Annotated in this window: 47 protein-coding genes and 1 pseudogene (1 of these 48 running past the window's edge); 20 read left to right on the plus strand and 28 right to left on the minus strand. The window is 72.1% G+C overall.

Annotated features, from left to right (window positions below):
* The first annotated feature begins 85 nt into the window (after nt 1-85).
* Genes nirD through AB0J42_RS31525 form a run of 3 tightly spaced genes read left to right on the plus strand, consistent with a single transcriptional unit; the run spans nt 86 to nt 2,392 of the window.
* On the plus strand, nt 86-412 hold the full coding sequence (gene nirD / locus AB0J42_RS31515) for a nitrite reductase small subunit NirD (protein ID WP_364300883.1): 327 nt from the start codon (nt 86-88) through the stop codon (nt 410-412).
* Nucleotides 413-443: 31 nt separating this feature from the next.
* Nucleotides 444-1,439, plus strand: a complete 996-nt coding sequence (locus AB0J42_RS31520; RefSeq protein WP_364300885.1) for an iron-containing redox enzyme family protein — start codon at nt 444-446, stop codon at nt 1,437-1,439.
* On the plus strand, nt 1,439-2,392 hold the full coding sequence (locus AB0J42_RS31525) for a glycosyltransferase family 2 protein (protein WP_364300888.1): 954 nt from the start codon (nt 1,439-1,441) through the stop codon (nt 2,390-2,392). The genes AB0J42_RS31520 and AB0J42_RS31525 overlap by 1 nt, the downstream gene beginning before the upstream one ends.
* Nucleotides 2,393-2,611: 219 nt before the next feature.
* On the opposite strand, the gene AB0J42_RS31530 is transcribed toward AB0J42_RS31525, so the two are convergent.
* Nucleotides 2,612-2,848 carry a CDGSH iron-sulfur domain-containing protein gene (locus tag AB0J42_RS31530; RefSeq protein ID WP_364300891.1) on the minus strand — a complete coding sequence of 79 codons (237 nt, stop codon included), beginning with the start codon at nt 2,846-2,848 and terminating at the stop codon, nt 2,612-2,614.
* Between the two features lie 379 nt (nt 2,849-3,227).
* Here AB0J42_RS31530 and AB0J42_RS31535 point away from each other — a divergent pair, with 379 nt between their 5' ends.
* Together AB0J42_RS31535 and AB0J42_RS31540 are read left to right on the plus strand one after the other, a co-directional pair.
* A complete protein-coding gene (locus AB0J42_RS31535; protein WP_364300893.1) occupies nt 3,228-3,755 on the plus strand; it encodes a hypothetical protein in 528 nt (175 codons plus the stop codon).
* Nucleotides 3,756-3,829: 74 nt separating this feature from the next.
* A complete protein-coding gene (locus AB0J42_RS31540) occupies nt 3,830-4,462 on the plus strand; it encodes a class I SAM-dependent methyltransferase (RefSeq protein ID WP_364300896.1) in 633 nt (210 codons plus the stop codon).
* Here AB0J42_RS31540 and AB0J42_RS31545 read toward each other — a convergent pair whose 3' ends face one another.
* Entirely contained in the window at nt 4,463-4,699 is a 237-nt protein-coding gene (locus AB0J42_RS31545) for a hypothetical protein (RefSeq protein ID WP_364300898.1), read from the minus strand. It abuts the gene before it with no gap.
* A gap of 247 nt (nt 4,700-4,946) precedes the next feature.
* Here AB0J42_RS31545 and AB0J42_RS31550 point away from each other — a divergent pair, with 247 nt between their 5' ends.
* Nucleotides 4,947-6,866, plus strand: coding sequence for a Xaa-Pro dipeptidyl-peptidase (locus AB0J42_RS31550; protein ID WP_364300900.1), 1,920 nt, complete (start codon nt 4,947-4,949; stop codon nt 6,864-6,866).
* Nucleotides 6,867-6,912: 46 nt separating this feature from the next.
* Here the strand turns inward: AB0J42_RS31550 and AB0J42_RS31555 are convergent, their stop codons facing one another.
* The 4 genes from AB0J42_RS31555 to AB0J42_RS31570 form a co-directional block, all read right to left on the minus strand.
* On the minus strand, nt 6,913-9,135 hold the full coding sequence (locus tag AB0J42_RS31555; protein ID WP_364300902.1) for a hypothetical protein: 2,223 nt from the start codon (nt 9,133-9,135) through the stop codon (nt 6,913-6,915).
* Between the two features lie 175 nt (nt 9,136-9,310).
* The gene (locus tag AB0J42_RS31560; protein WP_364300904.1) at nt 9,311-10,021 is read right to left on the minus strand and encodes a hypothetical protein; all 711 of its coding nucleotides are present in this window, start codon (nt 10,019-10,021) and stop codon (nt 9,311-9,313) included.
* A 202-nt stretch (nt 10,022-10,223) separates the two neighbouring features.
* Entirely contained in the window at nt 10,224-11,459 is a 1,236-nt protein-coding gene (locus AB0J42_RS31565) for an MFS transporter (RefSeq protein ID WP_364300906.1), read from the minus strand.
* Between the two features lie 635 nt (nt 11,460-12,094).
* Entirely contained in the window at nt 12,095-12,847 is a 753-nt protein-coding gene (locus AB0J42_RS31570; protein WP_364300908.1) for a hypothetical protein, read from the minus strand.
* 218 nt (nt 12,848-13,065) lie between these two features.
* Between AB0J42_RS31570 and AB0J42_RS31575 the strand changes: the two genes are divergently transcribed.
* The gene (locus AB0J42_RS31575; protein WP_364300910.1) at nt 13,066-14,322 is read left to right on the plus strand and encodes a Scr1 family TA system antitoxin-like transcriptional regulator; all 1,257 of its coding nucleotides are present in this window, start codon (nt 13,066-13,068) and stop codon (nt 14,320-14,322) included.
* A 165-nt stretch (nt 14,323-14,487) separates the two neighbouring features.
* Nucleotides 14,488-15,321: an SAM-dependent methyltransferase gene (locus AB0J42_RS31580; protein WP_364300912.1), complete on the plus strand. Its 834-nt coding sequence runs from the start codon at nt 14,488-14,490 to the stop codon at nt 15,319-15,321.
* Between the two features lie 86 nt (nt 15,322-15,407).
* Here the strand turns inward: AB0J42_RS31580 and AB0J42_RS31585 are convergent, their stop codons facing one another.
* Nucleotides 15,408-16,223, minus strand: a complete 816-nt coding sequence (locus tag AB0J42_RS31585; protein WP_364300914.1) for a DUF4253 domain-containing protein — start codon at nt 16,221-16,223, stop codon at nt 15,408-15,410.
* A gap of 113 nt (nt 16,224-16,336) precedes the next feature.
* On the opposite strand from AB0J42_RS31585, the gene AB0J42_RS31590 reads away from it, so the two are divergent.
* Complete coding sequence (locus tag AB0J42_RS31590; protein WP_364300916.1) at nt 16,337-16,927, plus strand: HAD-IA family hydrolase; 591 nt, start codon at nt 16,337-16,339, stop codon at nt 16,925-16,927.
* A gap of 113 nt (nt 16,928-17,040) precedes the next feature.
* On the opposite strand, the gene AB0J42_RS31595 is transcribed toward AB0J42_RS31590, so the two are convergent.
* Nucleotides 17,041-18,138, minus strand: a complete 1,098-nt coding sequence (locus AB0J42_RS31595; RefSeq protein ID WP_364300918.1) for a TIGR03118 family protein — start codon at nt 18,136-18,138, stop codon at nt 17,041-17,043.
* Nucleotides 18,139-18,464: 326 nt separating this feature from the next.
* Here AB0J42_RS31595 and hrpA point away from each other — a divergent pair, with 326 nt between their 5' ends.
* Complete coding sequence (gene hrpA, locus AB0J42_RS31600) at nt 18,465-22,337, plus strand: ATP-dependent RNA helicase HrpA (protein ID WP_364300920.1); 3,873 nt, start codon at nt 18,465-18,467, stop codon at nt 22,335-22,337.
* On the opposite strand, the gene AB0J42_RS31605 is transcribed toward hrpA, so the two are convergent.
* Entirely contained in the window at nt 22,327-22,929 is a 603-nt protein-coding gene (locus tag AB0J42_RS31605; RefSeq protein ID WP_364300922.1) for a Uma2 family endonuclease, read from the minus strand. The genes hrpA and AB0J42_RS31605 overlap by 11 nt on opposite strands.
* A 117-nt stretch (nt 22,930-23,046) precedes the next feature.
* Here AB0J42_RS31605 and AB0J42_RS31610 point away from each other — a divergent pair, with 117 nt between their 5' ends.
* Entirely contained in the window at nt 23,047-23,703 is a 657-nt protein-coding gene (locus AB0J42_RS31610; protein ID WP_364300924.1) for an HAD family hydrolase, read from the plus strand.
* A 91-nt stretch (nt 23,704-23,794) separates the two neighbouring features.
* On the opposite strand, the gene AB0J42_RS31615 is transcribed toward AB0J42_RS31610, so the two are convergent.
* The 4 genes from AB0J42_RS31615 to AB0J42_RS31630 form a co-directional block, all read right to left on the minus strand.
* Nucleotides 23,795-24,334 (minus strand): hemerythrin domain-containing protein, encoded by a 540-nt coding sequence (locus tag AB0J42_RS31615; protein WP_364300927.1) that lies wholly within the window; start codon nt 24,332-24,334, stop codon nt 23,795-23,797.
* 23 nt (nt 24,335-24,357) lie between these two features.
* On the minus strand, nt 24,358-25,986 hold the full coding sequence (locus tag AB0J42_RS31620; protein ID WP_364300930.1) for a gamma-glutamyltransferase: 1,629 nt from the start codon (nt 25,984-25,986) through the stop codon (nt 24,358-24,360).
* 9 nt (nt 25,987-25,995) lie between these two features.
* Nucleotides 25,996-27,246 (minus strand): MFS transporter, encoded by a 1,251-nt coding sequence (locus AB0J42_RS31625; RefSeq protein WP_364300932.1) that lies wholly within the window; start codon nt 27,244-27,246, stop codon nt 25,996-25,998.
* A gap of 95 nt (nt 27,247-27,341) precedes the next feature.
* Nucleotides 27,342-28,496: a helix-turn-helix domain-containing protein gene (locus AB0J42_RS31630; RefSeq protein ID WP_364300934.1), complete on the minus strand. Its 1,155-nt coding sequence runs from the start codon at nt 28,494-28,496 to the stop codon at nt 27,342-27,344.
* 106 nt (nt 28,497-28,602) lie between these two features.
* Here AB0J42_RS31630 and AB0J42_RS31635 point away from each other — a divergent pair, with 106 nt between their 5' ends.
* A complete protein-coding gene (locus AB0J42_RS31635; protein WP_364300936.1) occupies nt 28,603-30,717 on the plus strand; it encodes a M6 family metalloprotease domain-containing protein in 2,115 nt (704 codons plus the stop codon).
* A 43-nt stretch (nt 30,718-30,760) separates the two neighbouring features.
* On the opposite strand, the gene AB0J42_RS31640 is transcribed toward AB0J42_RS31635, so the two are convergent.
* Nucleotides 30,761-31,603: a hypothetical protein gene (locus AB0J42_RS31640; protein WP_364300938.1), complete on the minus strand. Its 843-nt coding sequence runs from the start codon at nt 31,601-31,603 to the stop codon at nt 30,761-30,763.
* A 96-nt stretch (nt 31,604-31,699) separates the two neighbouring features.
* On the opposite strand from AB0J42_RS31640, the gene AB0J42_RS31645 reads away from it, so the two are divergent.
* Entirely contained in the window at nt 31,700-32,491 is a 792-nt protein-coding gene (locus AB0J42_RS31645) for a tyrosine-protein phosphatase (protein WP_364300940.1), read from the plus strand.
* On the opposite strand, the gene AB0J42_RS31650 is transcribed toward AB0J42_RS31645, so the two are convergent.
* Together AB0J42_RS31650 and AB0J42_RS31655 are read right to left on the minus strand one after the other, a co-directional pair.
* The gene (locus AB0J42_RS31650; RefSeq protein ID WP_364300942.1) at nt 32,488-33,528 is read right to left on the minus strand and encodes a Gfo/Idh/MocA family oxidoreductase; all 1,041 of its coding nucleotides are present in this window, start codon (nt 33,526-33,528) and stop codon (nt 32,488-32,490) included. The two genes, AB0J42_RS31645 and AB0J42_RS31650, sit on opposite strands and share 4 nt — an antisense overlap.
* Nucleotides 33,529-33,549: 21 nt before the next feature.
* Entirely contained in the window at nt 33,550-34,449 is a 900-nt protein-coding gene (locus tag AB0J42_RS31655) for a PAC2 family protein (RefSeq protein ID WP_364300944.1), read from the minus strand.
* A 241-nt stretch (nt 34,450-34,690) separates the two neighbouring features.
* Between AB0J42_RS31655 and AB0J42_RS31660 the strand changes: the two genes are divergently transcribed.
* The gene (locus tag AB0J42_RS31660; protein WP_364300946.1) at nt 34,691-35,692 is read left to right on the plus strand and encodes a hypothetical protein; all 1,002 of its coding nucleotides are present in this window, start codon (nt 34,691-34,693) and stop codon (nt 35,690-35,692) included.
* Between the two features lie 38 nt (nt 35,693-35,730).
* Here the strand turns inward: AB0J42_RS31660 and AB0J42_RS31665 are convergent, their stop codons facing one another.
* From AB0J42_RS31665 to AB0J42_RS31685, 5 genes are all read right to left on the minus strand, one after another.
* Nucleotides 35,731-37,857, minus strand: a complete 2,127-nt coding sequence (locus AB0J42_RS31665; RefSeq protein ID WP_364300948.1) for a tetratricopeptide repeat protein — start codon at nt 37,855-37,857, stop codon at nt 35,731-35,733.
* Nucleotides 37,858-38,096: 239 nt separating this feature from the next.
* Nucleotides 38,097-38,942 (minus strand): ABC transporter permease subunit, encoded by an 846-nt coding sequence (locus AB0J42_RS31670; protein ID WP_364300949.1) that lies wholly within the window; start codon nt 38,940-38,942, stop codon nt 38,097-38,099.
* Nucleotides 38,939-41,455, minus strand: a complete 2,517-nt coding sequence (locus tag AB0J42_RS31675) for a CocE/NonD family hydrolase (RefSeq protein ID WP_364300951.1) — start codon at nt 41,453-41,455, stop codon at nt 38,939-38,941. The genes AB0J42_RS31670 and AB0J42_RS31675 overlap by 4 nt, the downstream gene beginning before the upstream one ends.
* Before the next feature lie 41 nt (nt 41,456-41,496).
* Entirely contained in the window at nt 41,497-42,096 is a 600-nt protein-coding gene (locus tag AB0J42_RS31680; RefSeq protein WP_364300953.1) for a TetR/AcrR family transcriptional regulator, read from the minus strand.
* A gap of 11 nt (nt 42,097-42,107) precedes the next feature.
* Nucleotides 42,108-43,424 (minus strand): HAMP domain-containing sensor histidine kinase, encoded by a 1,317-nt coding sequence (locus AB0J42_RS31685; protein ID WP_364300955.1) that lies wholly within the window; start codon nt 43,422-43,424, stop codon nt 42,108-42,110.
* Between the two features lie 183 nt (nt 43,425-43,607).
* Between AB0J42_RS31685 and AB0J42_RS31690 the strand changes: the two genes are divergently transcribed.
* The 3 genes from AB0J42_RS31690 to AB0J42_RS31700 are packed head-to-tail and all read left to right on the plus strand — an operon-like array spanning nt 43,608 to nt 47,266.
* A complete protein-coding gene (locus AB0J42_RS31690; RefSeq protein ID WP_364300956.1) occupies nt 43,608-44,774 on the plus strand; it encodes an acyl-CoA dehydrogenase family protein in 1,167 nt (388 codons plus the stop codon).
* Nucleotides 44,771-45,778, plus strand: coding sequence for an acyl-CoA dehydrogenase family protein (locus tag AB0J42_RS31695; protein ID WP_364300957.1), 1,008 nt, complete (start codon nt 44,771-44,773; stop codon nt 45,776-45,778). Before AB0J42_RS31690 ends, AB0J42_RS31695 begins: the two co-directional genes overlap by 4 nt.
* Nucleotides 45,779-47,266: an AMP-binding protein gene (locus AB0J42_RS31700; protein ID WP_364300959.1), complete on the plus strand. Its 1,488-nt coding sequence runs from the start codon at nt 45,779-45,781 to the stop codon at nt 47,264-47,266.
* Here the strand turns inward: AB0J42_RS31700 and AB0J42_RS31705 are convergent.
* The 7 genes and pseudogenes from AB0J42_RS31705 to AB0J42_RS31735 form a co-directional block, all read right to left on the minus strand.
* Nucleotides 47,238-48,215: a YafY family protein gene (locus AB0J42_RS31705; protein WP_364300961.1), complete on the minus strand. Its 978-nt coding sequence runs from the start codon at nt 48,213-48,215 to the stop codon at nt 47,238-47,240. The genes AB0J42_RS31700 and AB0J42_RS31705 overlap by 29 nt on opposite strands.
* A 17-nt stretch (nt 48,216-48,232) precedes the next feature.
* Nucleotides 48,233-49,141: an NADP-dependent oxidoreductase gene (locus AB0J42_RS31710; RefSeq protein WP_364300977.1), complete on the minus strand. Its 909-nt coding sequence runs from the start codon at nt 49,139-49,141 to the stop codon at nt 48,233-48,235.
* Nucleotides 49,142-49,153: 12 nt separating this feature from the next.
* Nucleotides 49,154-50,140, minus strand: a pseudogene (locus tag AB0J42_RS31715) (zinc-binding dehydrogenase); the annotation flags it as partial.
* 33 nt (nt 50,141-50,173) lie between these two features.
* Nucleotides 50,174-51,604: an Nramp family divalent metal transporter gene (locus AB0J42_RS31720; RefSeq protein WP_364300962.1), complete on the minus strand. Its 1,431-nt coding sequence runs from the start codon at nt 51,602-51,604 to the stop codon at nt 50,174-50,176.
* A gap of 48 nt (nt 51,605-51,652) precedes the next feature.
* Nucleotides 51,653-52,384, minus strand: a complete 732-nt coding sequence (locus AB0J42_RS31725) for a GNAT family N-acetyltransferase (RefSeq protein WP_364300964.1) — start codon at nt 52,382-52,384, stop codon at nt 51,653-51,655.
* Nucleotides 52,385-52,393: 9 nt separating this feature from the next.
* Nucleotides 52,394-53,416, minus strand: coding sequence for a membrane dipeptidase (locus AB0J42_RS31730; RefSeq protein WP_364300967.1), 1,023 nt, complete (start codon nt 53,414-53,416; stop codon nt 52,394-52,396).
* A 252-nt stretch (nt 53,417-53,668) separates the two neighbouring features.
* Nucleotides 53,669-55,099 carry an NAD(P)/FAD-dependent oxidoreductase gene (locus AB0J42_RS31735; RefSeq protein ID WP_364300969.1) on the minus strand — a complete coding sequence of 477 codons (1,431 nt, stop codon included), beginning with the start codon at nt 55,097-55,099 and terminating at the stop codon, nt 53,669-53,671.
* Nucleotides 55,100-55,212: 113 nt separating this feature from the next.
* Between AB0J42_RS31735 and AB0J42_RS31740 the strand changes: the two genes are divergently transcribed.
* The 3 genes in view from AB0J42_RS31740 to AB0J42_RS31750 are tightly spaced (at most 34 nt apart) and all read left to right on the plus strand, a layout consistent with a single transcriptional unit that may run on beyond the window.
* A complete protein-coding gene (locus AB0J42_RS31740; RefSeq protein WP_364300971.1) occupies nt 55,213-56,028 on the plus strand; it encodes a Nif3-like dinuclear metal center hexameric protein in 816 nt (271 codons plus the stop codon).
* Nucleotides 56,025-56,765, plus strand: coding sequence for a C4-type zinc ribbon domain-containing protein (locus tag AB0J42_RS31745; protein WP_364300973.1), 741 nt, complete (start codon nt 56,025-56,027; stop codon nt 56,763-56,765). The genes AB0J42_RS31740 and AB0J42_RS31745 overlap by 4 nt, the downstream gene beginning before the upstream one ends.
* A 34-nt stretch (nt 56,766-56,799) precedes the next feature.
* Nucleotides 56,800-57,671, plus strand: partial view of a bifunctional RNase H/acid phosphatase gene (locus AB0J42_RS31750; RefSeq protein ID WP_364300975.1) — the 5' portion only. Its footprint extends 331 nt past the window's final position; 872 of the gene's 1,203 nt are visible here — the first part of the coding sequence; it begins with the start codon at nt 56,800-56,802; its stop codon lies off the right edge, out of view.

Consider the following 57,671-nt stretch of genomic DNA (forward strand, 5'->3'; position numbering starts at 1 on the left):
GGGGTCGAGCGAGCAGGGCGGTAACCCAGCGGCACCTCGGGTGCATCAGCAGCATCTCAGCTACCGACAAGAGGATGGTGCACCAGTGAGCTGGGTGAACGTCTGCGGTTATGACCTGTTGCTGCCCGAGCGCGGCGTCTGCGCGCTGGTGGGCGGCGAGCAGGTCGCGGTCTTCCGCACCTACGACGGCAGCGTGTACGCGCTGGGCAACCGCGACCCGTTCAGCGGCGCGTACGTGCTCTCGCGCGGGATCGTCGGCACCAGGAAGGGCGAGCCGACCGTCGCCTCGCCGCTGCACAAGCAGGTCTTCTCGCTGGTGACCGGGCACTGCCTGGACGAGCCCGCGGTGGCGGTGCCCGTCTACCGGGCCCGGGTGGACGGCGGCAGCGTGCACGTGGCCGTGGGCGTTTGATCATCCGGCCCCCGGGCAGCTCAGGGGCCTGATGCGACTGCCCGAAGCCCGGGGTCCGATCACGGCCCGCCTGTTCGCGTCGCTCGCCGGGGAGCCCGGCGAGGCGGTGCTCGTTACGCCCGTGCCCGGCGGCGACCCGCTCCACGACGGTGACCTGCAGCTGGCCTTGTTCGCCTGCTACGAGCTGCACTACCAGGGCTTCGACGACGTGGACGAGCGCTGGGAGTGGGAGCCGTCGCTGCTGGGGGTGCGCGCCGGGCTGGAGCGTCACTTCGAGGAGGCGCTGGCCGCGGCGGTGCCCCGGCCCCGGCCGGTGGCGCCCGGGCAGGTGCGGCGGGCGCTCGCGGACCTGTGCCGCGCCGGGGACGGGCCGCTGTCGCGGCACCTGCAGCGCCGGGCCACCCTCGACCAGTTCCGCGAGTTCGTCGTGCACCGCTCGATCTACCACCTCAAGGAGGCCGACCCGCACACCTGGGCCATCCCGCGGCTGCGCGGCCGGGCCAAGGCGGCGCTGGTCGAGATCCAGGCCGACGAGTACGGCGGCGGGCGGCGCGAGCGCATGCACTCCGAGCTGTTCCGGGCCACCATGCGCGGCCTCGGGCTCGACGACGCCTACGGCGCCTACCTGGACCGGGTGCCCGGCATCACGCTCGCCGTCTCCAACCTGATGTCGCTGTTCGGGCTGCACCGGCGCCGCCGCGGCGCGCTCGCCGGGCACCTCGCCGCCCTGGAGATGACCTCCTCGCTGCCGAACCGCCGCTACGCCGCCGGGCTGCGGAGGCTCGGCGGCGACGACGCCGCCGCGCTCTTCTACGACGAGCACGTCCAGGCCGACGCGGTGCACGAGCAGGTCGCCGCGCACGACCTGTGCGGGGGGCTGGCCGCCGACGACCCGGCGCTCACCGGAGACATCCTGTACGGGGCGGCGTGCGCGCTCGAAGTCGACCGGCTCTGGGCCGAGCAGGTCCTGGGCCGCTGGGAACGCGGCGAGTCGTCGCTGGAGGCCGCCGGGCACCTGGTGTCCTGATGGACCTCGACTACGTGCTGCCGCTGCGGTGGGAGTCCGGCGAAGGGCTGGACGAGCTGACCGGGTACCTGGCGTGGCTGGCGGGGCTGGTGCGGGTGATCGTGGTGGACGGCAGCCCGGGGCCGCTGTTCGCGGCGCACGCGCGCCGGTGGCGGGGGCTTGTCGTGCACGTGCCGCCCGATCCCGGGCTGCGGTACGCGAACGGGAAGGTCAACGGGGTCACCACCGGGCTGCGGCTGGCGCGGGCCGAGCGGGTGGTGATCGCCGACGACGACGTCCGTTACGACGAGGCGGGGCTGGTGGCGGTCCATCGGCTGCTGGGGGAGTACGACCTGGTGCGGCCGCAGAACTACTTCCTGCCGATGCCCTGGCACGCGCGCTGGGACACCGCCCGCACCCTGCTCAACCGGGCGCTCGGCGCGGACTACCCGGGCACGCTGGGGGTCCGGCGGTCCCGCCTGGGTGCCGGTTACGACGGGGACGTGCTCTTCGAGAACCTGGAGCTCATTCGTACCGTGCAGGCCCGTGGCGGGCGGGTGGTGAGCGCGCCCGGCCTGTACGTGCGGCGGCTGCCGTGCTCGGCGCGGCGCTTCTGGTCGCAGCGGGTCCGGCAGGCCTACGACGACCTGGCCCAGCCCGCCCGGCTGGCGCTGTCCCTTTCGCTGCTACCGGTCGCGGGGGTGGCGGTGGCGCGGCGGGCCTACCGGCCGCTGCTGGCGGGTGCCGCGCTGGCCGTCCTGCTTGCCGAGGCTGGACGCCGCCGGGCGGGTGGGAGCGCGGTCTTCCCCGCCGGCGCGTCCCTGTTCGCCCCGGTCTGGCTTCTGGAGCGGGGTGTCTGCGGCTGGCTCGCCCTGGCGGCGGCCATCACGGGCGGGGTTCCCTACGCGGGGCGCAGACTCCGCCGTGCCGCCCACTCTCTCCGCTGGCTCCGCCGCCACGCGTATGGGCTCTAGCTCCAGAGGAGGGTTGCCGCCGGTGGAGCCGCCCGCACTCGTTGGGGCGGGCTCCGGCGGCTGGTTGCGCGCCCGCACCTGTTGGGGCGGGCTCCGGGGTGGCTGCGCCCGCACCCGCGACCGGTGGATCCGCCCGCACCGTAGGGTGGCTGCGCCTGTGCCCCCTGCTGGTGGCTCCTGCGTCACTGGTAGGGGACGTGTCTCAGCGGGTCCTCGCCGTCACCCCGGGTGGCCGTTGGGGGATGGGGTGCTGGGGGCGCGGAAGCCGGTGGTTTTGTGGGAGCCGTCGCAGAAGGGTTTGCGTGCGGAGCGGCCGCAGCGGCAGAGGGCGACGGTTGCCCGGCCGGGTGGGATGGGTTCGCCGTCCTGGGTGACGAGTTCGAAGGGACCGCGTATCAGGAGTGGGCCGTCCTCACACAGGGTCACGGTCACCGGCTCGTTCCTCTTGTGCCGCATGCGTGCCCTCTGCCCCAGGAGGAGGGGTCTAATCGGTCATGTCTGCCGTGCCGGGTCGACAGGCGGGAAGACATGGGCGCCCGGGTGGGCTGCGGGAAGCACACAGCGCCGGTCGGCGTCGACCATGGTGCAGCGCTCGGCAGCCTCGCGCTGAGGCAGCGGATCGGGGTCCGTGGTCACTGAAAGGACGCTATAGGCGAGACACCACCAGATAGGTATCGAGGCGGCAACGATCACACCTCTGAACGATCTCGACAAATCGGGTGAACTGTTCTTGTTACGTGATACCCGGCCGATCACGCACGGAGCCGGTAAAGGACTCGTCCGGAGTAAATCAAGGGCGCATTCGGCATGGATCGCCACGGGAATAGCTGCGGCCATGAGCATGAAATACCTGCGCAGGGGCCTCCTGCTGGCCATGGTCGTTCCGGCCCTCTTCACCGCGGGCTGCGCCGCGGACAGCAACGGGCAGGCGATGAAGGGCGCCGCGGCCTCCCCGACGAACGGCGAGACCGTGATGCCCGACAGCCCGATGCCCGGCGACTCGGCGTCCCCGACCGACACCGGGGCCGCCATGGAGTCGCCGCGAGCGGCGGTGGAGAGCTTCTACAAGGCGCTCGCGGAGGGTGACGCCGAGAAGGCCGCCCAGATGTTCACCTCCGACGGCGTGGCCGCCGTCCAGGGCAAGCAGACGGCCGAGGGCACCCAGGCCCTGACCGAGGCGTTCCAGGGCGAGAAGGTGACCGGGACGCCGAACATCGAGGAGTCGGAGAACCTGGGCAAGCAGGCGGCCTTCGTCACCGCGTCGGTCGGCGAGGGCGGCGACGCCACCCGCGGCTTCTTCCTGCTCAAGAAGGAAGGCGAGTCCTGGAAGATCAGCCGCTACATGAGCAACACCGCGGGCTGAGCGAGGCTCCGGCGTCCGGGCCGCCTGGGCGCCGGTCCCGCCTCGTCCGCTCCTGAGCGGCGTACGGTGGGGCCATGCAGGACGTCTCCCGGTTCCAGCATCCCCGGTTCGCTCGCGCGTACGACAGGATGAGCAGGCGGGCCGAGCCCGTGACCGCCGCGCTGCGCACCCGCCTGCTGGCCGGGCTGAGCGGGCGCGTCCTGGAGGTCGGCGCCGGCAACGGGCTCAGCTTCTCCCACTACCCGCCCGAGGTGCGCGAGGTCGTCGCGGTCGAGCCGGACGACGTGCTGCGCGCCGCCGCCGAGCGGGCCGCCGTGGCCGCCCCGGTCCCGGTACGGGTCGTGCCCGGACACGCGGGGGCGCTGCCGGGGGAGGCGGGCGCGTACGACGCGGCGGTGACCTCGCTGGTGCTCTGCTCCGTCCCCGACGTGCCTGCCGCGCTCGCCGAGCTGCGCCGGGTGGTCAGGCCCGGCGGCGAGCTGCGCTACTTCGAGCACGTGCGCTCCGGACGGGCGCTGCGCGGGCTGCTGCAGGACCTCGCCACCCCCGTCTGGTCGCGGGTGGCGGGCGGCTGCCACCCCAACCGCGACACCGCGGCCGCCATCCGCGCGGCCGGGCTGGTCATCGAGGAGCACGACCGGGTCGACTACCGGCCGCCCGGCGCGCCCCCGCTCACGCACATCCTCGGCCGGGCCCGCAATCCCTGATCAGCCCTCGCCGGGCAGCCGCGGGCTGATCCGGCCCTGGTCGACCAGGGCCAGGTAGACGGCGAAGGCGCCGTGCGTCCACATCGCGGCCTGCGACGACGTCAGCGTGACCTCCTCACCCTCGTGGGTGCGGATCACGTAGCCGTCGGGCGGCTCGCGCCGCCACCCGGCCAGCATCCCCTCGTGGACGAGCACGTCGAGCATCCCCGTCAGGTATTCGCGTCCGGTGGCGAACACGGCGTGAGCCTCCTCGCGTCTCTCGCGCGATCCCCCGCCTGCCCCTCAATTGTGCGTCGTCACGGGAAGACGCGCAGCTCCCCGGCGGCTCCGGCACCGCCTGGGAGACCGACGGCGGTGGCGGGGAGATGCGCAGCTCCCCGGCGTGGGTCTTCCGACAGCGCGCTGAACCGTAGTGGAGAGATCTTGTCAGGGCGGCGGGCGTCTGAGAGATTGCTCCTACTTTGCCCAGTCACGGAGGTCATGCGTGCCACCCTTACGCCCTGCCCTCGTCGCCGCCGCCCTCATCCTGGGAACGGCCACACCCGTCCAGGCGGCCCCCGGCCCCGAGATCACCGTCAAGAACGGCCGGACGCAGCCGGTCTTCTCCTACGCCGACGCCGTCCGCGAGCACGTGTACGTCGAATCGACCGTGGACAGCGACGCCGACGGCAGGCTCGACCGGGTCCGCGTCGACATCATCAGGCCCAAGGAGTCCGGCCCGGGACTCAGGGTGCCCGTCATCATCGACGAGAGCCCGTACTACGACAACTCCGGGCGCGGCAACGAAGGCGAGCGGAAGATCTACGACGACGACGGGAACGTCGCGAGATTCCCCCTCTTCTACGACAACTACTTCGTGCCGCGCGGCTACGCAGTCCTCAACGTCGACATGCTCGGCACCACCCTGTCCGACGGCTGCCCCGACATCGGCGGCAAGGCCGACGTGCTGGGCGGCAAGGCCGTCATCGACTGGCTCAACGGCCGGGCCAGGGCCTACCGCGCCGACGGCAGCCCCGCCGTCGCCGACTGGACCACCGGCAGATCCGCCATGATCGGCAAATCGTACGACGGCACGCTCGCCAACGCCGTCGCCGCCACCGGCGTGCGCGGCCTGGAGACGATCGTGCCCATCTCCGCGATCAGCTCCTGGTACAAGTACCAGCGCTCCAACGGCGTGATCTACAACTACGACTACGCCTCCTGGCTGGCCGACTACATCGACACCGACCCCGAGCCCAAGTGCCAGGCCGTGCGCGACCGGATGGACGCCGAGGACGGCGACGACACCGGGAACTACAACGCCTTCTGGGCCGAGCGCGACTACATCGGCGGCCTGCTCGGCGACGTCTCCAAGGTGCGGGCGAGCGTCTTCGTCGCGCACACCGTCAACGACCTCAACGTCAAGCCCGACAACTTCTCCGCCTGGTGGGAGGCGCTGGCCAAGCGGGGCGTGCCCCGCAAGATCTGGGTCGGCCAGTACCAGCACGTCGACCCGTTCGACTTCGAAGGCCGCCGGGGGATCTGGGTCGACCAGCTGCACCGCTGGTTCGACCACTGGCTGCACGGCGTGCGCAACGACATCATGCGGGAACCCCGCGCCGACGTGCAGGTCGGCCCCACCCAGTGGATCACCGAGCGCGACTGGCCGGCGCCCCGCGCGCACAGGCTGACCCTGCGCCCGTCCGCCGACGGCTCCCTCCGCCTCCTGCCCGGACGCAAGGCCACCGCGAGCTTCACCGACGTGGCCATGACCGAATCCGACATGGTGTCCGACGTGGGCACCGCCAACCCGGGACGGATCGCGTACACCACCGGACCGCTCCCCCTCAACCTGCGCCTGTCCGGCACCCCGGTCGCCGACCTGCGCGTCAAACTCGACCGGCCCACCGCCAACCTGACCGCCCTGCTCGTCGACTTCGGCGACGACACCCGCCTCGACTGGCGGCGCGGCCAGGGCATCACCACCCTCACCGAGGAGGACTGCTGGGGCGACAGCACCGCCGCCGACGACGGCTGCTACCGCAAGGTCGTCACCAACACCGCCAACCGTCCCGTCGAGGTCGTCGCGCGCGGCTGGATCGACGTGCAGAACCGACTCTCGCTCAGCCGCTCCACGCCGCTGCCGGTCGGCACGTACGGGCGAGTCAAGTGGGAGACGCTGCCGCAGGACTACACGTTCAAGAAGGGACACCGGATCGGGCTCGTGATCGCGGGCACCGACGCCACCTACAGCGGCGAGACGGGCACCGGCGCGGCCGTCACCGTCGACCTGCAGAAGAGCTCGATCGCGTTCCCGGTCGTGCTCGGGACGCCGCTGGAGAGCGTGCCGCAGGACACGGCGCGGTTCATGGGGCCGCGGGAGCTGGTCCTGCCGGAGCCGGACAAGGAGTTCTCGTTCTTCTGATCTGACCCGCCGAACGGGCCCCGGGCGGACTCCGCCCGGGGTCCTCTCATTCGCGGGCCTGCGGGCAGTTGCTCCAGTAGCCGCCGTCCGCGTCGGGGATGAGGGCGCCCTTGTCGCTGGTGACGGTCCACGACACCATCATCGTGAGCGTGCCCTCGGCCTCGGCGGTCCCGCTGTCGTTCGTGGCGGTGCCCGCCCAGTGGACGGTGATGACCCCCGACTCGGTGACGGGCGGGCCGTCGCAGCCTGGGCGGGAGGCCGGGGCGCGGACGGTGAAGGTGTTGCCGGAGAGGGCGATGCCGTTCGAGCCGGAGAACGAGGTGACGCGGCAGTCGCCGGTGCAGGTCAGCTTGAACGTCCCGGTCCGGCGCTCGCCCAGGCGCACCGACGTGGGGGAGATCGCCGCCTCGGGCGCCCCGCTCGCCGCCTTGTCGCCGGGGTCTGTTCTGGTGAAGGTGCCGGGGTCCGCCTGGGAGGTGTCGCCGTCGTCCGTCTCCGCGGTGGTTCCGGTGTTCTCGGGGTTCGCCTCCCCGGTGCCTTCGGAGTCCGCCGGTACGGGGGACGTCCACGGGTCCGCTGGGCCCGCGCTCGGAGCGGGGACGGGAGACTGGCGCTCGCGGCTCTCGATCCCGGCCCAGACCAGGCCCGCGACCAGCATGACCACTCCGACGATGAGCGCCGCCCGGACGAGCCACTGCAGCGAGATCCGCGCCTCCGGGTTGTCCTCGTCCGGCCGCTCCCGCCAGAACTCGTCCCACGTCTCCCCGCCTTCCTCGGCGGGCGGGGCCGTGAAGACCAGTTTGTCCCCGTACTGGCTGACCGGGGTCCTGCCGCTCCGCCACCCGGGGTCGAGCGACCGCAACGGGGCGTGCTGGCGGGGCGGGTCGTCGCTCTGCCGCGGCGGCGGGATCCTGATCTGCTCGCGCGACTCCTCGTCGTTCCGAGGTGGTCTGTACGGCGCGTTGCCGCCCTTGGCGCGGAGGTTCGGTGTCTCGTCCCAGCTCGGCGGAGCGAAGCGGGGACCCGGTGTCTCCTTCCCGGGCTGGTCCGCGGTGGTGGGGCCGGGCGTCTCCTCGCGGCCGGCGTCCGCCGGTTCCTCGGCAGTGGCGGGCTCATTCTCGGGTTCGGGGCCCGTGCCCCAGTGCGGAGGGGCGGACCTGGGGGCGGGGGGTTCCGGCTCGTCGGGGCGGCGGGGCGGGGGGCGGAGCGGGAGGAAGTCGCCGCGTTTCCGGTACGGGATGGTGTCGCCGGAGGACTTCCGGTACGGGATCGTGTCGCCGGAGGAGCCGTCCGGAGGCGTCAGACCGGTGGGTAACAGCCGCTCGCCCGTCTGGTGGGCGGCCCGCAGCAGCGCCTCGGCCGTGCCGGGCGGAGAGGACACCCGCCGGGCCCGGCCCGGGGACTCCGTTTCGGGAGGAGCGCCCTGGCCGGCGGCGGCCGCGCCCGCCGCCGGCCAGGGGTTGTCCCTGGTCTCCGTCGTGGGGCCGGGGACCAGGGAGATCAGCGCGGGCGGCGGCTCCATCAGGCCGCGCGCCTGCGCCGGGAACCCGTCGGAGCGCCACGCCGCCGGGTCACTGGGCAGCGGGTCACCCCATCCGGGCTGGTCTCGTAACGTGTCGGGGACCGCCGTCAGCGGCAGGTCCAGCAGGAGCAGCCCGGCCCGCGCCGTGTCGCGGGGCGCCGCCTGGCAGGCCGGGCAGGAGCGGATGTGCCGGGCGATCCGGGTGCGGTTGCGCCGGCCGGGCGCCTTGGCCCAGTCCGTCATCCGGATCGCCAGCCGCGCGCATCCGTCACGGGTCCGCGCCGCGCGCACCGCCGCGACCCACTCTTCGAGCCGGTCCGCGGCCTGCGCGATCATGGTGTTGACCTGGATCGCCTCGACGTCGAAGATCGCCGCGATCTCGGCGCTCGCCAGTTCGTGCCGTACAGATAGGTCGAGCAGTTCCCGATGCGGCGGGTCGAGTGCGCGCAGGGCGTCGGCCACCAGGTCCGGCGCGCCCGGCCGCTTCCACGAGCCGATGCTGCCCGGCCTGGCCGCCGCGACGCCCGCCCGATGACAGCGGGCGAGCGCGTACAGCCAGGGACGCAGCAGCGCGCGGTCGCGCAGCCGCTCCCCGTGCACGTGCGCCGAGAGCAGCGCCCCGGCGACGGCGAGCTCCGCGTCGGACGGGGACAGCCCCGTGCGGCAGTAGTCGTAGAGGTGCCTCCCGTGCTGCTCGCACAGCCTGCCGACGGCTTCGCGCGCCTCGTTGGACAGCGTCCGCCACATGATCGACTAATCCTCCAGTCAGCACGGTGTCCCTCGCCCGGCCCTGGTTGTGCCGAGGCCCGCTAGACGGCCTCCGGGATGGTGAGTTCGGGGTCGCCGGCGACGGATCGGGCACCGTCCACACCGGCCGCTGGCGTGGTGCCGGCGACCCCCGTCCCAAGGAGGAGGGCGGCGCTCACGACGCCCTCCGTGCCGACCGGTTCAGCGTGACCGGGCGGCCTGTCGCCCGCGACAGCGCCCACCACGCGCTGCACAGGTTCGAGGTGAGCAGCGTCCGGTCGTTGGCCGCGCCGAGCGTGCCCAGCACCGGCAGCGTCGCCATCCCGCTGCTGGCGAACAGGATCACCGCGTCACGGGGCAGGTTCGCCTGCTTCACCTGGTCGGCCAGTTCGGCTGGAGTGATGTCGTACGGGGAGAAACCGCCCTGCGCCCGCACCGGCAGGACGCCGGCGATCCGCATCCCCGCCGCCTTCCAGAACCGCTCGGCCAGCTCCGTCAGCCACGGCTGGAACGGCGAGACGATGTGCACCTCATCGACCCCGAGATGCTCGATCGCCTCCATCACCGCCACCGTCGCCGTCGCGAACGGCACCCCGAACCGCTCGCTCATCCGCTCGCACTCGTCCAGATCCTCATCCGGATCGAGCAGGTAGCGGGGGCCGTCGCAGGCCATGATGAGCGCGTCGAGCGCCAGGTCGCCGAACGAGCGGGCCATCGCGGGCAGCGCCGCGTTGTAGCCCTCCAGCCGTTCCGCCAGCGCCAGCCCCGGACGTACCGGGAACCTGCTGACGTGCATGTCGGCGCGCGAGCCGAGCAGGCGGGTCAGCTCCGGCTCCGCCGACGGGTTCGCGGGCGGCACCAGCACGCCCACCCTGCCGCGGCTCATGCCGACCTCCCGCCGGGCTCCCCAGGCGGCACGTCCGGCCCTCTGCCCGGCGCGCCGCCGAACGACCCGGCCGGCCGCCCGGACAGGTGCCGGACGCGGTGCGGCCGGTGCGCCGCCCTCGTGGAGCTCTGAGCGGCCGTTCGGGTCCCGCGCACGGGAACCCCGTGGTGCTGCGGGCCGCGGACCTCGTCGGTGCGCATGATCACTCCTGTCCGTGGGGGTTGACCCAAGGGGCTGGCACGTCCTGGAGGCCGAGGCGGACCAGTTCCCGGTCGGCCTGACCTCGTACCTCGGTGAAGGCGGCGCGGAGCTCCAGCAGGAGCCCGCGGAGCGACTCGACCTCCTGCCGCGCCGCACGCAGAGAGGTCTGTACGGTGCGGCGCCGCCGTTCCACGACCAGCCGCCACATCGCGGCGGCGGCGGGCAGAGCGGTCACCGCCAGGCAGGCGAGCAGCACGGCGTCCCCGGGCTCGCCGGGGACGCCGCCCATGGTCAGGGCCGCCGCGCCTGCCAGTCCCGCGGCGGCCCCGACCAGGCGGGCGGTGTCCACCGCGGCCACACCGGCAGCGAGACGTTCCCGCCCGGCCGCCGCGGCTCCCATCGCGAGCGCGCCGGTGGCCAGCGCGCCCAGCCCGGCGCCCGCCAGCAGAGCGCCGGCGAGCATCCCGTACGGCGGGTACGGGCGAGCCAGCAGCAGCGCCGCCCCCGCACACCCCAGCGTCAGCGCGGAGGTCCACCCCCACACGCCGCCCCTGGCCAGAGCGAGAACCGCCGCCACCCCCGCCACCGCCAGCAACGCCCGCAGCACCCCGGAAGCGGCACCCACCGAACGCGGCAACCCGCCACGGCACGCCGCAGCCGACTCTCCTGCACCGCCGGAAGCGGCACCCACGGAACGCGGCAACACCGGCGCGAACAGCAGCAACACCGCCGCCGTCACCGCCCCCGGCAGGAACAGCCCCCGCCAGCCGAACGTATCCAGCAGCCACCCGCCGCCCGCCAGCATCCCCAGCGCCCCGCCCGCACAGGCGGCCACCCACAGCCCCGCCCCGGTGGCCCGCCGCCTCTCCGGCAACTCGCCGAGCAGCATCCCCAGCGCGGCCGGGACCATCAGCGCGATCCCCGCCCCCTGCCCGAGCCGCGCCCCCACCAGCACCGCCCACGACGGCGCCACGATCACCGCGGACGCCCCCAGCACGTACAGCGCCAGCCCGACGGCCAGCACGTCCCGCCGCCCCACCAGATCGGCCATCCGCCCCGCCACGCCCAGCATCGCGGTCGCGGCGACCAGAGTCACGACCCCCGCCCACGCGATGTCCGCCCGTGAGAGCGCCACCCCCAGCGCGTCCAGATCCACCATCGGCGCGGCCAGCATCCCGGCCACCCAATCCCCCATGACCACGCCGCCGGCCACCCCGGCGAAAACCCCCAGCCCCACCTTCTTCGCGGTCTTCCTACTGCGGTGGTCCTTCGGCTGGGCCGTTGCGGTGGCGGTCTCTGTCCTAGAGGTCCTTCTGCTGCTGTGGTTCTCCGCCTGCGCCGTCTGCGGCTCGGTGCTTCTTGCGGTCGCTCCGGCGGCGATGTCCCCCCGGCGTGCTGTCGTCCTCCTGCGGCGGGAGTTCCTCGACTGCGTCGTCTGCGCGGATGAACGACGGCCACCTGCTCGCCGCCTGCTCGATGGCGTGGGCCTCGAGGCCGTCGTGCCCTCATCGGACGTGGGAGGGAGTCCGGTCGTTTCCCCATGCGGGGTGTCGCGGTCCCACGCAATGTCCGCCGCGGGGATGGGCCAGCGCGGTTGAGGGAGGGTCGTTTCGTACGGAGTGGCGTCCGAGTTCGAGACGGAGTTCGCGGGCGGGATGGGCCGGCGCGGCTCAGAGACCGTCGTGTCGGGGGAGGGCCGGCGTGGCGCGGGGATGGGCCAGCGGGGGCGGGAGTCGTGCGGGCGCTCGGGGATGGGTCGGCCGGGGCGGGAGTCGTGCGGCGCGGGGATGGGCCGGCGGGGTTCTTGCGGGCGCGCGGGAGGCGGGGCCGGGCCGGTGGCCGGGCCGGGTAAGTGGTGCGCCGGGGGGCGGGTCATCGCGGCGTCGGGGCGCAGGCGCCGGAGACGGGCGGGGTGTCGGGGGAGAGGCCGGGTGGCCGGTTGGGCACGCTGGCCGCGACCACGCGCTCCGACAGGCAGGTGGTCAGCCGGGCGAGACGGGCGCGCGGCGGCACTTCGCCTCCCGCGACCGTGGTGGCGACCCGGAGGGCCAGCGACAGGTGTTCGGCGCAGCGGCGCCGTACCTTGGCCTCCAGGCCGACGACCTGGGCGAGGCGGAGCCGGAGCGGTTCCAGGGTGGCGGTGCGCTGCAGGCCGTCGAGGTCTTCCAGCCGTTCCGGCCAGCGCAGGTCGTCGCGGAGCCGCGCCTCGACCTCGGCGAGGATGTCGTCGGCGGCCCGGCCTTCCTGGCACAGCCGGGTGGCGATGGTGACCGCGGTGAAGGCGGTCAGGTCGTAGTCGGCGAGCCGGCCCGCCAGCGCGGCGGCGAGCACCTGGACGCGGTGGGTGAGGCCGTCGGCGCTCCAGCCGAGCACGAGCAGCCGGTCGGCGGCCGGTTCGACGTGCCAGCCGGTGAGCCGGAGCTCGCGCGCCATCCGGTGGTAGAGGCTCCACTTGTCGTCGTCGCCGTCCAGCCAGATCTGGACGCCGCCGAGCGGCAGGTCTGACACGTGCACAGGTGTGCCAGGTGGTGCGGACCGCGCGCAGATGCGCTGAATCACCCGCTCCTGCACGGGCGAGATCGTGGTTCTGGTGAACCAGGGACTGACCTGGTGATCGATGGTCACGTCCGGCCACCTCCCTGCCAGGCCCCTCTTCTGAGGGTCCGGCTGTCAGGTAACAGTTTCCACGTGTCGTACGATACTGGCTAAACGCGGGATAGTGTGTCAACTCTCAGTTTTCGTTCAATGAAGATGCCCCGGGTGCGGGAAGAGTGGCCCGCCCGGTCAGGACGTCCCGCCGGGGGCCGGGTCTACGCTTGATTGCGTATCAACAGGAGGCATGCGTGGCGAAGTTCGCCGAGCGACTCGACCTGGCGCTGGCCAAGCGCGGTTTCACCGGAGCTCAAGTCGCCGCAGCGCTCACCGAGGCCGGAATACCCATCACCCGCGCCTACGTCAGCCAGTTGCGCACGGGGAAACAGACCAACCCTACGCTCCAGGTGCTGCGGGCACTGGCCGCATGCCTTCAGGTGAGTGTGGGCTGGCTGGTCGGTGAGGACCATGTCGAGACCGGCACGGTCGAGGACCTGCAACTCCAGGCCGCCGGCATCGGCATGTCCGCCTCCGGGCTCTCGGAGAGCTCGCTCTCGGTGGTGCGGGGCGTGATCGAGCTGGCCCGCAAGGCCGAGGACCTGCCCGAGCAGCCCGAGCCCGCGCTGGAGATCCCCGAGGCGGCGGCGCCGCTGGACGAGCCGATGCGGCGCGCGCTCGGCGAGCGGCTCCGCTCGCTGCGCCTGGCCGCGCAGCTCTCGCCGGAGAAGGTGGAGGCGGTGCTCGGCAAGGGCGCCATCGCGGTCGAGGCGGTCGAGCAGGGCCGGATCGCCCCCGCCCCCGCCACCGTCGAGCGCCTGCTCACGTTGTACGGGGTGACCGCCATGCCCGCCCGCGAGTACGTCCTGTCGATCGCGCGCGGCGAGCGCGAGCTCGAATGGTACGACGCGAGCTCGTTCCCCGTCTGGCTGGCCACGACTTGCTCCATCGACAGCCGGGCCTCGGTGATCCGCACCTATCACACCCATTTCGTGCCGCCGCTGCTGCAGACCGAGGATTACGCGCTCGCGGCCATCGCCACGGCCGATCAAGGATCATTCCGGCACACCACGGCCGACGCCGCCGTGGATATTCTGGCGGCCCGCCAGCGGCTCATCCTGGGCCCGAAGGGGCCGGTCGTGTGGGCGGTCATGGACGAAGGAGTCCTGCTCCGTAAGATCACCGACACTCATGTCCTGCTGGAGCAGCTCGACCGGTTGATCGATTTCGCCAAGCGGCCCAATATCTCCCTCCATATCGTCCCGATGGAGGATCCCGCGTACGTTCCCCGTACCGGTCCGTTCACGCTCTGGCGTTTCGATGAGGCGTTCGAGCCGGACATCGCCTGCTCGCACGCGCTGGAGGCCGACGAGCTGATCACCGACGCCGTGCAGGTGGAGGCCTATCACCAGGCCTTCACCAAGCTGTCGGTCACCACCACGACCCGCGACGAGACCATTGACCTGCTGTGCGCTCATCGTGAAAGGCTCTCGCGTTCAACGGGAAACTGATCATTCCTCTACACCCGATAGAGCGAAAGAGCATAAATCCCAAAAAATCTAGGCCATAGTGCTTGGAGAAAGGGATTTTTGACTCATTATGAATTTGGGCAACCGAGTGGGGTCAGTAACCGGAACTTTCCCAGGAAAGTGGCGAGGGGAAAGGGGCGTCACCCAATGCGCCAGCGGGCTATCCGAAACCTGGCCAATCTCGACACCACCCATGCACGGGTCACACGCATACTCGACGCGGCGACGGGAGGAAAGAACAACTTCAGAGCTGACAGGGAGGCGGTCAACCGTTACGACGTGGCCGCCGAGATCACCACTGCTGCCGCACAGGCCATCCTCGGATACTTAACCAGGGTCGTACGCCACCTGGCGCTGGAGGGCGTCGACCAGTTCCTGATCGTGGGCAGCGGAGTACCGAGCGGCCTGCCACCGGGCCGCAGACTGCACGACATCGCACGGGAGACGCCGCGCACGGCGTCCGCCCGGGTGGTGTACATCGAGAACGACCCGATGGTGCTCGCCAACGCGCAGGCCACCATCGAGCCGATCACCGATCTCGTGCGGGTCGTCGAAGGCGACATCCCGCAGATCGACGAGATCCTGGACGACCGCGTCGTCCGCACGTTCGTGGACTGGAACCGGCCCATGGCCTGGGTCGTGGTCTCGGGCCACAACGTGAGCGACGAGGACCAGGCACGGCACGTCATCAAGCGGCTGCGGGAGAACGTGCCGCGGGGCAGCTATCTGGCCCTGCTGCAGACCACGTTCGACGGCATACCGTCAGAACTCCTGCCGGCGATCAACGATCTGCTGGCGATGACGCTGCCGGGGCACGCGGTCCGCACCCGTAAAGAGCTGGAGGCCCTGCTCGACGGGCTGGAACTGCTGGAACCGGGGTTGGTGTGGATCCCGGAGTGGCGGCCGGACGGCGCCGACGGCGCCTGTGCCGACCAGCCCGGCAGCTCGGGCAACTACGGGGCGGTCGCGCGGCTGCCGTGACCTGCGGGACACCGCCGCCCGGGCCGAGGGGACCACCCCCGACCCGGGGCGGCGGCGCCCGCGCGTCAGTCCCACCCGCCCGTGCGTCAGTCCCACCAGAAGGACCAGGCGTGCGAGCCGATCAGCTGTCCGGCGTATTCCTGGAGGTCGCCGGGGCCCTGCAGCACGTTGTCCGGGCAGAACGCCCAGTGCTCGGCCGCCACGTGCAGCGCGTGCTCCGGGTCGGCCGGCGGCGCGGCCACACTGATCTCCAGCGTGTTGAACCCGACGCCGACCAGCCGCGCCCCGAACCGGTCCTCCCAGCTGCGCACCACGGCGGCCAGCGGCACCATCCACTCGTTGTGGTGCAGCGCGCCCTGCCAGCCCATCGCGGCCAGCGCGTCGGCGCCCCTGTCCGCGGCCACCAGTCCCAGCGGCATGCCCCGCGGCGCCAGCTCGCCCGCGTACCACGCCGCCACGGCGTCCGGGTCGGCGACCAGCCGTCCGGGCGGCGCCGGGCCGGGACAGATCGCCCCGTACGGCTCAAGCTCCCCGAGGGAGTCGGCGGGCATCTGCGCCACCCACTCCTCCCAGACCTCCGCCATGAACCCCTCGGCGGTGAAGTGGTCGATCTGCACCGGATCGTCCGGCACCACCTGTCCTACCGACCAGGGCTGAGCGGACTCGTCCAGCAGGACCGGCCAGAGCCCGCTGCGCGGATGCTCGGCCAGGAACCGCCGCCAGTCGTCACCCGTCGCGGGCTCGTCGCTCATCCAGAACGCGGGCCTGACGGGCTCATGGCCGGTGTAGCCCGGGTCGGGCCAGATCACCTCGCCCTCGGGCAGCCCGATGGACAGGCTGCGCCCCCTGCCGCCGTCGGCGAACAGCCGGCCCAGCTCGCCCGGGAGCCGATGATCGTTCATGCCCTACCATTCCGAGACGGAATCCTGCCTCCGAGATGGTAGTGCCGCCGCTCGCTTCAGGACTTTTGTCCTGGGCGATCCCGGATAAGAGGCCGCGTGCGCACAATGGGGCCGTGACGACCTTCGACGCCATCCTGTGCGACCTCGACGGCGTGCTGCGCCAGTTCGACGACGCCGTCCAAGCCGACATCGACGCCCGCTACGGGCTGCCCGTCACCGCCACCGCCCTCGACCCCGCGATCATCACGCCCGCGACGCTCGGCCACATCACCCAGGCGCAGTGGGCCGAGTCGATCGTCGCCGCGCTGGGCGGGGGAGAGCAGGCGAGGAAGGCGGTCGAGGAGTTCACGGCGGTGCCGTTCCGGGTGGACGAGGAGGTACGGGCGCTGCTCGCGGCGGCGCGCGAGCGGATGCCTCTGGTCCTCGTCACCAACGCGATGGACACCCTGGACGAGCACCTCGCCCTGCTGGGGCTGACTTCCTTCGCGGACGCGGTGGTCAGCAGCGCCCGGGTCGGCGTGGCCAAACCCGACCGGCGCATCTACGAGATCGCCGCCGGGCTCGCCGGGGCCGCGCCGGACCGCTGCCTGTTCGTCGACGACCGCCTGGAGAACGTGACCGCCGCCCAGGCGCTCGGCATGACCGGCGTGCACTTCCGGACCGCCGCCGACCTCGCCGCCGTGCTCTCGCCATTCCGGTCCTGACCCCGTACGACCGCTGTGCTCTCGCCGTCGCGGCCCTGATCCCGTACCGGCCCTGACCCTGTACCGGCACGACCCGCGCGCGCCGCGCCGTGCCGGAAGGGTCACAAGGGCCGTCAGTAGCCTCCGTACGGCGACTTCGACCGGTTGTCGGCGCCCGGCAGCCTCGGCGCCGAGCCCTTCGCTCCGGCGGGACGGATCACGCCGAGCAGCCCGTGCTTGCCGCCGTCCATGCCGGCGGAGAACCAGAGCGTGTTCTCGCCGCCGGTCGCGGCCGTGCCCGGCTCCAGGTCCCACAGCCCGGGCAGCTTGATCGGCCGGTTGTCCGCGCCGCGCAGGGCGCCCAGGTGGCGGCCGCCCCGGTAGGCGTGGATGGTGCCGTCGCCGAAGTTGCCGACCAGCAGCGCGCCCGCGTACTTCCTGCCCATGCCGCGCGGCGCGGCGGTGAGCGCCCACGGCGCGTTCAGCCCGACGCGGGAGATGCGGCCGGTCAGCCGGCCGTTCAGGTCGAAGCGGCTGACGAAGCCCTTGCGGTCGCCGGCCACCGACTTGCCCGTCTTGGGGTCGCGCAGGGCGTAGGCCACCCAGACGTTCCCGTTCACGACGGCCACGTTGAACGGGTGGTAGTCGTCCGGCAGCGAACGGTCCCGGAACTGCGAGCGCGACAGCTTGATGCGCTTGAAGTCCTCGTCGAAGGCGTGCACCCGGCCGCCCGCGAAGTCCGCGGCCAGCAGGAAGGCGCCGTCGTCGGTCTCGGCCAGGGCCAGGCCCTTGTAGTCGGCGCCGCGGGTGAACGCGCCGATGATCGCGTTCTCCGGGTCGGCCTCGGCGTTCCAGCCGGTGATCGCGCCGCTGGGGCTGGAGAAGATGAACGTGGCCGGCTTGCCCTTGACGGTGAAGCCGTCACCACGGTTGAACACCTGCCCGGTCGGGGCGCCGCCGGGGATGGCGACCTCCGTCCGCTCCTTCTTGCCCTGCCCGGAGTAGACGGTGGCGGTGCCCGTGCCGGTGTTGGAGACCCACAGGGTCTTGCCCATGGCCAGCCCCCACGGGTTGACCAGTTTGGGGTCGGTGATCGCCGCTTTGCCGCGGACGTCGGACACCAGGTTGACCACGTCGAACCTGTCACGCTTGGGCGTGGCCTGGGCCGGGGGTGCGAGGGCGGCTGCCGTCGAGACCGCGACAGCGCAGGCCGTGATGATGCGTAACCGCATCCGTGCCTCCTTGTTAGCGCTTGTGACGCGAGATACGCGAGAGCCGGGACGCCGGTTCAGCGCTCTGTTCGCGCTGATGGGCGCGGGTGCACGAAGGGTGACGGGACGCCCACGCAGAAACCCAAAACGTGACCAAGGCTCATGGCAACCGATCCGCGTTTCCGGGAGTCTCATTAATGACCGTGGTCGCCCACGATGCAACTCTGGGGAGAGTGGGCCGGTCGCGGGCGGTCACGGTCACAAATGGAGATGCGCGCGCCGCGCCCGTCGGGCACGATAGTCCGTTGGCTCCCGGCCACCGGTGCCCGAATATCCTGTTGAGCAATATGGGAACTCCTGCGTTGTCCTCTCCACTCACCGAGCTCCACACCCGCCTGCCCGGCCTCATGCCCCGCGACCAGCGGCGGCTGCGGCGCAGGCTCGACGGCGTGCGCAGGGTGCGCTCCCGCGAGGCGCGAGAGAAGATCGTCGCGGAGATCCTCGCCGACGTGGAGCGCGCCGAGCAGCGCCTGCTGCGGCGCCAGGAGACCGTCCCCGAGATCAGCTATCCGGAGACGCTCCCCGTCGTCCAGCGCAAAGACGACATCCTCGAAGCCATCCGCGACAACCAGGTCGTGATCATCGCCGGTGAGACCGGCTCCGGCAAGACCACCCAGATCCCCAAGATCTGCCTGGAGCTGGGCCGGGGCGTGCGCGGCCTGATCGGCCACACCCAGCCGCGCCGCATCGCCGCCCGCACCGTCGCCGAGCGCGTCGCCGACGAGCTCGGCACCGAGCTGGGCGAGGTCGTCGGCTACAAGGTCCGCTTCACCGACCAGGCGAGCGACCGCACCCTCGTCAAGCTGATGACCGACGGCATCCTCCTCGCCGAGCTCCAGCACGACCGCATGCTGGAGCAGTACGACACGCTCATCATCGACGAGGCCCACGAGCGCAGCCTCAACATCGACTTCATCCTCGGCTACCTCAAGCAGCTGCTGCCCAAGCGCCCCGACCTCAAGGTCATCATCACCAGCGCCACCATCGACCCCGAGCGGTTCTCCCGCCACTTCGGCGACGCGCCGATCATCGAGGTGTCCGGCCGCACCTACCCCGTCGAGGTCCGCTACCGCCCGCTCGGCGAGGACGACGACCAGACGCAGGGCATCGTCGACGCCTGCCGCGAGCTGACCGGCGAAGGTCCCGGCGACATCCTCGTCTTCCTCAGCGGCGAGCGCGAGATCCGCGACGCCGCCGACGCGCTGGCCAAGGCCGACCTGCGCAACACCGAGATCCTGCCGCTGTACGCCCGGCTCAGCGCCGCCGAGCAGCACCGCGTCTTCCAGCGCCACACCGGCCGCCGCATCGTGCTGGCCACCAACGTCGCCGAGACGTCGCTGACCGTGCCCGGCATCAAATACGTGGTCGACCCCGGCTACGCCCGCATCTCCCGCTACAGCCACCGCACCAAGGTGCAGCGCCTGCCCATCGAGGCGATCTCCCAGGCCAGCGCCAACCAGCGCAAGGGCCGCTGCGGCCGCACCTCCGACGGCGTCTGCATCCGCCTGTACGAGGAGGAGGACTTCCTCAACCGGCCGGAGTTCACCGACCCGGAGATCCTGCGCACCAACCTCGCCTCGGTCATCCTCCAGATGACTTCGATCGGGCTGGGCGACATCGAGGCGTTCCCGTTCGTCGAGCCGCCCGACCGCCGCCAGGTCAAGGACGGCGTCAACCTGCTGCACGAGCTCGGCGCGTTCGACGCCCGCGGCCGGCTGACCCCGATCGGCCGCAAGCTCGCCACCCTGCCCGTCGACCCCCGGCTGGGCCGGATGGTGCTGGAGGCGGAGAAGAACGGCTGCGTACGCGAGGTCATGGTGATCGCCGCCGCCCTGTCCATCCAGGACCCGCGCGAGCGCCCCGCCGAGAAGCAGCAGCAGGCCGACGAGAAGCACCGCCGCTTCGCCGACCCCGAGTCCGACTTCCTCACCTACGTCAACCTGTGGAACTACCTGCAGGACAAGCAGAAGGAGCTGTCGTCCAGCGCCTTCCGCCGCCTGTGCAAGGCCGAGTTCCTCAACTACCTGCGGGTCCGCGAGTGGCAGGACATCTACAGCCAGATCCGCCAGTCGCTCGGCGCGCACCCCAACAGCCAGCCGGCCGACCCCGAGCTGGTCCACAAGTCGCTCCTTGTCGGCCTGCTGTCGCACGTCGGCGTCAAGGACGTGATGGACCGCCAGCGCGCCTCCGACGGCCGCCGCCCCATCCAGGAGTACCTCGGCGCGCGCAACGCCCGCTTCGCCATCTTCCCCGGCTCCGCGCTGGCCAGGAAACAGCCCCAGTGGGTGATGTCCGCCGAGCTCGTGGAGACCTCCCGGCTGTGGGCACGGGTCAACGCCAAGATCGAACCCGACTGGGTCGAGCCCCTCGCGCAGCACCTCGTCAAACGCACCTACTCCGAGCCGCACTGGGAGAAGAACCAGGGCGCGGTGATCGCGTACGAGAGAGTCACGCTCTACGGAGTGCCCCTCGTCGTCGGGCGCAAGGTCCACTACGGGCGGATCGATCCAGAGCTGTCCCGCGAGCTGTTCATCCGCCACGCCCTCGTCGAGGGCGACTGGGACAGCCACCACAAGTTCCTCAAGGAGAACCGGCGGCTCCTCGAAGAGGTCGAGGAGCTGGAGAACCGCGCCCGCCGGCGCGACATCCTCGTCGACGACGAGGCCCTGTTCGACTTCTACGACCAGCGCCTGCCCGCCGACGTGGTCTCCGCCCGCCACTTCGACTCCTGGTGGAAGAAGGCCCGCGCCGACCAGCCCGACCTGCTCACGTTCTCGCCGGACATGCTGGTCAACGAGGGCGCCGGCGTCAGCACCCGCGACTACCCCGACACCTGGCGGCAGCTCGGCCAGCGGATGAAGCTGACCTACCAGTTCGAGCCCGGGGCCGACGCCGACGGCGTCACCGTGCACGTGCCGCTGCAGCTGCTCAACCAGATCAGCCCCGACGGCTTCGACTGGCAGATCCCCGGCCTGCGCGAAGACCTCATCACCGCGCTCATCAGGTCGCTGCCCAAACAGCTGCGCCGCAACTTCGTCCCCGCCCCCAACTACGCCAAGCAGATCCTGGAGAACGTGCGGCCGGGCGCCGAGCCGCTGCTGGAGGCCGTCGAACGCGAACTGCTCCGGCTCACCGGCGTCCGGGTGCCGCGCGACGCCTGGCAGCTCGACCAGATCCCCGACCACCTGCGCATCACCTACCGGGTGATCGACGAGCGCAGGCGCACCATCGCCGAGGACAAGGACCTCACGGCGCTCAAACGCCGCCTCGCCCCCCGCCTGCGCAAGACCCTCTCCGAGGCGGGCGACGGCCTCGAGCGCACCGGGCTGCGCACCTGGAGCATCGGCACCCTGCCCAAGGTGTTCGAGCAGGGCCGCATGAAGGGCTACCCGGCGCTGGTCGACGCCGGCGACACCGTCTCCGTGAAGATCTTCGAGACGGAGACGGAGCAGCGCCGCTCCCACTGGGCCGGCACCCGCCGCCTGCTCCTTCTCAACGCCCCCAACCCCGCCAAGTCACTGCTGTCGACCCTGAACAACCAGGCCAAACTGGCCCTGTCGCGCAGCCCCCACGGCGGCGCCGTCGCCCTCTTCGACGACGTGATCAACGCCGCCGCCGACAAGCTCATCCGCGACCAGGGCGGCCCCGCCTGGGACCAGGCCGCCTTCGACCGCCTCCACCAGCACGTCCGCGCCGAACTGTACGACACGGCCGCCGACATCCTGGACCGCGTCGAACAGATCCTCACCGTCTGGCACGCCGCCTGCACCCAGCTCGACGCCCTGCGCCCCAGCGCCTCCACCGACGACATCCGCGACCAGCTCGGCCGGCTCGTCTACCCCGGCTTCATCACCGCCACCGGCCACGCCCGCCTGCCCGACCTGCTGCGCTACCTCCGCGCCGTCGACCGCCGCCTCACCAAACTGCCGGAAGACCCGTGGCGCGACGAGGAGTGGATGGACCGCGTCCACAAGGTCGAGGACGACTACCACGACCTGCTCGACCGCCTCCCCCCGGCCCGCCGCTCCGACCCGGAGGTCGTGGCGATCCGCTGGATGATCGAGGAACTGCGGGTCAGCTTCTTCGCCCAGACCCTCGGCACCCCGACCCCGGTCTCGGAGAAACGCATCGCCAAGGCGATGGACCGCCTCAAGCCTTGAAGATGGAGGTGTCGAGCTCGAAGCCGATCGGCGCGGGCAACCGCAGCGGTGTGCCGAAGGGAACGGTGGCGCTGGCGAGATACTCACCGTCGCCGATCTCGCTGTAGACGGTGACGGACGGGCTCTTGGCGATGGGGTCGATCAGCAGATAGATCGGGATGCCGCCGGTGGCGTAAAGAGGGGGCTTCTCCTCACGGTCCCTGATCGCGCTGCCCTTCGAGACGACCTCAGCGACCATGATCAGCTTAGATGACAGCAGCTCACGCTCACCCCAGAGCGGGCAGTCGAGCGGGGCCAGCACGAAGTCGGGCTCCACCGGCTCCCGCGGCCCCTCGACGCACACATCGACGTTCCCTGCCCACGCTTCCCAGCCCCGCTCATCTATGAGAGCGGAGAGAGCACGGTTGAGCCGCATGGCGGCACGGCCGTGCGCAGGGGTTCCGACGGGGCTCACGATGAGGTTCCCTTCGATGACGTCGGCCCGGAAGCCGGGGAGTTCGGGGAGCGCGTCGAACAGCTCTCGGGCAGTTTCCGGCAGTCGCTTGTTGTTGCTGGGGGTGAGTTGGGCCGACTGGTCGTGCCGGAGCGCCATGGCAGCCATTGAATCTGTCCCTTCGTGCTCGAATGGGCACGCTCAGTATTCCATGAATCAGACCGCCGGGCGCGACTCGTACAGTGGAGGAAAAATTCCAGGTAACGGATGGGTTTGATGATCAAGGCTGTGGTGCTGGACATCGGCGAGACCGTGATCGACGAGACGCGGATCTGGTCGCGGTGGGCCGACCGGCTCGGGGTGCCCCGGTTCGTGCTGCTGGGCCTGCTGGGCGGGATGGCGGCGCTGGACCGGTCCCCCAGCGAGGCGCTGGAGCTGGTGCGGCCCGGGATCGACCTGGAGGCGGAGATCGCGGCCTGGGAACGGGACGAGCCCGGCAGCCTGCGCAACAACTTCGACGCCGACGACCTCTACCCCGACGTGCGCGAGGCGCTCGGCGGGCTGCGGGAGGCGGGCTACCAGGTAATCCTGGCGGGCAACCAGCCGGTGCAGGCGTATGACGCGCTGGTCGCGATGGACCTGCCCGTCGACTCGGTGCACACCTCCGACGGGTGGGGCGTGTCCAAGCCGGAGCCCGGTTTCTTCGCGAAGGTGGCCGCGGTCGCCGGCCGCGAGCCCGGCGAGATCCTGTACGTGGGGGACCGGCTCGACAACGACGTGCTCCCCGCCGCCGCGGCCGGGATGCGGACCGCGCTGCTGCGCCGGGGCCCGTGGGGTTACCTGCACGCGGCCCGGCCGGAGGCGCGCGAGGCCGCCGACGTCATCGTCGACGACCTTCACGCGCTCCTTCCCGCCGTCCGCGACCTGTCCTGACTTATCGGTACGAGCGACTGGGAGTGCCCGGTCAGCCGACGCGTTGCCGGTACGGGTGACCGGTTGAAGGGGCAGGGCCGGTGGCGCCGGGTCAGGATGTGCTCTTGCGTACGGCTTCCTGGAGTTCTTCCTTGTCCATCTGGGAACGGCCGGGGATGTCGGCCTGCTGTGCCTGCTCGTACAGCTCGGCCTTGGTGGCGCCGTCGTGGACGGCCCGCAGCGCGCGCAGCTCCTCGTCGCGGCGCTGTTTGAAGGCCTCGCCCAGCTCCTCCAGCCGCTGCTTCCCGGCCTGCCGGGCGAGCTGGGGCAGCAGGTCGCCTTCCTCCTCCTCGACGTGGTGGGTGACGGCCGAGGACAGCTTCTCCAGCGTCTGACGGAACTCGGGGGTGCCGGGCCGGGCGCGCACCAGCTCGTCGAGGAGCACCTCCGCCTCCTTGTGCTCCTCCAGGCCGTGGTGCGCGTCCAGGTCGGGGTAGACGCGGTCCTCCTCGGCGCGGGCGTGCGCGGTGAGCAGGGCGTGCAGTTCGGCCACGGTCGTCTTGGGGTCGCCCTCCTCCTTCTTCAGCCGTTCGAAGAGGGCCTCGACCGTGCGGTGGTCTTCGGTGATCAGGGAGATGACGTCGGTTGCCATGACGACCGTGGCTACCCTGTCCGTCACCGCCCAATCGCGGCGCCGGTGAGCGCCCGCGGGTCCGCGGCCCCGGCCAGCGTCCCGTCCGGCAGGACGTCGATGAGGTGGGCGTGGCCGAACGCGCCGCCGGGCACCGCCGACACCCGATGCCCGAGCGCGGTCAGCCCGTCGCGCCAGCGGGTGCCGTCCTCCAGCTCGATCACCGCGCCCTCCGCGCGGGACCAGGTGTCGAAGCCGGTCCCGCCGCCGAACCGCCAGCGCGGCGCCGCGATCGCCTCTCCCGGCGTCTGCCCGTACCGGAGGAGTCTGGTGAGCACCTGGAGGAGGATCTGCGGCTGCGCGTCGCCGCCCATCGTGCCGGCGACGGCGCGTAGCGAGCCGTCGGGACGGGTGACGAGCGCGGGCGTGAGCGTGTGCGGGGGCCGCCGCCCGGGGCCGTACTCGGCGGGGTGGCCCGGCTCCAGCGAGAAGCCGATGCCGCGGTTGTGGAGGTTGATCCCGGTACGAGGCTCGAACAGGAAGCTGCCGAAACCGGCGGCGTTCGACTGGATGAGGGAGACGCCGAGGCCGTCGCCGTCCACGGCGCAGAGGTACGTGGTGTCGCCGTCCGCGGTGGGCGCCGTCAGGTCCCGGCGTCCGATCAGTGCGCGGCGGCGCTCGATCTCGGCGGGGGAGAGCAGTCCGGTGGCGTGCTCGTGCAGCAGCGCCACGCGGTCGTACGCGGCGACACGGGACGCCTCGGCCAGGGCGTGGGCCCAGGAGGCGTGCGACGGGGACGGCGGCAGTTCCAGGCCGTCCAGGACGCCCAGCGACAGCAGCAGCAGGTAGCCCTGGGAGTTGGGCGGGGCCGACCACACGTCGTGGCCGAACGCGCGGACTCGCAGCGGCTCCACCCAGTCGGCGTTCACCCGTTCCAGGTCGGCGCGCGTGTACTCGCCGCCGCCCAGCTCCAGCAGGCCCTCGCCGAACTCGCCCAGATAGAACCCGGCCCGCCCGCTCCGCGCCACCGCCTCCAGCGCACGGGCCACCCCGGGCCTCCGCACCCGGTCCCCGGCCGCCCGGACCCCCGCGAAGTCCCCGGCCCCAGGAAGATCGGCGATCTCCCGTACTCTCGGCACCAGCAGCGGCGCGGCGGGAAACCCGTCGCGGGCCAGCCGGACAGCGGGCGCGAGCAGCTCGTCCAGCGGCAACCGCCCGAAGCGGCCGTGCAGCGCGAGCCACCCGTCCACACACCCCGGCACCGGCACAGACCTGACGTCCAGCCGGTACGGCATGTCCCGATGCCCCTCGGCCCGCAACCGCTCCGGATCCGCCCCGGACCCGGCCCGCCCGGACGCGTTGAGCGCATACACCGCCCCGCCCTTGCCCCTGCCGCTGTGAATCGGCTCGTGACGACCCGGCCCATGATGACCAGCCGTGTGATGACCCGGCCCGTGGTGTCCAGGAGGCTGGGGATCAGGCGTGTGGACGAGGGCGAAGAGGTCGCCGCCGAGGCCGCACATGTGCGGGGAGGTGACGGCGAGCACGGCGTTGGCGGCGATCGCGGCGTCGGCCGCGGACCCGCCGCGGTCGAGTGCCGCGATCCCGGCGGCGGAGGCGAGATGGTCGACGGTGCAGACCATCCCGGTGGGGGCGTATCGGGTGTTTCGCACCCGTCGAGACTAGGCGTTCTCCAGGGCCACGCGCGCGGGAGCCGGGCTCGTGACGCTCTTCCTGAACCGGGCCAGCAGCACCGCCGCGAGCAGCGTGGCGGCCACGCAGCTCACCCCGCCCACCTGGAGCGCCACCCGGGGCCCGAAGGAGTCGCTGAGCCAGCCCAGCACCGGCCCGCCCAGCGCTCCCGAGGCGGCGCTCGCGATGCCCAGCGCGGCCAGCACCCGCCCGCGCATCGCGTCCGGGCTGTCGAGCTGCGCCCGTGCCGAGACCGTGGTGTCGACGAGGATCGCCCCGGCCGCGATCGGCAGCATGGCGGCGGCGAAGGAGGCCAGCGACGGCATCACCCCGCTCAGCGCCTGCAGCACGCTGATGGCGAACGCCGAGATCAGCAGCAGCCGGATCGTCAGCCGCGGCCGGGAGGCGGTGACGAACCCGCCCACCACGGTCCCGACGGCGAACACCGTGGACAGCAGCCCGTACCCGCCCGCACCGGCCTGCAGCGGTCCGGCGCTCATCGCGGCCATCGTCACCTGGTAGTTGCGGCCCAGGCTGCCCAGCACGATCGAGAGCGCGAGCAGGACGAGCAGCCACGGAGTACGGAGCACGTACCGCAGCCCGGCGAGCACCGCGCCCGACTGGCGCTCCTCACCGGCGAGTTCGTAGAAGTCCGCCGACCGCATGCAGGCCAGCCCGGCGATCACCACGAAGAACGTGAGCGCGTTCACCACGAACAGCCCGCCGCTGCCGGTGAGCGGCAGCATCATCCCGGCCACCGACATGCCCAGGATGCGTCCCGCCGAGTTGATGATGGAGCCGAGCGCCATCGCGTTCGGCAGGTCGTCCCGGGGCACCACCTCCGCGCCGAACCGCCCGAGCGCCGGCCCGCCGAGCGCCGACACCACGCCGCCGGCCAGCGCCACCGCGTAGATCGGCAGCGGCGACTGCACCCCGCTCAGCGCGATCACGGCCAGCACCGCCGCCAGCGCCGCCTGCGCGAGCTGGGCGGCGATGACGACCGGGCGGGTGGGCAGCCGGTCGGCCAGGGCCCCGCCCCACATGCCGAGCAGCAGCGTGGGCAGCGCCTGCATGACGAGGCTGAGCCCGACGCCGGTGGCCGAGCCGGTGATGGTGAGGACGAGCCAGTTCAGGCCGAGGACCTGCATCCAGGTGCCGGTGACGGAGACCAGGTCCGCCCCTGCCCAGAGCCGGTAGTTCCGATGACGCAGGGCACGGAAAGTAGAGGAGGTGACAGACAAGGTTTTTCCCGGACTTGACGGTACGACCGAGAGGGGAACGCGCCCCGTCCGGAGCCAGATTTCCGAAATGTCGGAAATGTGAGTTAAGTCATGGTTTAAAAGCCCGGCGAGTCACGCGGCCGGTACCGGCCGGACAGCCGGGCCAGCTTCAGGCTCAGGTGCAGCGCCAGCCGCTCCCCGCCGTCCTTCAGGTCGGTACGGGCCAGCTCCTCGACACGCTTCAGCCGGTAGTACAGCGAGGTCCGGTGCAACCGTAACGCCCGCGATGTGGCGACGGCGCTTCCCGCCAGGTCCAGATAGGTCTCCAGCGTCTCCAGCAGCGGCAGGTGCTGCGCCTCGTCAAGCAGCGGCTCCAGCCCCGGATGGAGTTCGGCGCCGGGCGCCCGGGTGAGCATCCGGTAGACGCCCAGCCGCTCCCACGGCACCGACCGGCCCAGCCCCGGCACCCGCGCGGCCACCTCCGCGGCGTGCCGCGCCTCGGCGTAGGAGCCGGCCGCCTCGGCCAGCGCGGGCCGGGAACGGCCGAGACCGACCACGACCGGGACCGAGACGGCCGCGTGCACCTCGTCCGCGGCCACCGGCGCGCCCGCCACGAGCAGGGCGGCGTGGTCGTAGCGGACCAGGTGGAGCGGGTGGTGCCCGCTCAGCCGCCGCCGCAGCGCCAGCAGCCCCTGCTCCAGCGCCAGCCGGACGGCGTCGTCCGCCTCGCCTTCCCGGGGCCTGGCCACCAGCACGGTCACCTGCCGTCCCTGCGGGAACGCGCCCGCCTCGATGAGCTGCCGGGCCGCCTCCCGCTCGCCCATCAGCAGCCCGGTCACCGCCTCCAGCTCCCGGTGCGAGGCCAGCCCGGTGGCCAGGCTCTCGTGGAACAGCGCCAGGGCCACCGCCGGAGCCGCGGCGGCCACCTCGGCGACCTCGGAGGCGGACATGGCCGGCGCCGTGTCGATGAACCAGAGGAAACCCAGGAGCGCGGCCTCGTGTCGTACCGGCACGCAGACCCGCGGCAGCAGCCCGAGATGCGGCGCGCCCGGCGTGCGCAGCGGCCCCGGCGCCTCGTGCACCCCGGCGGCGCGCAGCCACTGCCGGACCTCGGGGATGCTCTGGCGGCGCAGGATGGAGTCGCGGCGGATGTCGTCCATCGGGCCGTTCTGCTCGCTGTAGGCGACGACCCGCTGCAGGCGGTCCTCCAGGAGCAGCGGGCGGCCGAGCCGGGCTGCGAGGTCGTCGACGAGCCGCTGTAGATCCGCCACCGGCGCCCCTTGATCAGGACTTTTCAGCATTTGTCGGAACCGCAGTTACAGATCTTCCCTACAACTGAACGGTGATCCCGGTCAATATGCTCTATACGGTCGAGCCGTGATTGTCCCGAAGAAGCTCCTGGGAGGGCTGCTGTCGGCCATCGTGCTGATCCCGATGAGCCTGATGGCGACCCCCGCTTCCGCAGCACCACCCGCAGCCGATCCCGAGCACCCCTGGCGGCTCGGCCACTGGCCGCGGACCCAGCCCTGGCAGCGCGACGAACCAGCCGAGGGCCCCGGCGCCTTACGCGCGAAGCCGCCCGCGGGCATCGCCCCGATCGACCCGCAGAACTGGACGAACCCGGACCACATGACGTGGGCCGACTACAAGAAGGTGCCCGGCACGAACTGGAACGACCCGGACGCCAAGGGCTCGGTCCGCACCTTCAAGGGCGCGCTGGTGCTGCTCGACTACCCCAACCAGCCGTTCGTGGTCACCCAGCCCCGCGGCTCCACCATCTTCGGCAACCCCAGCGCCGAGGCGAACGACGTCCCCCGCGACCAGGTCGCCCGGTTCTACCAGGACTTCCTCAACACCCCGAACGAGCTCAACCGCGGCCACACCATCCACGAGTACTGGATGGAGGACTCCGGCGGGCGCTACGGCGTCGAGCTGACCGGTTTCGGCCCGTACACGATGCCCGGCAAGGACCACGAGTACGCGATGGAGTTCCAGGGCGGCACCGCCTGCCCCGCCGGTGACCGGTGCGACCGCAACCTGCGCGCGGACGGCAACGCCGCCTGGCTGGCCGACGTCGGCCAGGAGGTCGCCGGCCAGTTCGACTTCGTCTTCTACCTGAGCGCCGGCCAGGACGAGTCGTCCACCTGGCAGGAGTTCGGAATGATGAAATTTCCGACTAAGGAGGACGTGCCCGGCGAGTGGGGCCCCGAGGGCGACCCCAGCCTGCCCAACTGGTCCAGGACCCGCTACGTCGAGTGGACCTCCTGGCAGGCCGGCTCCACATTCTGGCCCAACGCCCGCTTCGGCATCGACTCGGTCCAGGCCGAGAGCTCCGGCATGGCGGTCTACGCCCACGAGCTGAGCCACATCATGGGCATCGCCGACAACTACAACAACCCGTACAGCGACCCGCCCCGCCGCTCGTACACCGGCGTCTGGGAGATGCTCAGCCGGGGCAGCTTCAACGGGCCCGGCGGCCCGCACTCCCGCTGGCTCATCCCGCCCACCGCCGGCGCGTCCATGGGCGCCCAGCACATGCTCCGCAACAAGATCAAGCTGGAGATGGTGGACGAGCGCAACGTGCTGCGCCTGTCCCGCGAGGCGCTGCGCGAGTCCGGCCTCGTCGTCGCCAGGGTGACCGCCCGCGCCGTGCAGCCCGGAGCCGGCGGCCTGTCCGGCATCAACATCGCCTTCGACACCGGCGACAAGAGCCCCGCCTGCGACGCCAACACCGACCCGCTCTGCGACGGCGGCGGCTACGACAACTACACCGTCGAGGTCGTCGACCGGATGGGCAGCGACTCCTTCACCCCCGACTCCGGCGTCCTGCTGGCCAAGACCAAGAACGCCGACCGCGCCCCGTTCGAGTGGGTGATCGACGCCAACCCGCAGGACATCGGCATGACCGACTACGTGCTGCCCGACGGCACCGAGGTGCCGATCACCATCGGCGACTACCGGCAGCTGTCCGACGCGCTCTTCCACGCCGGCACCGGCTCCGGCAGTCAGTACGAGTACGTCGACGAGGCCAACCGGCTGCACTTCTACGTCATCGACGTGCACCGCGACCGCAAGGGCGTCCTGTCGTACACGGTGGCGATCCGCTCCCTCGACGGCGCCGGCCCGCAGCGGCGCGGCGTCCGCCTGCTCCCCGCCGCCGGCGTCCCCGCCAAGAAGAACACCTCCACCTGCAAGTTCCCGCTCTTCAACACCGGCCGGTCCGCCCCCGCGCGCGGCCGGCACCCCGAGGACGCCGGCGCCTACCTCAAGTCCGACGTCTACCGCCTCACCGCCCAGGTGTCTGGCAAGGGCTGGACCGCGCACGTCCCCAACGAACTGGCCGCCGTGGACTTCGGCAAACACGACACCGTGCCCGTCCACGCCGTCCGCGACCCCGGCGGCTCCCGGCTCGCCCAGGTCAAGCTCACCGCCACCTCGGAGAGCGACCCCACCAAGTCGGTCACCGCCACCTGTCTCGTCGTGGGCGTCTGACCGAACGGCGGGGCACGGCCGGCCTGTGCCCCGCCGGACCCGCTCAGGAGGGCGGCGGCCTGAGTAGCTCGCCCGCCGCCCGCCTGGCCTGGTGGATGCTCTCCTCGAACAGCTTGCGCGCGTGCTCGGCCTGGTCGGTCAGCTCCCGCAAATGCGCCCGCGCCATGTCGTCGCGGACCGTGTCGGCGATCAGCGCCTGGTAGTCGGGGGTCCGCGCCGCCAGCGCCTGCAGCCGCTGGTGGGCGTGGAACACCTCGTCGGCCTTCATCACCTGCTTGGCGTACCGCTCCAGGTTGCGCACCCGCTTCGACAGCGACGTCCAGGCCGCGTCCAGCGCGGTGCTGTACGGCTTGAACGCGTCCTCCAATCCCGTGGGCAGCTCACGCGGGACCAGCTTGCCGTGCTCGGCGTGCATGGCTGACAGCTTGCGCAGCCGCTGCGCGATCTGCCAGACCTCCTCCGGCAGCGTCACCCGGTTGTCGATGGTGTCGATCAGCCCGGCCCGGTGCACCCGCGAGCCGAGGATCGCGTCGGCCGCCCGCTGGGCGCGCCGCAGCAGCACCTGGCAGGGGTAGTCGAGGTCCTCGGGCAGCACGTAGGAGTCGGCGTGCTGGTACGCGAGCTGGAGCCTGCGCCGCGTGGTCCTGTTGTACGAGCCGACCGACAGCCACCGGATCAGCCCGATGAACCCGGCCCCGGCCGCAGCCATCACGGTGAAGCCCGTCCCCGTGACCATCCAGAGCAGCAACAGCAACCCGGGCACCACGACCAGCCAGGTCAGGTTCCGGGAAGGTTCCATCCGCCAGCCGGACCTGGCCAGCCGGAGCACATGCGGGCTCGCCCTGAACTCCGCCGACACCTCCGGGGGCAGCGATGGATCGATCACCAGCCGAGGAGACAGCGCGCGCGGATCCATAGCTCTCATGCTGCGCTACTAAGCGCGGATCTGCTCGGCTTTGCCGGGACATATAGGCTCGACGGGGTGAACCTGAAGAGCAGATGGATCGATCTAGAAGGCGCAGTCAACGTCCGTGACCTGGGCGGGATTCCGACGCGCGACGGAGACGTCACGCGGTTCGGGCGGATCCTGCGGTCGGACAACCTGCAAGCGCTGACCCGCGGCGACATCGCCCGCCTGGTCGGCGAGTACAAGCTGCGGCACGTGGTCGACCTCCGTTCGACCCCCGAGGTGACGCTGGAGGGCCCGGGGCCGCTGAGCGGGGTGCCCGAGGTGACCCACCACCACTTGACGCTCTTCCCCGAGGGCGGGCGGCGCACCGACGTCGAGGCCGACACCATCGACGGCGACAAGGTGCTGCCCTGGCACGAGCGCCAGGCGGACGCGGAGCTGCGCGTCACCGGTTTCTACTACGGCTACCTGCGCGACCGGCCGGACGCGGTGGTGCGGGCGCTGCGGACGATGGCGCGCGACGACGGCGCGGCGGTGGTGCACTGCGCCGCCGGCAAGGACCGCACCGGCGTGCTCTGCGCGCTCGCGCTGGAGGTGGCCGGCGCCACCCGTGAGGCGATCGTGGCCGACTACGCGGCGACGGGGGAGCGGCTGGAGCTCGTCCTGGGCCGCCTGCGGGCCAGCTCCACCTACCGCGACGACCTCGACTCGCGCCCGGCCGACGACCACATGCCGCGCCCGCGCTACATCGAGCAGTTCCTCGGCGTGCTCGACGAGCGGTTCGGCGGCCTGCTGGGCTGGCTGGAGCGGAACGGCTGGACCGACGACGACAGCGAGATGATGCGCGCCCGCCTGCTCGGCTAGGGCAGCCGCACGACGCTCCGCTCGTCCGCGGACCGGCGTGCCGCCTCGATCACGGTCAGCGCCTCGACAGCGCTGCCGGGCGTGACGGGAGGCGGCGCGCCGGTGCGGAGCGCGGACTCCACCTCACGGTAGAAGTCGAGGTACGCGCCCGGCTCGGTGGGCACCGTGCGCAGGTCGTCGCCGGCGCCGGTCACGCCCCAGCGGTCTTCGTCCTCCTCGCCGAATCCCGGTGAGGCGGGCGACCGTCCGGCCCGCAGCCGCTCCTCCTGCACGTCCAGCCCGTACTTGAGGTAGGCGCCGGACGAGCCGAGCACGCGGAAGCGCGGCCCGAGGCTGGGCGCCACGGCGCTCACCCACAGATGGGAGCGGGCGCCGCCGGCGTGCGTCAGCGCGATGAAGGTGTCGTCGTCGGCCGCCACGCCCGCCCGCCGCACGTCGCTCTCGCAGTAGACGTGCGTGACCGGGCCGAGCAGCTGTAGCGCCTGGTCGATGAGGTGGCTGCCCAGGTCGTAGAGGAGCCCCGCGGCGTCGCCGGGGCCGCCGGTCTCGCGCCAGCCGCCCTTGGGCGCCGGCCGCCAGCGTTCGAAGCGCGACTCCAGCCGCCGGACCTCGCCCAGCGCGCCGTCCGCGATCAGCTTGCGCAGGGTGCGGAAGTCGCCGTCCCAGCGCCGGTTCTGGAAGACGGTGAGCAGCAGGCCCTTCTCGCGGGCCAGCCGGGTGACGGCGCGCGCCTCCTCGGCCGTGCGCGCGAACGGCTTGTCGACCACCACGGCGCGGCCCCGCTCCAGGGCCTCCGCCGCCAGGCTCGCGTGCGTCCGGTTCGGCGAGGCCACCACCACGAGGTCGCACAGGTCCCACAGCGCCGAGACGTCGGAGACCGGCCGGGCGCCGTGGCGGGCCGTCACCTCGGCCTGCCGCCCGGGGTCGCGCGTCACCACCGCCGTGAGCCGAAGCCCCGGCGTCGCCTCGATGAGCGGGGCGTGGAAGACCGCACCCGCCGTCCCGTAACCGATCAGCCCGACCCGGATCTCGTCCACCGGCTCAGGCTATCGGGGTGATCAGTCGTCGTCGCGCTCGGCCAGGAACCGCTCGAACTGCGCGGCCAGCTCGTCGCCGGTGGGCATGGGGGTGGACTCGGCGATCAGGTTCTCCCGCTCGGCGCCGCCTGCGAAAGCGTCGTACTGCTGCTCCAGCCCGCTGATCGCGCCGGACAGCTCGGCGGAGGCGTTGATCTGCTCCTGGATCTCCACGTTCGTGCGGCGCGCGGCCTCGCGGAGCGCGTCGAGCGGGAACACCAGCCCGGTGTTCCGGGTGACCGCCTCCAGCGCGGTGACGGCGGACGTCGGGTACTCGGCCTGCGACAGGTAGTGGGGCACGTGCACGGCGAAGCCGATCGCGTCGCGGCCCTCGGCGCCGAGCCGGAACTCCATCAGGGCGGTCACGCTGCCCGGCACCTGGACCCGCCCGAACGTGCTCGGCTGGCCGGTCATCAGCTCGGGCCGGGTGGCGTGCATGGTGATGCCGAGCGGGCGGGTGTGCGGCACCGCCATCGGGATGCCGTGGACGGTCACCAGCTTGCTCACCCCGAGGCGTTCGGTGAGCGAGGCGACGGCCCGGATGAACAGCTCCCACTCGCGGTCGGGCTCGGGGCCGCTCATCAGCAGGAAGGGCGTGCCGGTCACGTCCTTGACGTAGTGGACGACCAGCTCCGGCGTCTCGACCTCCACCCACCGGTCGGTGTCGAACACCATGATCGGCCGCCGGGACCGGTAGTCGAGCAGCCGGTCCACGTCGAACGTCGCGACAACCCGGTGCTCCAGTTCGTCCAGTACGTGACGGACCGCGAGCCGCCCGGCGGCCCCGGCGTCGACGAAACCGTCGAAGTGATACAGCAACACCGGATCGGTCAGCTCGGGGAGATCCTCGGCGAGCTTGTAGAGATCCGTCGGGTCGAACACGTTGGACAGCCTTTCCCTAGGTACTCACATCAAGAACCCACGGCGAGCCGGAACGATTCCGTGCAGGGCACCCTATCGAGGCAGAACGGGGTCGCCGGACGGGGTCCGGCCTCGTGAGGGCACTGACCGGCCCGGCCGGCGACGAAGGTGACACATTTCTGCTTCATAGTTGAAATAACATGCAATTGCATGAAAGTAGCCCAGTGTGGCCTTTCAGACACTCTCTAGTCATGCTGGACGGGTGGCTACTTCTGCGCATTCCTTTGGTAGGCGACCGCTCCGCATACCTCCGCTGCCGTGCCCGTTCCCCAGCGAGATCAACGCGCACGCGGCCGAGGTCGACGCCGAGAGCCACCAGTGGCTGGCCGCCTCGTCCATGCTCGCCGGCGCCGAAACGATCGAGCACTTCCGGCGCTCCAAGATCGGCATGCTCGCCGCCCGGACGAACCCGTCCGTGCCGCGCGAGAGTCTCCGGCTGATCAACGACTGGTACAACTGGCTGTTCGCCTTCGACGACGCGTTCTGCGAAGGGGAACTGATGGGCCACCGCCCCTCGGCGCTGGCCCGCGCCCTGCCGCCCCTGCTCGACATCCTCGACCGGCGCCGGGAACCCGACCCCGGCGACCCGTTCGGCCTCACCCTGCGCGAGCTGCTCGACCGTATCGCCGAGATAGGCACCCCCGCCCAGGTCGACCGGTGGCGCACCACAGTGAAAGAGTACCTGTTCGCCCAGATCTGGGAGGCCGCCAACCGCGAGGCCGACCTGATCCCCACCCCCGAGGACTACGTCCTCATGCGGCGCATCACCGGTGCCACGTTCACCTGCTTCGCCCTCATCGACGTCGGCGGCGGCTACCGCCTCGAAGCCGAGGAGTGGCACCACCCCGACGTGCGCGCCCTGTCCGACCTCGCCTGCGACCTCATCGGCTGGGACAACGACCTGCTGTCCTACGCCAAGGAACGGGGCAACGACAAGGCCCGGCACAACCTGGTCACCGTCCTCGCCACCCACCGGAAGTTAACCCTCCAGGAGGCGCTGCACGAGGTCTCCAAGATGCACAACGACGCCATCGACGCCTTCGTCGGGCGGCGCGCCCGTCTCGACACCTGGGCGTCGCTGCCGGTCCGCAAGTACGTGCGAGGCCTCGAACACTGGGTACGCGGCCACATCGCTTTCTCGCTGGGCAGCGCCCGCTACGTGCACGCCTGGCCGAGCGGCACCCACTGGACGCAGGCCGTCTGACCCCGGCGCCGTTCCCGCCCCGGGAGCGGCGCCCCCTCTCAGACGAAAGAGTCGTCGGAGGGATCCAGGTCGCCGAGCGCGAGCGCGGACGCCTCGTCGAGGTCCAGCCGGCAGCCCTCCTCGAACGCCGCCCAGAAGCTCTTGTCGCCCAGCGCCTTCTGGCACTCCTTGACGCACTGGTCGTGGTCGGCGGTGAGGAACGGGGAGCCCAGCATGGGCAGCCCGGCCGACTTCCAGTTGTGCTTGAGCGCGCCGAGCAGCACCGCGGCCGCCCGGTCCTGGTCGCGCGCCACGAGGACGCGCGCCGTGGTCTCCAGCGCCAGCAGCGTGCCCAGGGTGTCGTGGAAGTGACGCTTGATCCGCAGGCCCTCGCGGGCGCTGTGCAGCGCCTCGTCCGGCCGCCCGGTGGCGAGCTTGGTCATCGCCATCGCCCACTGCGCGTACGAGCCCACCCACAGCTCACCGCGCTCGCGGCACACCTGCAGGCAGTCCTGCAGCAGCGACTCGGCCTCCTCGACCTCGCCCTGGGACGACAGCACCAGCGACAGCTCCACGATGGCGGGCAGCAGGCCCGGGTTCAGCTCCTTGTTGTCGGTGTTGAACTCGATCGCCACGCCCAGCAGCGCGCTCGCCTTCTGCAGGTCACCCTGGAGCAGCGCCGCCGTGCCCTGCATCTTCGAGGCCAGGATCACCGCCCGCGAGTCACCCACCCGGACCGCTTCGGTGCTGCACGTCTCGGCCGCCTCCAGCGCGCCCACGCTGTCGCCCTGAGCGCTCCGCACGTACGAGAGCACCCAGAGCGCCTTGCAGCGCTCCTTGCTCGGCACCGGGTTGGCCTCCAGCGCCCGCTCCAGGTAGCGCCGGCCCTCCCGGACGAAGCCGCAGCACACCCACATGAACCAGAGCGACGACAGCAGCGTCAGCGCCAGCTGCGTCTCGCCGGGCGTGCGCAACGCGTGTTCGAGCGCCAGCCGGACGTTGTCGTGCTCCTGCCGCATCCGGATGAACCAGTAGATCTGCCGCGGGCCGGACCAGGCGTCCTCGCTCCGGGTGGCCAGGGTCAGGTAGTACTGCAGGTGCTTGTGGCGCATGTGCTGGGCCTGGCCCAGCTTCTCCAGCCACTCCTCGCCGTACTCCGCCAGCGTGTCGATCAGCTTGTAGCGCACCCCGGCGTGGTTGCTCTGGATGAGCAGGATCGACTTCTCCACCAGCCCGGTCACCAGGTCGGTGATGTCCTCCGACGGCAGCCGGTCGTCGGAGCAGACGAACCGGGCCGCGTCGAGCTCGAAGTCGCCGGCGAACACCGACAGCCGCGCCCACAGCAGCCGCTCGGCGGGCTCGCACAGCTCGTGGCTCCAGCCGATCGCGGCCCGCAGCGTCTGGTGGCGCGGCAGCGCGGTCCGGCTGGCCCCGGCCAGCAGGCTGAACCGGTCGGTCAGCAGGCCCAGGATCTGCTCCACCGACAGCGCCCGCAGCCGCACCGCGGCCAGCTCGATCGCCAGCGGGATGCCGTCGAGACGGCGGCAGAGCTCGGCCACCGCGTGGATGTTGTCCTCGTCGAGCACGAAGTCCGGCTCGACGGCGACCGCCCGCGCCGTGAACAGCTGCACCGACTCGTTGGTGAACAGGTTCTCCATCGGGTCGTCGTCGGGCACCTGCAGCGGCGGCACCGGGACCACCTGCTCGTAGGGCAGGTGGAGCGACTGGCGGCTGGTGGCCAGCACCTTCAGGTTGGGCGCCGCCTCCAGCAGCTCGTGGACCAGCTCGGCACAGCCCTGCACCAGATGCTCGCAGGTGTCGATGATGAGCAGCATGTCGCGCTCGCCGACCCACTCGGCCAGCGTCTCGGACTCGGCGCGCGAGGACTGGTCGGCGATGCCGAGCGCGGAGGCGATCGTGTGGCGGACCATGCCCGCGTCCTGCAACCGGGCCAGGTCGGCGAACCACACGCCGTCGGGGTACAAGCTCCGGACCTGGTGCGCCAGCCGGAGCACCGTGCGCGACTTGCCGACCCCGCCGATGCCCGTGACCGTGACCAGGCGAGACTCGCCGAGGTGTCGCTTGAGGTTGGCGAGGAGGCGGGTCCGCCCGACGAAGCTGGTGAGCTCCGAGGGCAGATTGCCATCTCGCCGCCATCCTGTCGGGGTGGCCATCAGCAGCCTCACGGGGGATAGGCGACAACCTGCTCAAGCATCGTACCGCCGCCTCCCCCGGGTGTCGCGGCCCCCGTTTCCGGTGCGGGAGCGGGTTTGTATCACTGAGTAGCATGAATGCCGTGCAGGAATTTCTCCCGGAGCAGACCTCCGACGACACCGACCTCGGCTGGGGCGACTGGCGCGACCAGGACGACCCCGACACCTTCTACCTGGAGAACCGGCCCCCTCACTGGGGATAGCCGCCCGGCTCAGCTGACGACGTCCTTCCGGCGGAAGCGGCGGAAGGCGACGGCGATGAGCAGGGCCGCGTACGTGATCGAGATCGAGGCGCCCTTGGCCATGCCGCTCCAGTCGAGCTCCGGCATCAGGGCGTCGAACCAGGCGGTGTTCCAGAACGTCGGCAGGAACTCGCGCAGCACCCCCAGCGCCTCCACCGCCTGGAGGATGGTGCAGACGATCCAGAGCCCGACCGCGCCGCCGACCGCGCCGAGCGGCGAGTCGGTGACGGTGGAGATCAGGAACGCCAGCGCCGCCACGACGAGCTGGCTGACCAGCGCGTAGCCGATCACGATCGCGAAGCGGGGCAGCACGTCGACCGCCGGGATGGTCTCGCCGGTGCCGGGCACCTGGATGTCGTCCCAGCCGAACGCCAGCGTGCCCGCCAGCAGCGCCATCAGCGGCAGGCAGATCACGGCGGCGGCCGAGTAGCCGAGCGCCACGATCAGCTTCTGCCGCAGCAGCCGGTCGCGCGGCACCGGCGCGGCGAGCAGGTAGCGCAGCGACGACCAGCTCGCCTCGCCGGCCACGGTGTCGCCGCAGAACAGCGCGACCGCCACCACCAGCAGGAAGCTCGCCGACACCGACAGCGCGAACGCCGCGAAGTTCAGCCCGCTCTCGGTCGCCAGGTCGGCCATCCGCAGCCCCGGCCCGTCGCCGGAGGGCTGCGGCCCGAACTGGAACGCGATCACCAGGATCCACGGCAGCGCCAGCAGCAGCCCGAACATGACGAGCGTGCGCCGCCGCTTGAACTGCCGGACGATCTCGACCCGCAGCGGCAGCGTACGGCTCGGCGCGTAGCCGGGTGCGGCCGTCATACGTTCTCTCCGATCAGGTCGAGGAACACGTCTTCCAGGCGCGTCCCGTGCCCGTTGGCCGCGGCGGCCGAGCTGAGCAGGACCGACACCGGGCCGGTGGTGACGAGCTTGCCGCGGTGCATCACCACCACGTCGGTGCAGGTCTGCTCGACCTCGGCCAGCAGGTGACTGGAGACGATCACCGTGCGGCCGTCGCGGGCGTAGCGCTTGAGCACCTCGCGCATCTCCCTGATCTGGGGCGGGTCGAGCCCGTTGGCCGGCTCGTCGAGGACCAGCAGGTCGGGCAGGCCGAGCATGGCCTGGGCGATGGCCAGGCGCTGGCGCATGCCCTGGGAGTACGTGCGGACCGCGCGTTCCAGGGCCTTGCCCAGGCCGGCGATCTCCAGGGCCTCCTCGAAGTGCGCGTCGGCGGCGGGGCGGCCGGTGGCGGCCCAGTAGAGCTCCAGGTTGTCGCGCCCGGACAGGTGGGGCAGGAAGCCCGGCCCCTCCACGAACGCGCCGAGCCGCGACAGCACCGGCGCGCCCGGGGTGACGGGCTCGCCGAAGACGCGGATCTCCCCGGCGTCGGGCTGGATGAGGCCCAGCATCATCCGCATCGTGGTGGTCTTGCCGGCGCCGTTGGGGCCGAGCAGGCCGAGCACCTGGCCCCGCTCGACACGGAAGGACAGGTCGTCCACGGCCAGCTCGCCGTTGCGGTAGGCCTTGGTGAGCCCGCTGATCTCCAGCGGCGGCGCGTCGCCGGCGGGCGGTCCGGAGGCCCGGCGCGCGCCGGTGCGGCCGGTGGCGAGCAGCACCGCGGCCGCGACGACGGCGGCCAGCGGCATCGCCCACACCCACCAGGCGATCCCGGACGGCGGGGCGGCCAGCGAGGCCACGGTCGGCACCGACAGCGCGGGCGCGGCCAGCGCGATCCGGTAGGCGGCGGGCTGGGCCGGGGTGGCGTAGGCCATGTCGGTGGTGGACACCACCAGCCGGAGCCGGTGCCCGGTGTCGAAGCGGTGGTCCACGGCGGGCAGGGTGACGGTCGCCTCGGCGCTGTCCGCGCCCTCCGGGATCGTCACCCGGAAGGGGGCGACCAGCCCGGCGGGCAGCGTCGGCGGCTGGAGCGCGTCCGGCACGTCGAAGAGCTTGGCGAAGAGCGTCACCTCGCCCTCGCCGTACACCCTGACCCTGACGGAGGGGCTGCCGGTCAGCTGGAGCGGCGCGGTCAGCGGCTCCGACTCGAAGAAGGCGCTCTGGCCGGGCATGTCGATCGACACGCTCGGGGCGCCCTGGCCGCCGAGCAGCCCGCTCACGCCGGGGACGGTCGAGACGGCGGCGGGGGAGCCGCCGGGCGGGTTGACGACGTGCTGCTCGGGCCCGTTCAGCGTGACGGTGGTGACGTCGGTGCCGCCGAGCCCGGGGTAGTCGTCGGCCTCGGGGTGCAGGCGGATGCGCTGGCGGGTGCCGGGGTCGCGGCCGCCGTCGCGGGTGATGGTGAAGGCGCCGGGCACGGCGGCGTCCTCGCCCTTGAGGTGGCGGTCGAACCAGGCCAGCGTCTGCTCGCGCAGCCAGTCGGCCTCGCCGTCGCCGCCGTCGTGGCCGCCGTCGTACCAGGTCACGGAGACGGGGGTGCCGGCGGCGGCGATGGCCCTGGCGTTCTGGTCGGCGTGGTCGAGCGGGAAGAGCGAGTCGCGCTGGCCCTGGATGAGCAGCGTCGGCGCCTTGATGCGGCCCGCCACGTGGACGGGGCTGGAGGCCCTGAGCAGTTCGACGGCCTCCGGGGTGGCCTCGCCGGTCTGGGCGACCTGCTGGTAGATCTCGCAGATCTCCGGCAGGAAGCGGCCGCAGCGGGCCTGCTCGGCGGTCATCGGCCGCGGTTCACGGGTGAGCGCCTCCAGGCTCTGGGTGGCGCCGCCCTGGCCGAAGAAGATGCCGGCCCACATGCGCTTGAACACCCCGTCCTCCGGCCCGCCCCCGGCGGCGTCGGGGAAGAGCGCGTCGGAGAGGTCGGACCAGGTGATCTGGGGGACGATCGCGTCCACGCGGGGGTCGTGGGCGGCGGTCAGCAGGGCGATGGCGCCGCCGTAGGAGGCGCCGGCGATGCCCACCCGCGGGTCGCCGGCCGCGTCGAGCAGCACCTCGGGACGCTTCGCCAGCCAGTCGATGAGCTGCTTGACGTCCTTGACCTCGTAGTCGGGGGAGTTGAGCGCGATCTCACCCGTGGAGCCGCCGAAGCCGCGCGCCGACCAGGTCAGCACCGCGTAGCCCTCGCGGACCAGGTGCACCGCCTCCGCGCGGACGCTCCGCTTGTTGCCGCCGAAGCCGTGCGCGAGCAGCACGACGGGCGCCTTCCCGCCGCCCTGCGGCGGGAAGTACGTGACGTCGAGGTCGACCCGCTGGTCGTCGGCCGGCCCGTCGTAGACGGTGATGTGCTGGGCTTGACCGCGCACCTCGGGTTCGGACGGCCACACCAGCCACCCCGTCACCCCGAGTAGGGCGAGCACCGCGACCAGCGCGGCCGTACGTTTCATGGCGGAAGCCTACTTTCCCGACCTGAGAAAACTCTGAGACGTCACAGGTCGGCCGCGGACAGGCCGAGTTCCCGGGCGGTGGCGCTCTTGACCAGTTCGGTGACGCGGCGCCGGGGGAGCACGCGGCCGTGCACGTTCATCTGGATGGCCAGGCCGTCACCGAGGGCGAAGATCCGCCAGGCGGCGCCTTCGGGGTCGGGGCAGGTGAAGTCGCCGGCTGCGACGCCGGCCTCGATGATGCCCTGCATCACCTGCCTGCTCTGCACGTCGAGGCGGCGGGAGGTGCGCTGCAGGTCCTTGTTGCGCATCGACTCCGCCCAGGCGTCGATCCAGAGCCGCCATCCTTCGGGCGAGGCGGTGGGGGAGGAGAGTTTGAGCAGCGCCCGCAGGCGGTCGAGCGGCGGTTTGGGGGACCGTTCCACGGCGGCGAGCGAGTCCATGTGCCGCCTGGCCGCGTACGCGAAGGCCGCGGCGAACAGCTGATCCTTGGTCTCGAAGTGGTAGAAGAGCAGCGCCTGGCTGACGCCGGCGGCTTTGGCGATGTCGATGGTCCTGGTATGCCCGAACCCTCGCGCGGCGATCACTTCGCAGGCCGCCTTCAACAAATCCTCGCGCCGTAACCGGCCAAAACCTGGAGTCACAGGCCGTAACTCTAATCACTCCGCAACGGCAATCGGAGGACAAAGCGGGCGCCACGGTCGGAATCTTCGATCGTGAGGCTGCCGCCGTGGGCTTCCGCGATCTCGCGGGCGATGGGCAGGCCGAGCCCGGTGCCGCCGGCGTCGCGGCTGCGGGAGGCGTCCAGGCGCACGAACCGCTGGAAGACGGTCTCACGATGCTCCGGGGGGATGCCTTCCCCGTCGTCGAGCACCTCCAGTTTGGCCTCCCCGTTCTTGCGGACGCCGACGATGATCATGGACTCGGCGTGCCGCTCGGCGTTGTCCAGCAGGTTGGTGATCAGGCGGCAGATCTCCAGCCGGGAACCGGTCACCACCACGCCCGGCTGCAGGGTAGTGACCACCCGCTTGGTGCGGTGCACGGCCGCCTCGGCGGCGGCCACCTCGGTCAGGTCCACCGGCCCCCGCAGAGCGGGCGCGTTCGCGTCCAGCCTGGCCAGCGTGAGCAGGTCGGCCACGATGGCCTGCAGCCGGTCCAGGATGCCCAACAGGTTCCGGGCGACCGCAGGCCAGTCGGTCTGGTCGGGGTAGAGCAGCGCCTCCTCCACCTGGGCGCGCATCGCCGTGATCGGGCTGCGCAGGTCGTGGGAGGCGTCGGAGACGAACCTGCGCTGCCGCTCCGCCGCCGAGTCCAGCCGTTCCAGCGCCTGGTTCACGGTCTCGGCCAGGTTGCGGATCTCCTCGTCGTGGGCGGGCACCGGCACCCGCATGCCTCCCCCGGAGGCGGTGATCTCGCTGAAGGAGGCACGGATGCGGTCGACCGGCTCCAGCGTCCGGGAGACCACGCGCCAGGTGCCGAACGCGGCCAGCGCCACCGGCGCGAGGAAGATCCCGGTCAGGTAGAGCAGCATCCGCGGGGTGACGTACCAGGGGACGGCCTTCTCGGTCGTGTAGACGAGCCAGTCGCCGCCCGTCGGTGCCATGAAACGGTAGGCGACGACCCAGTTGCACTGTCCGGGGAAGAACGGCAGGTCGCACTCTTTCATAGTGGTGGCGACGGCGCCCGGCGGCGGCGTCAGCGTGCTCATCCGGGGTTTCCCGGCGACGTCCACGGTGGCGGCGATCACCTGCCCCTTGTCGTCGATCACCTGGACGTCGATCCGGTGGTCGGAGGCGAGCTGCTGGAGGCTGTCGCGCTGGGCCAGCTCGACCACGCGCATGGCCCTGCGCTCCAGCGTGTCCCGCTGGTAGGAGGAGGCCGACTGGTAGAGCGCGTACAGCACGTACAGGCAGACGATCACGCCCAGCACGGCCATGGCCACGGTCGCGAGCAGCGTCAGCCGCCCCCGCATGGTCCTCGTGAGCCGCGTGATCGCCTTCTCCCCCCGGTGGTCAGGTCATCACATCGGTTCAACCGTTTCCCAGAGGCGGAGATTCAGCGCCAAAGGGGGGTCAAAGGTCCGGCCAGATCATTGCTCTGTACGGCCGGGCGGGGCGTGGTTAGAGTAAGTGCCTACTGATGCTAGGGAGTGGATGTGGACCTTGCGGACTACCAGCGCGCCGCCAGGCAGTGGCTGGAGCGGAACGTCCCCTCGGGCGAGCAGGCCGGCGGCGACCCGATCGCCGTGGCCAAGGACTTCATGGCCCGTCTCTACGACGCCGGATACTCCGGCATCACCTGGCCCGAGCGGTGGGGCGGCCAGGGCCTGACCCAGCAGGAGGAGCGCGCGTTCAACGCCGCGGCCCGCGACTTCGCCCTGCCCACCTACGTCTTCTCCATCGGCCTGGGCATGACCGGCCCCACGATCGTGGACCGGGGCACCGACGCCCAGCGCGAGCGGTTCGTCCGGCCGCTGCTGCGCGGCGAGGAGATCTGGTGCCAGCTCTTCTCCGAGCCCGGCGCGGGCAGCGACGTGGCCGCCCTGCAGACCAGGGCCGAACGCGACGGCGACGGCTGGATCGTCAACGGCCAGAAGGTGTGGACCTCCGTCGCCCAGCACGCCGACTGGGGCCTGCTGCTCGCCCGTACCAACGTGGACGTGCCCAAGCACAAGGGCCTGACCATGTTCGTGGTCGACATGCACCACCCCGGCGTCACCGTCCGGCCGCTGAAGGACATGAGCGGCCGGTCCAACTTCAACGAGATCTTCTTCGACGACGTGCACATCCCCGACGAGCACCGGGTCGGCGACGTGGACGACGGCTGGAGCGTCGCCGTCACCACGCTGCTGCACGAGCGGCTGTCGATCTCCGCCGGGGTCGGCATGGGTGGCCGGAAGGACCACCCGGCCTCGCTGGAGGCGCTGCGCCGCACCCTCGACACCAGCGACCCGCTGGTCCGCGACGAGCTCGTCGAGCTGCACATCCGCTCACGCGCCCTGGACCTGTTCAACCGGCGCCTCGCCCAGGAGACCGAGGCCGGCGTGTTCCCCGGCGCCCGGGGCAGCGTCGCCAAGCTGCTGCTGGCCGAGCTGACCCTGTTCCAGGCCGACCTGGCCACCCGGCTGGCCGGGCCCGAGTCCGTCGCCGGCGGCCACCCGCTCGGCGCGGCGCTCGCCATGGCGCCCGGCCTGGCGCTCGGCGGCGGCACCAACGAGATCATGCGCAACATCGTCGGCGACCGGGTGCTCAACCTGCCGCCCGAGCCCCGGGTGGACAAGAACGTGCCGTTCAAGGAGCTGAAGGTGGGGACGCAGGCGTGAAACTCGTACTCAGCCAGGAACAGCGCGAGCTGCGCGCCGCCGTCCGCGACTTCCTCGCCGCCGCCTCCCCGCCGGGCAAGGCCCGGCAGGGCTACGACCCGCAGGTGTACGCGCGGCTCAACGGCGAGCTGGGCCTGTCAGGTCTGATCGTCGGCGAGGAGTACGGGGGAGCGGGCGCGGGCTTCGCCGAGCTGGCGGTCGCCCTGGAGGAGACCGGGGCGGTGCTGCTCCCCGGGCCCTTCCTGGCCACCGTGTTCGCCACGATCGCGCTGACCCGGGCGCCCGACAAGGAGCTGCTGTCCGGCATCGCCGAGGGCCGCCTCTCCGCCACCCTGGCCGGCGACGGCGTCACCGCCGGCGGAGACGGGCTCACCGGCACGCTGCCGCGGGTGCTGTCCGGCATGGAGGCGGACGTCCTGCTGGTCACCGCCGGTTCCGGGCTGTACGCCGTCGACCTCACCGGCCCGGGCGTCACCCGCACCCCGCTCGACACGCTCGACATCACCCGCGGCCAGGCCGGGATCGTCCTGGACGGCGCACCCGGCCGGCTGCTCGGCGAGCCCGGCGACGAGGTCGCCGACCTCGTGGCGGTGGCGCTCGCCGCCGAACAGCTCGGCGTGATGCGGGCCGCGCTCGACGCCATCGTCGCGTACGCCAAGATCAGGGTCGCGTTCGGCCGCTACATCGGCTCCTACCAGGGCGTCAAGCACAAGCTCGCCGACATGCACGGCAAGCTGGAGCAGGCCGAGTCGATCGTCCGCTACGCCGCCTGGGCCGCCGACGAGGCCGCCGACGAGCTGCCCGGCGCCGCCGCGCTCGCCCAGGCGTACGTGGGCCGCGCCTGCTTCGAGGTGGCCCGCGACCACCTGCTGCTCTACGGCGGCATCGGCTACACCTGGGAACACGACGCCCATCTCTACTTCAAGCGGGCCAAGACCGACGAGGTGCTGCTCGGCCCGCCCCGCATCCACCGGGCCAGAATCGCCGAACTCCTGGAGCTGTAGGTGGACATCAGCAAGACGCCCGGCTTCTACGCCATCGCCCAGGCCGACCCCGGCCGCCTCGCCGTCGTCGACGCCGACGGCACGAAGACCACGTACGGCGAGCTGCTCGCGCTGGTCAACCAGGTCTCCCACGGGCTGCGCGGGCGCGGGCTCGGCACCGGGGACGTGGTGGCCGGCGTGCTGCCCAACGGGCTCGACCAGGTGATCATGATCATGGCCACCGGACAGATCGGGCTCTACTACGTACCGATCAACTGGCACCTCGCCGCCCCCGAGATCGACTACATCCTCAAGGACTCCGAGGCCCGGCTCGCGGTGACCACCCGGGAGTACGCGGTGCCCGGGGCCGAGATCGGCACCGCGGGACTGGCGGCCGGGCAGCCCGCCACCGCCCCCGGCGACCGCACCGCGGGGGCGGTCATGTGGTACACCTCCGGCACCACCGGCCGCCCCAAGGGCGTGCAGCGCCCGCTGCCCGGCGCCGAACCCGAGGCCGCCGTGCCGGTCTACACCTGGTTCCTCGGCGAGGTGGTCGACCTGACACCCGGCGACGGAGTCCACCTGGTGACCTCGCCCATGTACCACTCCTCGCCGTGCGCCCACACCCAGTTCGCGCTCCACCTCGGGCACACCGTGGTCATCGCCCCGCACTTCGACCCGGAGACCGTGCTGGAGCTCGTCGAACGCCACCGGGTGACGAACGCGATGATGGTGCCGACCATGTTCCACCGGATGCTGCAGCTGCCCGAGGAGGTCCGGCGGCGCCACGACCTGTCCAGCCTCCGGCAGGTCATCCACACCGCCGCCGCCTGCCCCGTCGCCGTCAAACAGCGGATCATGGACTGGTGGGGGCCGGTGCTCTACGAGTACTACGGCTCCACCGAGTCCACCATCGCCTTCTCCGTCAAACCGCACGACTGGCTGGCCAGGCCCGGCACCGTCGGCAGGCCCGCGCCCACCTTCGAGGCCAAGATCTTCGACGAGGCGGGGAACGAGCTGCCCCCGGGCGAGCCCGGCCTGATCTACGTCAAGTCCAGCCTCGGCAGGTTCGAGTACCGCAAGGACCCCGCCAAGACCGCGGCCAGCATGCGCGGCGAGTGGTACACCCCCGGCGACATCGGCTACCTGGACGAGGACGGCTTCCTGTTCCTCTGCGACCGGCGCACCGACCTGATCGTCTCCGGCGGGGTCAACATCTATCCCGCCGAGATCGAGGCCGCCCTGCTCGAACACCCCGCGGTGGCCGACGTCGCCGTCATCGGCGCGCCCGACGAGGAGTGGGGCCACCACGTGGTCGCCCTGATCGAGCCTGCCGAGGGCGTCACCCCAGGGCCGGAGCTGACCGCCGAGCTGCTGGAGCACTGCGGGCCCCGGATCGCCCGGTTCAAGCACCCCAAGGTGATCGAGTACCGCGAGAGCCTGCCCCGCACCCCGACCGGCAAGCTGTCCCGGTCCAAGGTCAGGCAGGAGTACCTCGACGGCCGCTGACCGCCCGCCCGTAGCGCTCCGCCAGCCGCCGCACCGCCTCGGCCAGCTCCGGCGGATCCAGCACCTCGAAGTCCACGTCCAGGAAACCGACCCAGACCGCCATGCCGTGCAGGTCGTCGCTGCCGAGCGTCAGCACGCACCTGTCCGGCCCCACCGGCTCGACCTCCAGCCCGTCGCCGAACCCGAGCGACCGCACCCGCTCGACGGGGGCGTGCAGCAGCACCGTGCCGCGGTGCGGCCAGGCGGCCGTGGTGACGCCGCGCTCCACGTACGAAGCCACGTCGCCGTCCGCCGGCAGCTCGCGCGGCGCGAACCGGGGACCGGCCGGGATCCGCGCCCGCAGCCGGTCCACCCGGAACGTCCGCCAGTCCCGCCGGTCCACGTCGTAGCCCACCAGATACCAGCGGCCGCGCCGGTGCACCAGCCGGTACGGTTCCACGTCCCGTACGGTCTCGGCCCCGTCGTGCCCGGTGTAGTCGAAACGCAGCCGCTCCCGGTCGCGGGCCGCGTTGGCGATCGTGGTCAGCAGGTCGGGCGGCACCGACGGGGCCTTGCCCGGGATCTGCACCGTGTAGGCGTTCAGCGCCCCGACCCGCCGCCGCAGCCGGGACGGCAGCACCTGCTCCAGCTTGGCCAGCGCGCGCACCGACGACTCCTCGATGCCCTCCACGCCGCCTCCGGCCGCCCGGCCCAGCCCGACCGCGACGGCCACCGCCTCCTCGTCGTCCAGCAGCAGCGGCGGCAGCGCCGCCCCCGCGCCCAGCCGGTACCCCCCGGCCACCCCCGGCGTGGCGTGCACCGGATAGCCGAGGCTGCGCAGCCGCTCCACGTCCTTGCGGATGGTCCGGGTGGTCACCCCGAGCCGCTCCGACAACTCGGGGCCGCTCCACTCCCTGTGCGCCTGGAGCAGCGAGAGCAGCTTGAGCAGACGCGCCGAGGTGTCCAGCATGCCCGCAAGTCTGCCTCCTATCGCGGAAAGCCCGCTTCCGCGATCAGCAGGATCTTGCCGAGGAAGTGCCCGTCCTCGCTGAGCCGGTGCGCGTCCGCGGCCCGCTCCAGCGGGAACGCCGCCGCCACCGGCAGCCGCACGTCCCCGGCGGCCCGCACCACCTCCGGGAACGGGACCCGCTCCGTCATGCCGGTGGAGAAGTGCACCCCGTACGCCGCCGCGCCCCGCGGGTCGGCGATCGTCACCACCCGCCCGGGGTCGCCGGTCAGCTTGACCGACAGGCCCAGCACGTCCCGGCCCGACGCGTCCAGCACCAGATCCACCCGCTCGGTGATCCGCTCCTCCAGCCCGGGGCCGTAGACGACCGGGTGGACCCCCATCCCGCGCAGATAGGCGTGGTGCCGCTCGCTCGCCGTGCCGATCACCCGCGCGCCCCGGGCCAGCGCCAGCCGCGCGGCCACCAGGCCGACGCCGCCCGCCACCGCGTGGATCAGCAGCGTCTTCCCTGCGGTCACGCCCAGCCGGCGCAGCGCCCGGTACGCGGTCTCGGCGGCGACCGGCAGCGCGGCGGCCTCCTCGAACGTCATCCCGCCCGGGATCGCCGCCAGTTCCCCGGCGTCGGCCAGAGCGTAGGTGGCCGCCGCGCCCGCCGCCGGGCCGAACACCGCGTCACCCGGCCGCCACCGCTCCACCCCGGGACCGGCGGCGTCCACCACCCCCGCCAGCTCCAGGCCGGTGCCCGCCGGGGCGTCCGGAACCGGGCCCATCAGGCCGCGGCGCAGCTTCCAGTCCACCGGGTTCACCCCGGCCGCGCGCACCGCCACCCTGACCTGGCCCGGACCCGGTTCGGGCAGCGGCACCTCGTCCAGCCGCAGCACCTCCGGGCCGCCGTGCCGGTCATAGCGCACCGCCTGGGCTGCGGCCACCAGCACCGCCTTGCCGACCAGCTCGCGCGCCTCCAGCGCGGCGTGCGCCCGCGCCGCCTCCCGCAGCGGCACGACCATCCCGAGGTGCGTGGCCAGCCCGCCCGCCGCCGCCTCGCCGAGCGCCCGCCCGGCGAGCCGCCTGAACTCCGCGGGCTCGAACCGCACCAGCTCCATCCCCACGATCCGCACCCGCCCGGCCTCCCCGGGCCCGATCTCGGCCGTACTCCCGCTCGGCACCCCATAGGCGAAGAACATCCCCCCGTCCACCGTCGCCCGCAGAGCCGCCGCCCCCACCCGCCCCCCGACCCCGTCGAACACCACATCGAACCCGCCGCCGCTCCCCGTACGCGCCGTGAGCTCCGCACCCCCGCCAGGTGCCGTGGGGTCCGCACCCTCACCCGTACGTGCTACGAGGTCCGGGTAGCCGATCACCTCGGTCGCGCCGTACCGGAGAGCCGCCTCGCGCTTGGCGGCGCCGGTGGCGGCGGCCGTCACCCGGGCGCCCGCCGCGGCGGCGAGCCGGACGATCGGAAGGCCGAGAGCCCCGCCCGCGCCCGTCACCAGGACGCGGGCGCCGGGCCGCAGCCCGGCCGCGTCCGTCAGGGCCAGCGCCGCGGGACCGACCTGGATGATCGCCGCGGCCGCACGGAGGTCCAGCCCGTCGGGCACCGCCACCAGCGTCGCCACATCCGCCACGGCCCGCGTGGCGTACCCGCCGCCGCCCGGCAGCAGCGCCGCCACCCGCCGCCCGAGCCACTCCGCGGGCACCCCGTCGCCCACCTCCAGCACCCGCCCCGCCACCCCGGTCCCCGGCGTGTACGGCGGCCGGAGAGGGAAGTACTCCTGGCCCCACCCCGCTCGCAACTGGGCGTCCAGCGACATGACGTCGGCGGCCACGACACCGATCACCACCTGCCCGGCTCCCGCCACGGGATCGGGCGCGGTCCCGGCCACCAGGACGCCGGGACCGCCGAACTCACGCACCTCAACGATGTCCATCCGGCCACGATGGACCCTCAACCACGCTTGAGGTCAACCGAAGAGCCGCTGCACCTGCTGGATCACGGTGAGCACGGTCAGCGACCCGAAGAACGCGATCGACCACACCATCGCCCCGAGCCGGTACGAGCGGATCCTGATCGGCCCCGGCAGCGCCTTCCGGTTGAGCCAGATGAGCAGGATCGAGTACACGAACATCATCACCGCGGCGAAGCTCGCCGACAGCACCAGCAGCACCAGCGGCTGGTCGAAGCCCAGCAGCAGGATCGTGATGCCGATCAGCGCCATCGCCCACACCACGATGAAGTAGACCCGGTTCTCCGAGACGCTCCGGCCCCGCAGGTACACGGTCTTGATCGTGTCGGCGAGCAGCCGTGAGGTGTAGTCCACGATCCCCATCGCCGAGGCGAACAGCGCCAGCGCGCCGATCACCCAGAACAGCACGCCGAACCAGGGCGCGACCACCTGCTGCAGCACCTGCCCCTCGACGCCCAGGAAGTCGATGCTGTTCTCCAGCCCCGGCCGCCCGAACACGGTCGAGTAGGCCAGCATCGACATCAGCGCGATCGTCACGAACGACACCAGCGCGAACGTGGACGCCTGCTCGATGTTGGCCACCCGCCACCACTGCCGCCAGCGGGCCAGGTTCTCCCGGGTGGGCGCGAACTGGAAGCCGGTGGACGGCGCCGCCTCCTCCTGCCCGGTCACCGGACTGACCAGGCGCGGCACGTACAGCCCCATGCCGAGGCCCTTGTCGCGGATCCAGTTGCTCTGGCACAGGTTCTGCCCGCCGCCCGCGCCCGCGTACGCGATGGCGCCCATGAGCAGCGCGAACTCCAGCGGAGGTACGGGGAAGCCCGCGTCGACCGTCAGCCCGCGGCCGAGGCCGGTCCAGGCGTCGGCGTTGATCGCGAACAGCACCGCCACGACGATCAGCGTCAGCACCAGAGCGATCTTCACGAAGATCACCCGTTCCAGCGCCGTGTAGATCACCGGCGCCAGCGTGAGGCCGAGCGCGATGACGACGAGCATGCCGATGGCGATCCAGCGCACGCTGCCCTCGCCGGTCCCGGTCAGGTACGTGACCATCGTCGCCGACGTGGTGACCCAGCCGGGCCAGAGGTTCGAGCAGAGCGTCATCAGCACGAAGACCAGGCCCCAGTGACGCCACAGGCGGCTGAACCCGGTGAGCGCGGTCTCGCCGGTGGCCAGCGTGTAGCGCTCGATCTCCATGTTGATGAACCACTGGGTGATGATGCCGATCAGCGCGCCCCAGATGAAGATCAGGCCGACCTGGGAGGCGATGTACGGCCAGAGGATGAACTCGCCGGAGGCGAGCCCGACACCCGCGCCGACTAAGCCGGGGCCGATGATGCGCCAGGCCGACCGGGGCGGTTCGGGGAGGTCGCGGACGGTGACCGGCGGCAGGACTCGGGAGGGGACGGTGGGGGTGAACTCCGTCATGCGGGATCTCCCTCTGACAGGTTTCCGTAACGAAAGTGGAATACCCGGTTAATCCCGCTCCACGACATATTCTCCGTTACGGGTGAAATCTGTGACGCGGGCGCCCGAGGCCATCAGCCCGCCCAGCGTCGCGCGGGTCGCCAGCCGCCACTCCCGCGCCGCCCCGGGGTCCTCCCGGCGCAGCGCCTCGACGTCCGCGGGCGTCGCCACCAGCACCGCCCGCCCCTCCGCCGGCCCGATCGCCGGCCGCCCGCCCGCGTCGGCGAGCACACTCGGGTACGAGACCTCCGCCGGCCCTTCCGTCAGCCGGTCCAGCCGCCAGACCGCCAGCAGCCGGTCCGACTCGTCACCCTCGTTGACCTCGTCGGCCATCACCCCGTAGAAGCACTCCAGGTACTGCTCCGGCCTCGCGCCCAGCTTGACCAGGTTGAACCGGGCGTTCCGGCGGACCAGCGGATCGAACGTCCAGGTGATCCGCTCCAGGCCGCGCGCCCGGCACCACTCCCGCTGGTGCAGCTTGAGCGCCGACCCCGCGCCCAGCCCCGGCAGCGCGCCGGTCACGTGCGAGTGCAGCGCCCCTCCCGCCGCCAGGAACCCGACCGACGCGCCCACCAGCCGCCCGCCCTCGTAGGCGCCCGCGACGTAGCCGCCCCCGTGCGCGAAAGCGATCATCAGCTCGACCGGGACCGGCGGGTTGCGCGGGTCCGGGCGCCAGATGCCGTCGAAGAGCCGGAACGCCTCGTGGAACTCCTCCAGCCGGTGCAGCTCGCGTATCTCCACCCGATGGGTCTACCCGAGCTGCTCGGCCAGGAAGCGGTGCACATTACCGCCGATGATCTTCTGCACGTCCTTCTCCGGCAGGCCCCGCCCGAGCAGGCCCTCAGTGACCAGGGGCAGCCCCGACGGGCCCTCCAGCCCTGGGATGGCGGCCATCACGTCGACCCCGTAGTCCGGCTCCTCGCACGGCGGCGTCACATCCGCGAACACCTCCCGCACGAAGTCCGGGCCCAGGCCCACGTGGTCGATCCCGGCCACCCGCGCGACGTGCTCGATGTGGTCGAGCAGATGGTCCAGCGTCGCCTCGTGCTCCCGCTCGGTGAGGAACCCGGCGAAGAAGTTCACGCAGATCACCCCGCCGGTGGCGGCCACCCCGCGCAACTGCTCGTCGGTGAGGTTGCGGTGGTGGTCGCGGAGCGCCCGCGCCGACGAGTGCGTCGCCATCACCGGCCGGGTCGCCAGCTCCAGCACGTGCGCCACCCCCGACGCGCCCAGGTGCGACACGTCGAAGACCATGCCGAGCCGTTCCATCTCGCGCAGCGCCGCCACGCCGTGCGACGTCAGCCCGCTGCCGGTGGCGTCCTCGCCGCTGCCGTCCGCCAGCGGGGTGCGGCCCCAGTGCGCGATCGAGGCGATCCGCACCCCCAGCCGGTACACGGTGGAGATCAGCTCCACGCTCGCGTCCAGCCCCGGCATGCTCTCCAGCGCCAGCACCAGCGCGATCAGGCCCTCGTCCAGCGCCGCGTCGATCTCCGCCGCGTCCGTGCAGAGCCGCACCCGGTCGGCGTTCCCCTCGGCGATCACATGCGCGCACTCGATCATCCGCAGCGTCTGGCGCAGCGCGCCCTCCGGGCGGTACGGGTCGTCGATGAAGACCGGCAGCACCTGCAGCCGCACCCCGCCCTCCTGGAGCTGGGGCAGCCAGCGCTCCCGGAAGAACGCCGCCCACCGGTGGGGCGGCCGGGCCGCGACGGCCATCAGCAGATCGTTGTGGGTGTCGGCGACGACGGCGCGCTCGTGGAGGGAAGACGTCATGGCGCGGACGCTACCGCGCACCCCGGCCCCGTCGCCATGTGCACCCGCACAACCTCAGCCCCCTCTCTCGGCACCCCGCACAACGCCCGCGCACCCCTCCACGGCGGCCCGCACACCTCCGCCTACGGGCAGCTCGCGAGATGCGCCGCACCCCCTCCTCGGAGGCTTGTACGACTTCCAGCACGCCTCTCGGCGGCCCACCCCCGACTTCAGGACTCCGGAGTACGGAGGTTTCCTGACCGCGGGGCGTGTTCAGACTTCTCGGTACGCGGCGCGGGGCGGTTTCGACGTCAGCCGCCGGTACAGAGGCGTCGTCCCCGGCCAGTTGTTGGTGATCCGCCCGTCGGCCGTCTTGTACCAGCTCCGGCAGCCGTCCTGCCAGACCATGCGTGCCATCGCCTGCTCCAGCCGCCGCCGCCAGGCGTCCATCACTTCAGGCCGCACTTCCAGCCGCCTGCCGCCCGACAGGTGCGGCAGGGTGTTCATGATGTGGTTCACCTGGCATTCGAGCATGTAGATGATCGAGTTGTGCCCCAGGTTCGTGTTCGGCCCGTACAGCATGAAGAGGTTCGGAAAGCCCGGCAGCGCGATCCCGAGGTAGGCCTCCGCGCCGTCCGCCCACCGGTCGGCGAGGTCCAGCCCGCCGCGGCCGGTCACTCGCATCGGCGCGAGGAACTCGGTGCTGCGGAACCCGGTCGCGTACACGATGGTGTCGGCCTCGTGTAAAGCCTCGGTCGTCTGCACGCCCCGCTCCGTGATCCGTACGATCTTGTCGGTCACCACGTCCACGTTGGGCCTGGTCAGGGCGGGGTAGAAGCGGCTGTCGATGATCACGCGCTTGCATCCGGGCGGGTAGTCGGGGGTGAGCTTCGCCCGTAACGCCGGGTCCTTCACCTGGTTGTGCAGGTGGCCGAGGGCGCGCCTGCGGAGCAGGTCCTCGCTCCAGCCGCGGGCCAGCGCCGGGTAGAGGGTGGCCTCGGCGTACCGGTAGAGGTACTCGCGGTAGGCGCGCTGCAGCCCCGGCACGTACCGGAACGCGAGCCTGGCCGCGGTGCCGAAGGTGGCGTCGGGCTTGGGGATGACCCAGTTCGGGGTGCGCTGGAAGACCTGGAGCCGGGCGGCTTGACGGGCGACGGGCGGGATGAGCTGCGCCGCCGACGAACCGCTGCCGATCACCGCGACCCGGCGGCCGGTGAGATCGTGGGAGTGGTCCCAGCGGGAGGAGTGGAAGGACGTGCCGGCGAAGTCGTCCATGCCGGGGATGTCGGGCAGGTGGGGGCGGTTGAGCTGGCCGACGGCCATGACCACGACGTCGAAGGTCTCGGTGGCGCCGGAGGCGGTGAGCTGCCAGCGGGTGCCGTCGAAGGTGGCGTCGGTGACCTCGGTGTTGAACCTGATTTTCCGCCTGACGTCGTATTTATCGGCGCAGTGCTCTAAGTAGCCCAATATTTCGGGCTGGTCGGGATATCTGCGGGTCCAGCTCGCGTACTTCTCGAAGGAGTACGAGTACAGATGCGAGGGGATGTCGCACCCCGCGCCGGGATAGCTGTTGTCCCGCCACGTGCCGCCCAGCCCGCTCGCCTTCTCGAAGATCGTGTACGAGCGGATCCCGGCCCGTTCGAGCCGGATCGCCATGCACAGCCCGCCGAACCCCGCGCCGACGATCGCCACGGTAGGTGTCATGCCGCCCTCCGCCGAGTCAGGATCCACTTACACTACGCCGAACCGCGTTCGGCGCCCACCCCTCGCCGGCGGCCTGGCCTGCCAAAGATCGCACCGGCCGATAGTCTGCCCTGGTGGCTGCATGGACACTGACCGACGTGATCGACGTGCTGGAGGCGGCGTACCCGCCCGCACGGGCCGAATCCTGGGACGCCGTGGGCTTGGTCTGCGGCGACCCCGCTCAACAGGTGGAGAGGGTGCTGTTCGCGGTCGACCCGGTCGCCGCCGTCGCCGACGAGGCCGTGGCGTGGGGAGCCGACCTGATCGTCACCCACCACCCGCTCTACCTGCGCGGCACGACCACCGTCGCCGCGACCACGCCCAAGGGACGGCTCGTCCACAAGCTCATCAAGAACGACATCGCCCTCTTCACCGCCCACACCAACGCCGACGTGGCCAACCCGGGCGTCTCCGACGCGCTGGCCCGCGCCGTGGGACTGACCGGCGACCTGGTGCCGCTCCGGCCGTTGCCCGACGACCCGTGGCGCGGCCTGGGCCGCATCGGCCGGCTGCCGGAGGAGATGACGCTCGGCGAGTTCGCCGCCCAGGCCGCCGCCGGGCTGCCCGCCACCGCCTGGGGCATCCGCGTCGCCGGAGACCTGTCCCGCCCCGTGTCCCGCATCGCGGTCAGCGGCGGCGCCGGCGACTCGCTCCTGGACACGGCCCGCGCGGCCGGCGCCGACGTGTTCCTCACCGCCGATCTCCGCCACCACCCCTCCAGCGAGTTCATGGAGGCGAGCGGACCCGCCCTGATCGACGCCGCCCACTGGGCCACCGAATGGCCCTGGCTCGACACCGCCGCGTCCACCCTGACCGGCAAGGGCGTTAACGTGGAGACGCGTGTCTCCGCCACGGTCACCGATGCTTGGACAAGAGGATATAGATCATGAAAGCAGCCCCCGAGGTCCAGAAGAGGCTCCTCGACCTCGCCGAGCTCGACGCCACACTCGACCGGCTGGCCCACCGCCGCCGCACCCTGCCCGAGCTCGCGGAGATCGACGAGCAGTCCAAACGCTACGCCAGGCACGCCACCGAGGTCATCGAGGCCGAGACCGAGGCCGGCGACCTCGCCCGCGAGCAGACCAAGGCCGAGGCAGACGTCGACACCGTCCGCATCCGCATCGAGCGCAACCAGCAGCGCCTCGACTCCGGTGCCGTCTCCTCCGCCCGTGACCTGGCCAGCCTCCAGTCCGAGATCACCTCGCTCCACAAGCGGCAGAGCGACCTGGAAGAGGTGGTGCTGGAGATCATGGAACGCCGCGAGGCGGCCGACGCCCGCGTCACCGACCTCATCGCCCGCCGCGACGAGGCCCTGGCCACCCTGACCGAGGCCGAGGCCCGCCGCGACGCCGCCTTCGCCGAGATCGACAAGGAGGCGGGCGACGTCCGGTCCCGCCGCGCCGCCGTCGCCGCCGAACTCCCCGCCGACCTGCTCAAGCTGTACGAGCGACTGCGCGAGCAGTACGGGGTCGGCGCCGCCATGCTGCAGGCCGGGCGCTGCCAGGGCTGCAAGGTGGCCCTGTCCATCGCCGAGATGAACCAGATCAAGGCCGCGGCCCCCGACGAGGTGCTGCGCTGCGAGGAATGCCGCCGCATCCTCGTCCGTACGGCCGAGTCGGGCCTGTGACCGCGCACCCGCCCGGGAGCGCAGAGAGGGAAGAGTGACCGCCTACATCGTCGAGGCCGACGGCGGCTCGCGCGGCAACCCCGGCCCCGCCGGCTACGGCGCCGTGCTCCGCGACGCGGCCGACGGCCGGCTCCTCGCCGAGACCGCCGAGGCCATCGGCGTCGCCACCAACAACGTCGCCGAGTACCGCGGCCTGATCGCCGGCCTCCGCCTGGCCCTCGACGTGGGCGGCGAGGGCGCGCCGGTGGCCGTGCGGATGGACTCCAAACTCGTCGTCGAGCAGATGGCGGGCCGCTGGAAGATCAAGAACGAGGGCCTGCGCCCGCTCGCGCTGGAGGCGGGCAAACTGGCCCGCCGGCTGCGCGTGACGGAGTGGACCTGGATCCCGCGCGCCCGCAACGAACACGCCGACCGCCTGGCCAACGAGGCGATGGACGCCGCCGCCAAGGGCCTCACCTGGAAGGCGGGCGGCACGCCGTCCGAGGACACGCCCCGGTCACCGCGGCTTGCGGAGCAGACCGACCTCCTCGACCCGAGCTCCGAACTGTCCGCCCCGACGGCCTCCGTCGCCACCGCCCAGCAGCGCACCGCCAAGGGCACCGGCTGGGCCCCGCCCACCCGGGTCGCCACCTCGCTCGTCCTGCTCCGCCACGGCGAGACCCCGCTCTCCGCCGAACGCCGCTTCTCCGGCCTCGGCGACCCCGAACTCACCGCCAACGGCCTCGCCCAGGCCGCCGCGGCCGCCGCCAGACTCTCGCGCGACCCGTACAGACTGGACGCCATCGTCACCTCCCCGCTCACCCGCGCCCGCCAGACGGCCCAAGCCGTCGCCGAACGCGCCGGCCTCGACGTGGAGACCGACGACGACCTCAGAGAGACGGACTTCGGCGCCTGGGAAGGCCACAC

This window comes from Nonomuraea sp. NPDC049649 (assembly GCF_040675175.1).
Taxonomy (GTDB): Bacteria; Actinomycetota; Actinomycetes; order Streptosporangiales; family Streptosporangiaceae; genus Nonomuraea.

What these genes read in the sequence shown, in the direction of transcription:
- AB0J42_RS31520 (WP_364300885.1), top strand. Translation starts at nt 444, where the DNA reads ATGCGACTGCCCGAAGCCCGGGGTCCGATCACGGCCCGCCTGTTCGCG.
- AB0J42_RS31525 (WP_364300888.1), top strand. Translation starts at nt 1,439, where the DNA reads ATGGACCTCGACTACGTGCTGCCGCTGCGGTGGGAGTCCGGCGAAGGG.
- AB0J42_RS31530 (WP_364300891.1), bottom strand. Translation starts at nt 2,848, where the DNA reads ATGCGGCACAAGAGGAACGAGCCGGTGACCGTGACCCTGTGTGAGGAC.
- AB0J42_RS31535 (WP_364300893.1), top strand. Translation starts at nt 3,228, where the DNA reads ATGAGCATGAAATACCTGCGCAGGGGCCTCCTGCTGGCCATGGTCGTT.
- AB0J42_RS31540 (WP_364300896.1), top strand. Translation starts at nt 3,830, where the DNA reads ATGCAGGACGTCTCCCGGTTCCAGCATCCCCGGTTCGCTCGCGCGTAC.
- AB0J42_RS31555 (WP_364300902.1), bottom strand. Translation starts at nt 9,135, where the DNA reads ATGTGGCGGACGCTGTCCAACGAGGCGCGCGAAGCCGTCGGCAGGCTG.
- AB0J42_RS31560 (WP_364300904.1), bottom strand. Translation starts at nt 10,021, where the DNA reads ATGAGCCGCGGCAGGGTGGGCGTGCTGGTGCCGCCCGCGAACCCGTCG.
- AB0J42_RS31580 (WP_364300912.1), top strand. Translation starts at nt 14,488, where the DNA reads ATGCGCCAGCGGGCTATCCGAAACCTGGCCAATCTCGACACCACCCAT.
- AB0J42_RS31585 (WP_364300914.1), bottom strand. Translation starts at nt 16,223, where the DNA reads ATGAACGATCATCGGCTCCCGGGCGAGCTGGGCCGGCTGTTCGCCGAC.
- AB0J42_RS31595 (WP_364300918.1), bottom strand. Translation starts at nt 18,138, where the DNA reads ATGCGGTTACGCATCATCACGGCCTGCGCTGTCGCGGTCTCGACGGCA.
- hrpA (WP_364300920.1), top strand. Translation starts at nt 18,465, where the DNA reads ATGGGAACTCCTGCGTTGTCCTCTCCACTCACCGAGCTCCACACCCGC.
- AB0J42_RS31605 (WP_364300922.1), bottom strand. Translation starts at nt 22,929, where the DNA reads ATGGCGCTCCGGCACGACCAGTCGGCCCAACTCACCCCCAGCAACAAC.
- AB0J42_RS31610 (WP_364300924.1), top strand. Translation starts at nt 23,047, where the DNA reads ATGATCAAGGCTGTGGTGCTGGACATCGGCGAGACCGTGATCGACGAG.
- AB0J42_RS31615 (WP_364300927.1), bottom strand. Translation starts at nt 24,334, where the DNA reads ATGGCAACCGACGTCATCTCCCTGATCACCGAAGACCACCGCACGGTC.
- AB0J42_RS31670 (WP_364300949.1), bottom strand. Translation starts at nt 38,942, where the DNA reads ATGACGGCCGCACCCGGCTACGCGCCGAGCCGTACGCTGCCGCTGCGG.
- AB0J42_RS31675 (WP_364300951.1), bottom strand. Translation starts at nt 41,455, where the DNA reads ATGAAACGTACGGCCGCGCTGGTCGCGGTGCTCGCCCTACTCGGGGTG.
- AB0J42_RS31685 (WP_364300955.1), bottom strand. Translation starts at nt 43,424, where the DNA reads ATGCGGGGGCGGCTGACGCTGCTCGCGACCGTGGCCATGGCCGTGCTG.
- AB0J42_RS31705 (WP_364300961.1), bottom strand. Translation starts at nt 48,215, where the DNA reads ATGCTGGACACCTCGGCGCGTCTGCTCAAGCTGCTCTCGCTGCTCCAG.
- AB0J42_RS31720 (WP_364300962.1), bottom strand. Translation starts at nt 51,604, where the DNA reads ATGACGGAGTTCACCCCCACCGTCCCCTCCCGAGTCCTGCCGCCGGTC.
- AB0J42_RS31730 (WP_364300967.1), bottom strand. Translation starts at nt 53,416, where the DNA reads ATGACGTCTTCCCTCCACGAGCGCGCCGTCGTCGCCGACACCCACAAC.
- AB0J42_RS31735 (WP_364300969.1), bottom strand. Translation starts at nt 55,099, where the DNA reads ATGACACCTACCGTGGCGATCGTCGGCGCGGGGTTCGGCGGGCTGTGC.
- AB0J42_RS31745 (WP_364300973.1), top strand. Translation starts at nt 56,025, where the DNA reads ATGAAAGCAGCCCCCGAGGTCCAGAAGAGGCTCCTCGACCTCGCCGAG.